The sequence below is a fragment of the Bacillus sp. AFS040349 genome, assembly GCF_002577655.1.
In the GTDB taxonomy this organism is placed as follows: Bacteria; Bacillota; Bacilli; order Bacillales; family Bacillaceae; genus Metabacillus.
The window spans coordinates 1-57,671 of sequence record NZ_NUMC01000005.1; the positions used below are offsets into that span (position 1 = coordinate 1).

Annotated in this window: 59 protein-coding genes and 1 pseudogene (1 of these 60 running past the window's edge); 51 read left to right on the forward strand and 9 right to left on the reverse strand. The window is 35.7% G+C overall.

Annotated elements, in window-relative coordinates; translation table 11 throughout:
- The first annotated feature begins 42 nt into the window (after positions 1 to 42).
- The 6 genes from COD11_RS00230 (at position 43) to COD11_RS00255 (ending at position 4,048) form a co-directional block, all read left to right on the forward strand.
- Positions 43 to 666 (forward strand): YitT family protein, encoded by a 624-nt coding sequence (locus COD11_RS00230; protein ID WP_098794758.1) that lies wholly within the window; start codon positions 43 to 45, stop codon positions 664 to 666.
- A gap of 107 nt (positions 667 to 773) precedes the next feature.
- Positions 774 to 1,058: a hypothetical protein gene (locus tag COD11_RS00235; protein ID WP_098794759.1), complete on the forward strand. Its 285-nt coding sequence runs from the start codon at positions 774 to 776 to the stop codon at positions 1,056 to 1,058.
- A 130-nt stretch (positions 1,059 to 1,188) separates the two neighbouring features.
- Positions 1,189 to 1,779, forward strand: coding sequence for a spore coat protein (locus COD11_RS00240; RefSeq protein WP_218012722.1), 591 nt, complete (start codon positions 1,189 to 1,191; stop codon positions 1,777 to 1,779).
- Positions 1,780 to 1,796: 17 nt separating this feature from the next.
- Positions 1,797 to 2,210 carry a hypothetical protein gene (locus COD11_RS27925; protein ID WP_098794760.1) on the forward strand — a complete coding sequence of 138 codons (414 nt, stop codon included), beginning with the start codon at positions 1,797 to 1,799 and terminating at the stop codon, positions 2,208 to 2,210.
- 228 nt (positions 2,211 to 2,438) lie between these two features.
- Entirely contained in the window at positions 2,439 to 3,419 is a 981-nt protein-coding gene (locus tag COD11_RS00250; protein ID WP_098794761.1) for a ring-cleaving dioxygenase, read from the forward strand.
- A 20-nt stretch (positions 3,420 to 3,439) separates the two neighbouring features.
- Positions 3,440 to 4,048 (forward strand): alpha/beta hydrolase, encoded by a 609-nt coding sequence (locus COD11_RS00255; RefSeq protein ID WP_098794762.1) that lies wholly within the window; start codon positions 3,440 to 3,442, stop codon positions 4,046 to 4,048.
- Positions 4,049 to 4,089: 41 nt separating this feature from the next.
- Here COD11_RS00255 and COD11_RS00260 read toward each other — a convergent pair whose 3' ends face one another.
- On the reverse strand, positions 4,090 to 4,758 hold the full coding sequence (locus COD11_RS00260) for an SOS response-associated peptidase (RefSeq protein WP_098794763.1): 669 nt from the start codon (positions 4,756 to 4,758) through the stop codon (positions 4,090 to 4,092).
- 161 nt (positions 4,759 to 4,919) lie between these two features.
- Between COD11_RS00260 and COD11_RS00265 the strand changes: the two genes are divergently transcribed.
- From COD11_RS00265 to speD, 5 genes are all read left to right on the forward strand, one after another.
- Complete coding sequence (locus tag COD11_RS00265) at positions 4,920 to 5,027, forward strand: YjcZ family sporulation protein (protein WP_098794764.1); 108 nt, start codon at positions 4,920 to 4,922, stop codon at positions 5,025 to 5,027.
- 151 nt (positions 5,028 to 5,178) lie between these two features.
- Positions 5,179 to 6,015 (forward strand): aldo/keto reductase, encoded by an 837-nt coding sequence (locus COD11_RS00270; protein ID WP_141549634.1) that lies wholly within the window; start codon positions 5,179 to 5,181, stop codon positions 6,013 to 6,015.
- A gap of 108 nt (positions 6,016 to 6,123) precedes the next feature.
- Positions 6,124 to 7,590 (forward strand): D-alanyl-D-alanine carboxypeptidase/D-alanyl-D-alanine endopeptidase, encoded by a 1,467-nt coding sequence (gene dacB / locus COD11_RS00275; RefSeq protein WP_098794765.1) that lies wholly within the window; start codon positions 6,124 to 6,126, stop codon positions 7,588 to 7,590.
- A 71-nt stretch (positions 7,591 to 7,661) separates the two neighbouring features.
- Positions 7,662 to 8,306 (forward strand): SDR family oxidoreductase, encoded by a 645-nt coding sequence (locus tag COD11_RS00280; protein ID WP_098794766.1) that lies wholly within the window; start codon positions 7,662 to 7,664, stop codon positions 8,304 to 8,306.
- 156 nt (positions 8,307 to 8,462) lie between these two features.
- Positions 8,463 to 9,269: an adenosylmethionine decarboxylase gene (gene speD, locus COD11_RS00285; protein ID WP_098794767.1), complete on the forward strand. Its 807-nt coding sequence runs from the start codon at positions 8,463 to 8,465 to the stop codon at positions 9,267 to 9,269.
- A 27-nt stretch (positions 9,270 to 9,296) separates the two neighbouring features.
- Here the strand turns inward: speD and COD11_RS00290 are convergent, their stop codons facing one another.
- Positions 9,297 to 9,827 carry a YceI family protein gene (locus COD11_RS00290; protein WP_098794768.1) on the reverse strand — a complete coding sequence of 177 codons (531 nt, stop codon included), beginning with the start codon at positions 9,825 to 9,827 and terminating at the stop codon, positions 9,297 to 9,299.
- A 335-nt stretch (positions 9,828 to 10,162) separates the two neighbouring features.
- Here COD11_RS00290 and COD11_RS00295 point away from each other — a divergent pair, with 335 nt between their 5' ends.
- On the forward strand, positions 10,163 to 10,681 hold the full coding sequence (locus tag COD11_RS00295) for a DoxX family protein (RefSeq protein WP_098794769.1): 519 nt from the start codon (positions 10,163 to 10,165) through the stop codon (positions 10,679 to 10,681).
- Between the two features lie 133 nt (positions 10,682 to 10,814).
- Positions 10,815 to 12,023 (forward strand): acyl-CoA dehydrogenase family protein, encoded by a 1,209-nt coding sequence (locus COD11_RS00300; protein ID WP_176550929.1) that lies wholly within the window; start codon positions 10,815 to 10,817, stop codon positions 12,021 to 12,023.
- 82 nt (positions 12,024 to 12,105) lie between these two features.
- Here COD11_RS00300 and COD11_RS00305 read toward each other — a convergent pair whose 3' ends face one another.
- The 3 genes from COD11_RS00305 to fdhD are packed head-to-tail and all read right to left on the reverse strand — an operon-like array spanning position 12,106 to position 14,167.
- Positions 12,106 to 12,333 (reverse strand): group-specific protein, encoded by a 228-nt coding sequence (locus tag COD11_RS00305; RefSeq protein WP_098794770.1) that lies wholly within the window; start codon positions 12,331 to 12,333, stop codon positions 12,106 to 12,108.
- Between the two features lie 5 nt (positions 12,334 to 12,338).
- Positions 12,339 to 13,364 (reverse strand): GTP 3',8-cyclase MoaA, encoded by a 1,026-nt coding sequence (gene moaA / locus COD11_RS00310; RefSeq protein WP_483296271.1) that lies wholly within the window; start codon positions 13,362 to 13,364, stop codon positions 12,339 to 12,341.
- An 8-nt stretch (positions 13,365 to 13,372) separates the two neighbouring features.
- Entirely contained in the window at positions 13,373 to 14,167 is a 795-nt protein-coding gene (gene fdhD, locus COD11_RS00315) for a formate dehydrogenase accessory sulfurtransferase FdhD (RefSeq protein ID WP_098794772.1), read from the reverse strand.
- A gap of 430 nt (positions 14,168 to 14,597) precedes the next feature.
- Here fdhD and COD11_RS00320 point away from each other — a divergent pair.
- From COD11_RS00320 to fabF, 24 genes and pseudogenes are all read left to right on the forward strand, one after another.
- Positions 14,598 to 15,859: pseudogene (locus COD11_RS00320) on the forward strand (L-lactate MFS transporter).
- A gap of 73 nt (positions 15,860 to 15,932) precedes the next feature.
- Positions 15,933 to 16,292 carry a Na-translocating system protein MpsC family protein gene (locus COD11_RS00325; protein WP_098794773.1) on the forward strand — a complete coding sequence of 120 codons (360 nt, stop codon included), beginning with the start codon at positions 15,933 to 15,935 and terminating at the stop codon, positions 16,290 to 16,292.
- 308 nt (positions 16,293 to 16,600) lie between these two features.
- The gene (locus COD11_RS00330) at positions 16,601 to 18,961 is read left to right on the forward strand and encodes an FdhF/YdeP family oxidoreductase (RefSeq protein ID WP_098794774.1); all 2,361 of its coding nucleotides are present in this window, start codon (positions 16,601 to 16,603) and stop codon (positions 18,959 to 18,961) included.
- 124 nt (positions 18,962 to 19,085) lie between these two features.
- Positions 19,086 to 20,759, forward strand: coding sequence for a sigma-54 interaction domain-containing protein (locus COD11_RS00335; protein ID WP_255301508.1), 1,674 nt, complete (start codon positions 19,086 to 19,088; stop codon positions 20,757 to 20,759).
- 214 nt (positions 20,760 to 20,973) lie between these two features.
- Positions 20,974 to 22,563: a long-chain-fatty-acid--CoA ligase gene (locus COD11_RS00340; RefSeq protein ID WP_098794775.1), complete on the forward strand. Its 1,590-nt coding sequence runs from the start codon at positions 20,974 to 20,976 to the stop codon at positions 22,561 to 22,563.
- Between the two features lie 12 nt (positions 22,564 to 22,575).
- Positions 22,576 to 23,442 (forward strand): branched-chain amino acid ABC transporter permease, encoded by an 867-nt coding sequence (locus COD11_RS00345; protein WP_098794776.1) that lies wholly within the window; start codon positions 22,576 to 22,578, stop codon positions 23,440 to 23,442.
- Positions 23,439 to 24,446 (forward strand): branched-chain amino acid ABC transporter permease, encoded by a 1,008-nt coding sequence (locus COD11_RS00350; RefSeq protein ID WP_098794777.1) that lies wholly within the window; start codon positions 23,439 to 23,441, stop codon positions 24,444 to 24,446. Before COD11_RS00345 ends, COD11_RS00350 begins: the two co-directional genes overlap by 4 nt.
- Positions 24,446 to 25,219: an ABC transporter ATP-binding protein gene (locus COD11_RS00355; protein ID WP_098794778.1), complete on the forward strand. Its 774-nt coding sequence runs from the start codon at positions 24,446 to 24,448 to the stop codon at positions 25,217 to 25,219. The genes COD11_RS00350 and COD11_RS00355 overlap by 1 nt, the downstream gene beginning before the upstream one ends.
- Positions 25,203 to 25,910, forward strand: coding sequence for an ABC transporter ATP-binding protein (locus tag COD11_RS00360; RefSeq protein ID WP_098794779.1), 708 nt, complete (start codon positions 25,203 to 25,205; stop codon positions 25,908 to 25,910). Before COD11_RS00355 ends, COD11_RS00360 begins: the two co-directional genes overlap by 17 nt.
- A gap of 82 nt (positions 25,911 to 25,992) precedes the next feature.
- A complete protein-coding gene (locus COD11_RS00365; RefSeq protein WP_098794780.1) occupies positions 25,993 to 27,210 on the forward strand; it encodes an ABC transporter substrate-binding protein in 1,218 nt (405 codons plus the stop codon).
- A 272-nt stretch (positions 27,211 to 27,482) separates the two neighbouring features.
- The gene (locus tag COD11_RS00370; RefSeq protein WP_098794781.1) at positions 27,483 to 28,646 is read left to right on the forward strand and encodes a thiolase family protein; all 1,164 of its coding nucleotides are present in this window, start codon (positions 27,483 to 27,485) and stop codon (positions 28,644 to 28,646) included.
- Between the two features lie 27 nt (positions 28,647 to 28,673).
- Positions 28,674 to 29,822: an acyl-CoA dehydrogenase family protein gene (locus COD11_RS00375; protein WP_098794782.1), complete on the forward strand. Its 1,149-nt coding sequence runs from the start codon at positions 28,674 to 28,676 to the stop codon at positions 29,820 to 29,822.
- Between the two features lie 33 nt (positions 29,823 to 29,855).
- Positions 29,856 to 31,040: a thiolase family protein gene (locus COD11_RS00380; protein WP_098794783.1), complete on the forward strand. Its 1,185-nt coding sequence runs from the start codon at positions 29,856 to 29,858 to the stop codon at positions 31,038 to 31,040.
- A 28-nt stretch (positions 31,041 to 31,068) separates the two neighbouring features.
- Positions 31,069 to 32,244: an acyl-CoA dehydrogenase family protein gene (locus COD11_RS00385; RefSeq protein WP_098794826.1), complete on the forward strand. Its 1,176-nt coding sequence runs from the start codon at positions 31,069 to 31,071 to the stop codon at positions 32,242 to 32,244.
- 52 nt (positions 32,245 to 32,296) lie between these two features.
- Positions 32,297 to 33,061: a 3-oxoacyl-ACP reductase FabG gene (fabG, locus tag COD11_RS00390; protein ID WP_098794784.1), complete on the forward strand. Its 765-nt coding sequence runs from the start codon at positions 32,297 to 32,299 to the stop codon at positions 33,059 to 33,061.
- A 55-nt stretch (positions 33,062 to 33,116) separates the two neighbouring features.
- Positions 33,117 to 33,566, forward strand: coding sequence for a MaoC family dehydratase N-terminal domain-containing protein (locus COD11_RS00395; protein ID WP_098794785.1), 450 nt, complete (start codon positions 33,117 to 33,119; stop codon positions 33,564 to 33,566).
- Positions 33,563 to 33,985 carry a MaoC/PaaZ C-terminal domain-containing protein gene (locus COD11_RS00400; RefSeq protein WP_098794786.1) on the forward strand — a complete coding sequence of 141 codons (423 nt, stop codon included), beginning with the start codon at positions 33,563 to 33,565 and terminating at the stop codon, positions 33,983 to 33,985. The genes COD11_RS00395 and COD11_RS00400 overlap by 4 nt, the downstream gene beginning before the upstream one ends.
- Complete coding sequence (locus COD11_RS00405) at positions 33,982 to 34,929, forward strand: alpha/beta hydrolase (RefSeq protein WP_098794787.1); 948 nt, start codon at positions 33,982 to 33,984, stop codon at positions 34,927 to 34,929. Before COD11_RS00400 ends, COD11_RS00405 begins: the two co-directional genes overlap by 4 nt.
- A 174-nt stretch (positions 34,930 to 35,103) precedes the next feature.
- Positions 35,104 to 36,474: an MFS transporter gene (locus tag COD11_RS00410; protein ID WP_098794788.1), complete on the forward strand. Its 1,371-nt coding sequence runs from the start codon at positions 35,104 to 35,106 to the stop codon at positions 36,472 to 36,474.
- Between the two features lie 304 nt (positions 36,475 to 36,778).
- Positions 36,779 to 36,997: a hypothetical protein gene (locus tag COD11_RS00415; RefSeq protein WP_098794789.1), complete on the forward strand. Its 219-nt coding sequence runs from the start codon at positions 36,779 to 36,781 to the stop codon at positions 36,995 to 36,997.
- A 163-nt stretch (positions 36,998 to 37,160) separates the two neighbouring features.
- Positions 37,161 to 37,925, forward strand: a complete 765-nt coding sequence (locus tag COD11_RS00420) for a DUF4397 domain-containing protein (RefSeq protein WP_098794790.1) — start codon at positions 37,161 to 37,163, stop codon at positions 37,923 to 37,925.
- A gap of 126 nt (positions 37,926 to 38,051) precedes the next feature.
- The gene (locus tag COD11_RS00425) at positions 38,052 to 38,261 is read left to right on the forward strand and encodes a hypothetical protein (protein ID WP_141549635.1); all 210 of its coding nucleotides are present in this window, start codon (positions 38,052 to 38,054) and stop codon (positions 38,259 to 38,261) included.
- 372 nt (positions 38,262 to 38,633) lie between these two features.
- Positions 38,634 to 39,071: a DUF6376 family protein gene (locus tag COD11_RS00430; RefSeq protein ID WP_098794792.1), complete on the forward strand. Its 438-nt coding sequence runs from the start codon at positions 38,634 to 38,636 to the stop codon at positions 39,069 to 39,071.
- A 199-nt stretch (positions 39,072 to 39,270) separates the two neighbouring features.
- Positions 39,271 to 40,512, forward strand: a complete 1,242-nt coding sequence (gene fabF, locus COD11_RS00435; RefSeq protein ID WP_098794793.1) for a beta-ketoacyl-ACP synthase II — start codon at positions 39,271 to 39,273, stop codon at positions 40,510 to 40,512.
- Between the two features lie 147 nt (positions 40,513 to 40,659).
- Here fabF and COD11_RS00440 read toward each other — a convergent pair whose 3' ends face one another.
- On the reverse strand, positions 40,660 to 40,959 hold the full coding sequence (locus tag COD11_RS00440; RefSeq protein WP_098794794.1) for a hypothetical protein: 300 nt from the start codon (positions 40,957 to 40,959) through the stop codon (positions 40,660 to 40,662).
- 136 nt (positions 40,960 to 41,095) lie between these two features.
- On the opposite strand from COD11_RS00440, the gene COD11_RS00445 reads away from it, so the two are divergent.
- Entirely contained in the window at positions 41,096 to 42,193 is a 1,098-nt protein-coding gene (locus COD11_RS00445; protein WP_098794795.1) for a PRK06851 family protein, read from the forward strand.
- 33 nt (positions 42,194 to 42,226) lie between these two features.
- Here the strand turns inward: COD11_RS00445 and COD11_RS00450 are convergent, their stop codons facing one another.
- Positions 42,227 to 42,913: an SIMPL domain-containing protein gene (locus COD11_RS00450; RefSeq protein ID WP_098794796.1), complete on the reverse strand. Its 687-nt coding sequence runs from the start codon at positions 42,911 to 42,913 to the stop codon at positions 42,227 to 42,229.
- Positions 42,914 to 43,063: 150 nt separating this feature from the next.
- Here COD11_RS00450 and COD11_RS00455 point away from each other — a divergent pair, with 150 nt between their 5' ends.
- Positions 43,064 to 43,333, forward strand: coding sequence for a DUF1292 domain-containing protein (locus tag COD11_RS00455; protein ID WP_098794797.1), 270 nt, complete (start codon positions 43,064 to 43,066; stop codon positions 43,331 to 43,333).
- A 102-nt stretch (positions 43,334 to 43,435) separates the two neighbouring features.
- Here the strand turns inward: COD11_RS00455 and COD11_RS00460 are convergent, their stop codons facing one another.
- Positions 43,436 to 44,338, reverse strand: coding sequence for an MBL fold metallo-hydrolase (locus COD11_RS00460; protein ID WP_098794798.1), 903 nt, complete (start codon positions 44,336 to 44,338; stop codon positions 43,436 to 43,438).
- A 185-nt stretch (positions 44,339 to 44,523) separates the two neighbouring features.
- Here COD11_RS00460 and COD11_RS00465 point away from each other — a divergent pair, with 185 nt between their 5' ends.
- The 4 genes from COD11_RS00465 (at position 44,524) to COD11_RS00480 (ending at position 47,664) form a co-directional block, all read left to right on the forward strand.
- Positions 44,524 to 45,450, forward strand: a complete 927-nt coding sequence (locus COD11_RS00465) for a DMT family transporter (protein ID WP_098794799.1) — start codon at positions 44,524 to 44,526, stop codon at positions 45,448 to 45,450.
- 138 nt (positions 45,451 to 45,588) lie between these two features.
- Positions 45,589 to 46,146, forward strand: coding sequence for a cysteine dioxygenase (locus tag COD11_RS00470; RefSeq protein WP_098794800.1), 558 nt, complete (start codon positions 45,589 to 45,591; stop codon positions 46,144 to 46,146).
- 134 nt (positions 46,147 to 46,280) lie between these two features.
- Positions 46,281 to 47,036, forward strand: a complete 756-nt coding sequence (locus COD11_RS00475) for an exodeoxyribonuclease III (protein ID WP_098794801.1) — start codon at positions 46,281 to 46,283, stop codon at positions 47,034 to 47,036.
- A gap of 58 nt (positions 47,037 to 47,094) precedes the next feature.
- Positions 47,095 to 47,664, forward strand: a complete 570-nt coding sequence (locus COD11_RS00480) for a branched-chain amino acid aminotransferase (RefSeq protein WP_098794802.1) — start codon at positions 47,095 to 47,097, stop codon at positions 47,662 to 47,664.
- A gap of 67 nt (positions 47,665 to 47,731) precedes the next feature.
- On the opposite strand, the gene ppnP is transcribed toward COD11_RS00480, so the two are convergent.
- Positions 47,732 to 48,046, reverse strand: coding sequence for a pyrimidine/purine nucleoside phosphorylase (gene ppnP, locus COD11_RS00485; protein WP_098794803.1), 315 nt, complete (start codon positions 48,044 to 48,046; stop codon positions 47,732 to 47,734).
- Positions 48,047 to 48,226: 180 nt separating this feature from the next.
- Between ppnP and COD11_RS00490 the strand changes: the two genes are divergently transcribed.
- The 8 genes from COD11_RS00490 to esaA form a co-directional block, all read left to right on the forward strand.
- Positions 48,227 to 49,144, forward strand: coding sequence for an AEC family transporter (locus tag COD11_RS00490; protein WP_098794804.1), 918 nt, complete (start codon positions 48,227 to 48,229; stop codon positions 49,142 to 49,144).
- Between the two features lie 86 nt (positions 49,145 to 49,230).
- Entirely contained in the window at positions 49,231 to 50,370 is a 1,140-nt protein-coding gene (locus COD11_RS00495; protein ID WP_098794805.1) for a M20 family metallopeptidase, read from the forward strand.
- A 335-nt stretch (positions 50,371 to 50,705) separates the two neighbouring features.
- A complete protein-coding gene (locus COD11_RS00500; protein ID WP_098794806.1) occupies positions 50,706 to 50,999 on the forward strand; it encodes a WXG100 family type VII secretion target in 294 nt (97 codons plus the stop codon).
- A gap of 77 nt (positions 51,000 to 51,076) precedes the next feature.
- Positions 51,077 to 51,316 (forward strand): ESX secretion system protein YukD, encoded by a 240-nt coding sequence (yukD, locus tag COD11_RS00505; protein ID WP_098794807.1) that lies wholly within the window; start codon positions 51,077 to 51,079, stop codon positions 51,314 to 51,316.
- A 43-nt stretch (positions 51,317 to 51,359) separates the two neighbouring features.
- Entirely contained in the window at positions 51,360 to 51,578 is a 219-nt protein-coding gene (locus COD11_RS00510) for a hypothetical protein (protein WP_098794808.1), read from the forward strand.
- Positions 51,579 to 51,580: 2 nt separating this feature from the next.
- Positions 51,581 to 52,714 (forward strand): type VII secretion protein EssB, encoded by a 1,134-nt coding sequence (gene essB, locus COD11_RS00515; protein ID WP_098794809.1) that lies wholly within the window; start codon positions 51,581 to 51,583, stop codon positions 52,712 to 52,714.
- Between the two features lie 30 nt (positions 52,715 to 52,744).
- Positions 52,745 to 57,226, forward strand: a complete 4,482-nt coding sequence (gene essC, locus COD11_RS00520) for a type VII secretion protein EssC (RefSeq protein ID WP_098794810.1) — start codon at positions 52,745 to 52,747, stop codon at positions 57,224 to 57,226.
- Positions 57,226 to 57,671 carry the 5' portion of a type VII secretion protein EsaA gene (esaA, locus tag COD11_RS00525; RefSeq protein WP_098794811.1) on the forward strand. The gene runs 2,797 nt beyond the window's last position, so only the first 446 of its 3,243 coding nucleotides appear in the window; the start codon lies at positions 57,226 to 57,228; the stop codon falls past the right edge of the window. Before essC ends, esaA begins: the two co-directional genes overlap by 1 nt.

The following is a 57,671-nucleotide window of genomic DNA, read 5'->3' on the forward strand; positions in this document are numbered from 1 at the left end:
TAGAAGTTTTGACAATACGATAACAATGATCGGGGGATATTTATGAATATAACGAAAAAGCTGATTCTTGTTTTAATTGGTCTAGTTTTAACCTCGTTAGGAATTAAGTTATTATCAGATAATCAGTTAACCTTTGGTGGAACTGCTGGAATTGCAACTATCTTATCATATCTTACAACCTTCTCTTGGGGTTCACTGTTTTTTGTTGTGAATCTACCTTTCTTTATTATCTCTATTCAAGAACTTGGAAAGTGGTTTACCATTTCAAGCTTATTATCAATTACTGGAATTTCCCTTATTCGCGAATGGTTTGACATCATCATTCCTGTCTTTGAAATAAATACGATTATTGCTGCTATTATTGCCGGTCTTTTAATTGGCGTTGGTGTGACCTTTGTTTTGAATAATGGATCTTCACTAGGTGGAATTCATATTCTTGGCTTATATATTGATAAAAAATTCGGAATAAATAGAGGCTTAGTTCTTTTTGTATGTGACTCTATTATTATCTTATTTGCTCTAGCTTTAGTTGGTTGGGAGAGTGCTATTCTCTCAATCTTTTGTATTTTTGTCGCGAGTACGATAATTGGACGTTATAAAAAATCTCCTATCAAGGAAATGGATCGTGACCAAGAAGAATCTATCGAAAATAGCCATGCGTCATAAGTGAATCAAGACCAATCAATGAATCAAAAAATAACATTGGTAACATTTTAGCATAGTTTTTCTCCTCTAATTCATCTAATCTTGTAATAGAGAGCGAGGGGAAGAAAGTGCATTATAGATCAGTAAACGAAATTATTAATTCAAAGCAATCAGCTGAAGCGATAAATTATCTAAAAGGTTTATGGTATTCAATCGTTGAAGGTGAATTCTCTTTTTCATATAATTACGATATTTACAAAATGCAGCTAATGCATCTACGTGCTAGTGCTCCTATAGAATGGTCATTAGAATGGAATGGCCTGCACTTCTTTTTAACGAGAAAGATTGAAGACCATGGTAAGATAACCATTCAATTAAAACCGAACGGACATTTTATATATAAATTTTCTTAAAAAACCCAGATGAAAATCTGGGTTTTTCTATGTTCATAAATAATATTTAAGAAAATTCAGCTGAATAATTTACGATCAATAGTGGTAGTTTAAATTTGGCTTCAAAAAATGTTTTAAGGAGGATAACATCTTGCCAAGCCAATCGAATTCAGTAAATATTGGTGCTCATGAATTAATGGAATGTCATGAGATACTAAGTTGTATGGTGAATGCAATCAATCAATTTCAGCTTTTACAACCACATTGTCAAGATCAATACTTACAGAACATTTTACAAAATCAGCTTTCATTTATGACTAATGAATACAATGCTGTTGTAAATGCACTCCAACAAAAAGCAAATGTTGGATCATTACCTAGTGTAAAATCAAACATTGGTGCAACACCAACATACGGAATGAACAGAAATAGTGTACCAGAATCACCAAACGCATCGATTAATCAATTAAACGATAAAGATATTTCGTCTGCTATGCTTGGAACTCACAAGGCGTCTGCAGTATCAAAAATGCATGCTGCATTAGAATTTACAGATTCCAAACTAAGAGAAATAATGATTCAGGGGTCAAAAAATTGTGCGGATCAAGCATACGAGACATGGAATTATATGAATCAAAGAGGTTATTACCAAGTACCAACGTTTGACCAAACAACAACAAAAGCATTACTTAACAGCTATCAACCAAATGCTCTATATAGTAATCAACAACAAACTTATTAAAACTGGAGGGATTATTTATGCATACACAACAACATGCAATGCAACAAATAAATGAGTGTCGTCAAGTAGTTCAACAGCTTATTCAGCAAACACAACAAGGTAGCCAACAATATAAACAAATGCTTCAACAAGAACAACAAAATGTACAAATGCTGCAACAATTATTACAAAGAGAACAACAAGCAACTCAAATGATTCAACAAAGCTTACAAGGACATAACCAAGCATTACAACAATGTCAGCAAATTTTAAATGTTTGCAATCAAATGCAACAAGAATTATCTAATGGTGTTGCATATAACCAAACAACTTCTTATCAACAAGTTCCAAACCAAACTGTACATTCTTACAATCAAGCAGAACAGCGTCACATTCCTAACTACAGAAGTTATCAGCAGCAACAACAAAACAGACAATATATCCAGCAATAAGAAACAAGAGGTTAACGATTGGTCGTTAACTTTTAAGACTGTAGACAAACTCGATATTAATCGTGCTTGCCTACAGTTTTTTATTTTGGCTTGTGGTGAATTGAGGGCTGTTGATTTGTATTTTACGCGCTTTTACATATATGTAGATTATTTGACGATCTTATTTATTTTTATTATAATTATCTTGAATTCGAGATATTATGTTAGATTTAGAAAGGAAGTTCTCTCATGACGATAAAACCTTTAAAAGGAATTCATCATGTTTCTGCTATAACAGCTAATGCAAAGGATAATTATACTTTTTATACAAAAGTATTAGGTTTAAGGCTGGTTAAGAAAACAGTTAACCAAGATGATACCTCTGTATATCATTTATTTTATGCTGATGAACGGGGGAATCCAGGGACAGATTTGACCTTTTTTGAAATTCCTCGTGCAGGTCGAACTTATCCTGGTACGAATAGCATCACTGCTACTTCCTTACGAGTGATTGATGATCAGGCACTCCAATACTGGAAGGACCGTCTCGAGCAATTTGATGTAGATCATGATGAAATACAAGTTGTTAATGGTCGCTCTAGTCTTTCTTTTAGAGATAAGGAAGGCCAACGTTTAATTCTGATTTCGGATGAAAACAATAGAGGCGTTGCTGGAGGAAAGCCTTGGGATAAGAGCCCGGTTCCCGTTGAAAAGGGAATTATTGGGCTTGGCCCTGTTGAGTTAACTGTTTCAAGGCCAGAACGAACAGCTAATATTTTAACAGATTTAATGGGATTTCGAGAATTAACAGGATATGTTAGACAAAATGATCAGAAAAAAGTTCGGGTATTTGAAACTGGTGAAGGTGGTACTGGTGCAGAAATTCATTTAATTGAGGACAACGAGAGCAGTCGTGAAAGACCAGGGCGAGGAAGCGTCCACCATGTTGCCTTCCGTGTTGAAGATGAAGAAGAGCTAAACAAGTGGGTGAAATTGTTAAAAGAAAGTCACTTGCCGAATTCTGGTTTCGTAGAACGATATTATTTCCGTTCTTTATACTTTAGAGAACCTAATGGAATTTTGTTTGAGCTTGCAACAGACGGACCTGGCTTTGAAGGTGACGAGGACTTTGAACATCTGGGAGAACACCTTGCACTGCCTCCATATTTTGAATCACAAAGAAATGAAATAGAAGCAAAATTAAAACCATTATATACAATGGAATCTTAAGGATTTAGGAGATGGATACATTGCAACATATATTTATAGAAGGAAAAGATCAAAACGAACCAACTCTATTACTACTCCATGGCACTGGCGGAAATGAACGTGATTTACTTCCGATTGCGGAAATGATCGCTCCTACTGCTTCCATACTTGGTGTAAAAGGAAATGTTTTGGAAAATGGAATGCCTCGCTTTTTTCGTCGTTTATCAGAAGGTGTTTTTGATGAAGAGGACTTGGTTTTTCGTACAGATGAACTGCATCAATTTATTGGAGAAGCAGCTGAAAAATACAAATTTGACCGCAATCGCGTTTTAGCAATAGGCTATTCAAATGGAGCAAATATCGCAGCAAGCTTAATGTATCATTATAAACAAGCATTGAATGGTGCTGTTTTACTTCATGCCATGGTACCTAGAAGAGGGGTAGAAGTACCTGATTTAAATAATACACCTGTATTCATAGGGGCTGGAGTTAACGATCCATTAATTCCGCAGGCAGAAACAAAAGAACTTGCTGAAGTGTTAAGAAATGCAAATGCACAAGTAACAGAACACTGGGGGCAAGCTGGACACCAGTTAACAAGGGAAGAGATAATGGAAGCTAAAACGTGGTATGAACAAATTTATAAGTAATGAATAAAAAGATCAAACCCTTTTTAGAAGGTTTGATCTTTTTATTCACTATTAAGAGGCTCTAAACATTCTTTTTGGTCATTTTTAGGAGTATTTACAAGAGCAGAAACTGGGTATAGATCCATGAGTTTAGCATCATAGGGTACTAACAATGACTTTAAGTGTTCAATATTATCTTCTTCCCGATCCAACCATGTATCATATGAATTGGGTGGCAAGATCACAGGCATTCGATCATGAACATCTTTTGTTACCTCATTTGAGGTAGTTGTTAATATCGTACACGTGAACAATGGTTCGGAGCCCTTATTCCAACATTCCCATAAACCGGCAAAAGCAAACGGTCGTCTATCCTTCATCACAAATCGGTAGGGTTGTTTACCACTCTCTGTTTTTTTCCATTCATAAAAACCATCACTAATAATTAAGCATCTTTTTTGTCGAAACGGATTTTTAAAACTTACTTTTTGTTCAATTGTTTCAGAACGTGCATTGATCATTTTATGTCCGATTTTCACATCTTTTGACCAAGGTGGAATTAATCCCCATCGCATGTTTGTAGCTACACGTTGCTGTCCGTTTGATCCTATAACGAAAACATCCTGAGATGGAGCAATGTTATATCTGTATGTAAGTTCTTCATTGATAATTAGCTGAAACTGATCTTCAATTACATCTTGATTTGTTGCAAGTGTAAACCGACCACACATAAAATTCACCTCAAACTATTACTTTCTTCTATCGTAACAATTTTTCTTTTATAATCCTAATACATTGTGACAAAAAATAGATTTTCATATCTGGACTTTTACCCATAACGAAGTTAGTGCTATAAACATATAGTAAAACAAATGGATTTGGAGGTGACATCATGGGCGCTACAGGTGGATACGGTTATGGAGCTGGTTTTGCTCTAATCGTTGTTTTGTTTATTCTTTTAATTATCATTGGAGCTTCTTACGTTGGTTACGGATACTAATTAATTAAGAAAAGAGTCCATTTATCTTTCAAAAGAGATAATGGGCTCTTTTTAAGTAACTTTTACTAGTTTTGTAAACGTAAGCAAATTTCTTTTCATTATTAAGATGTTATAGGAAAATAATAAGGTGAAAATGAAAGGAGCTGAACTGATGGAAAGCTTACAAAGTACTACAACATTACATAATGGCGTTAAAATGCCTTGGTTTGGTTTAGGAGTGTTTAAGGTAGAAGATGGGTCAGAGGTAGTAAATTCGGTTTTAGCTGCTATTAAAGCTGGCTATAGAAGTATTGATACTGCTGCGGTTTATGGGAATGAAGAGGGTGTTGGTAAGGCAATTGCGGAGTGTGGTGTGTCACGTGATGAATTGTTTATCACATCAAAGGTGTGGAATGCAGATCAAGGATATGTTGAAACAATCGCTGCATTTGAAGAAAGCTTAAGAAAGCTGCAGTTAGACTACCTGGATTTATATCTCATTCATTGGCCTGTACCTGAACAAGGGAAATACGTTGATACTTGGAAAGCATTAGAAAAGCTTTATCATGATGGGAAAATTCGTGCAATTGGCGTAAGTAACTTTAAGGAACACCATTTACAAGATCTTATTGATCAAGCTGATGTTAAACCAATGGTCAATCAGGTTGAATATCATCCACGGTTAACACAAGAAAGTCTACACGAATATTGTAAAAAGCATCAAATTCAACTAGAAGCATGGTCACCATTAATGCAAGGTCAGTTACTAGACGAGCCAACACTAGTGGAAATTGCTCAAAAATATAATAAATCAACAGCACAAATTATCTTGCGATGGGATCTACAAAATAAGGTTGTTACAATTCCTAAATCAATTAAGCCTCATCGTATTGAAGAAAATGCAAATATTTTTGATTTCACACTAAGTGAAGAAGATATGAAAAAAATTAGTGCGTTGAACCAAGACAAGCGTGTTGGTCCAGATCCTGATGAATTTAATGTAGTGTAAAAAATAGTAAACAAAAACAGCTGGTCAATGTTGATCAGCTGTTTTTAAATGGATAAAAAGAAAATAGATGAAGACCTTAAAGATAGAAGATTGAAAGGAGAAGCTTTTATGGCAAAATTAATTCTCTGCATGGTGATCTTATCATTTACAATGATAAGCACTTTTCAAGCCCCGTCTCTTACACAAGCAAAACAAGTGGACGTCTTTTCTCCATTACATACTCTAATAACAGAAGATCCTATACTAGAAGGAGCGATTGCAGGTGTTAGTATTCGTTCGGCTTCTAACGGTGATCTATTATATTCGTATAATGGAGATTTATCGTTAACCCCAGCATCCAATTTAAAATTATTCACGGCAGCATCAGCTTTAGCTTCCTTAGGGCCAGATTATTCTTTCCAAACGGAACTATTCACAGATGGAAAAGTTAGACGTAATGAAATAAAGGGAAATGTTTATTTTGTTGGACATGGTGATCCCACACTCCGTGTAAATGATATTGAAAGAATGGCTAAAACTCTTAAAAAACAAGGAATACAATCTATTACAGGAGATTTAATTGCTGATGATAGTTGGTATGATGATGTACGGTATTCAGTGGATCTTCCTTGGAGTGATGAAACAGCTTATTATGGTGCGCAAATTTCAGCCTTAACAGTTTCTCCTGATAAAGATTTTGATGCAGGAACGGTTACCATTGAGGTTTCTCCTGGTCAAAAAAATCAAAAGGCGGAAATTTCAATTTTTCCTAATACTGATTTTGTTACACTTATAAATAAAACTAACACAGTTTCCACAGATGAAGAAAGTGAGCTTACAATCTCACGTACTCATGGTAAAAATGAGGTCATTGTTGAAGGGACCATTTCATATAAAGCATTGCCCATAAAAGAGTGGGTGGCAGTATGGGATCCAACAAGCTATTCTCTTTCAGTCCTAAAAAAAGCATTAAAACAACAAGGAATTAAGGTGAAAGGTAGGGAACGTAAAGGGGTAAAACCAAATCATTCGAAAATGCTTCTTACACATCAATCAATTCCTCTAAAAGAAATACTTATTCCTTTCATGAAAAATAGTAACAATACACATGCGGAAATGCTTGTCAAAGAAATGGGGAAGGCTCACAAGCAATCTGGAAGCTGGGAAGCAGGTTTAGAGGTTGAAAAACAAACATTAACATCGCTCGGAATTGATGTTGAGAATATGTACTTAAGAGACGGATCGGGTATTTCTCATGTAAACGCTATTCAGGCAAACTCTGTTACAGATCTTTTATATAAATCTCAATCACAGGCATGGTTTTCGTCTTTCTATAACTCTTTACCAGTTGCAGGTGTAAAAGAAAAAAAAATAGGTGGTACACTGCGTAATCGGATGAAAGAAGAACCACTAAAAGAAAACGTAGTTGCGAAAACCGGTACACTTACTAATGTAAGCTCTATATCGGGTTATTTAACGTTGTCTGACGGAAATAAACTTATTTTTTCCATTTTGATGAATCATTTAAAAGATGAAGAGCAAGGTAAATTACTTGAAGAAAAAATTTTATCAGTAATCGCTCAAACTACATTGTAAAGCAAACCTTTTGAACTTTTGTTTTTTCTTTGAAATAATGAAAAGGAGTAATAAAAGGAGGGGATAAAACAATGAAAGTATTTGTCGTTGGAGCAAATGGACAAATAGGTAAACATTTATCTGAGCGTTTAAATGAGAGTGAAAACTACACTGTACTTGCAATGGTAAGGAAGGAAGAGCAACAGAGAGAATTTGAAAATAAAGGAATTGAAACAGTTATTGCTGATTTGGAAGGAACAGTTGAAGAACTACAAGAAGCATTAAATGGCTGTGATGCAATCGTATTTACTGCTGGATCCGGAGGAAGCACAGGATCTGATAAAACACTCCTAATTGATCTTGATGGAGCAGTAAAAACGATGGAGGCTGCTGAAAAAGCAGGTATTGACCGATTTATTATGGTAAGTGCTCTTCAAGCAAATAATCGGGAAAATTGGAACGAAAATCTTAAACCATATTATGTAGCTAAACACTATGCAGATAAAATGCTAGTACAATCAAACTTAAATTATACAATTATTCGCCCGGGCGGTTTACTTAATGAAAAGGGAATTGGAAAAATCACAGCAGGTAATGAAGTGCCAAGAGCAACAATTCCACGAGAAGATGTCGCAACAACAATAATTGAAGCTCTTGAAAATCCAAATACTTATCACAAGTCCTTTGATATTGTGTCAGGCGAAGATCCAATATCTACTGCATTAAATAATTTATAAGCTATATTAAGACAAAGACAGCAATCCCTAAGGTTGCTGTCTTTTTCGTGTAATCATTTCTCAAGCTTGAGAAATATGATTGTCATCTCAAAAAGTGGGTAATATAACTATGTAAGCTTGTCTCGGAACTAACACAACTAAAAGGGGGAAGAAGTTATGGTGCTTACTCCAGAACAAAGAATCCAGTTACATGGTTTTAATAATTTAACAAAGTCACTAAGTTTTAATATGTATGATGTCTGTTATACAAAGACGAGGGAAGAGAGAGAAGCATATATTGAGTATATTGATGAGCAATACAATGCAGATCGTTTAACAAAAATTTTAAAAAATGTTACGGATATAATCGGTGCTCACGTCTTAAATATTGCAAAGCAAGATTATGTTCCACAAGGATCAAGTGTAACAATCTTAGTTTCTGAAGGTCCAGTTGTTGAGGTACCAACAGAATCCTATGATGAATCACCAGGTCCACTCCCTGAAGCAGTTACAATGGGACTGGATAAAAGTCATATTACGGTTCATACATACCCTGAATATCACCCAAATGAGGGAATAAGTACGTTTCGCGCTGATATTGATGTTTCCACATGTGGTGAGATTTCACCCCTTAAAGCACTAAATTACTTAATTCATTCCTTTGACACAGATATTATGACAATGGATTATAGAGTTAGGGGATTTACAAGAGACATCAATGGAGATAAATTATTTATTGATCATGATATTAGTTCTATTCAAAATTATATTCCTGATGAAGTGCAAGAAGATTTTGACATGATTGATGTAAATATTTATCAAGAAAATATATTCCATACTAAATGTAAGCTGAAGAAATTTGATTTGAACAACTATTTATTTGGATACACTAAAGATAAATTAACCATAGAAGAACAAGTACAAATTACAGATAAATTGACGAAGGAAATGGATGAAATTTTTTACGGAAAGAATATAAAATAGGGGCGAGTCTGACTCGCCCCTTTAAGTTTAAGCTTTTGCAGCTTGAAGTTGAAGAGAAATTTTAATTTGATCGCCTACTAAAACTCCACCAGCTTCTAATGGTGCATTCCAAGTTAGACCATAATCACTGCGCTTTAATTTGCCCTCTACAGCAAAACCAGCTTTTTCATTACCCCATGGATCAACACCAGTTCCTTCAAAAGAAACTACGAATGTTTCAGATTTTGTTTCACCGTGTAAAGATAAATCTCCAGTCACGTTATATTCATTTTCATCAGTTTTTTCAATGTTTGTAGCTTTAAAAGTCAAAGTTGGGTGATTTTCAACATCAAAAAAGTCTGCAGAACGTAAGTGGTTGTCACGGTCTTCGTTACGAGTGTCAACACTTGCTAAATCTACTGAAAATGTAATATCAGCAGTTGTTAAGTCAGTTGGGTCAGCCTCGATTTCAGCATTAAAGCTTTGGAAACCACCTTTAACTGTTGCAAACATCATGTGTTTAACAGAGAAGTCAACTCCACTGTGTGTTGGGTCAAGATTCCATTTTGATTTTGTCATTTATTTTCTCCTCCAATAATTTAATAATAGTTTAATTTAAAATATCTCAGTTTAAAGATTTATAACTTCGAGATAAATTATATTATCTAAAAAAGTGAATGTCAATTAAAAAATGCAATAAAACCAGATTTCTGTGATAAAAATCACATTATAAGAAATTTTTTTTATTTTTCGAACACTATGTGAAGTGTATTGAAGATTAGTTTAAAGGGGAGTATAGTAAAGGTGTAGAAAGAAAGTGAAAAGCTTCACAAACTTTCTACTAGGAAGCTAGCTAGCTTGAATTTTTTTGATAAATTATGTGAAAAACTTCACAAACAAGGAGATGCTAAACCATGAATTGGTTAAGAGGACCTAAATTGGCAATTATATGGACAATTTTAAGAGTTTGGTTAGGAATACAATGGCTTGAAGCAGGAATTCATAAAGTAGCAGATGGATTTGATGCAACTGGTTTTATACAAGGAGCGATTGTGAAAGCAACAGGAGATCATCCAGCAGTGCAAGGCTGGTATGCAACATTTCTTGAAATATTTGCTCTACCAAATGTAAAAGTATTTAACATCCTAATCCCTTGGGGAGAAGTATTGGTTGGTATTGGATTAATACTAGGAGCTGCCACTATCCCTGCCTTACTAGCTGGGGCATTCATGAACCTAAACTTTTTATTAGCAGGAACAGTAAGCACAAACCCGATCCTTTACACAGCAGCTATTCTATTAATGGTTGCTGGCACAGCAGGATATTTCTACGGAGCAGATCGATTCTTAATCCCTTATATTAGAAAAATGATCAACAACAATCGACATACCAAAAAACATCATCACGAGCAAAACCACCTTCCAGTTCATTAAAATTAGGTTAAAAGATTCAGCTTACTTCATTAGCTGAATCTTTTTTTATTTTAAAAGGACTTTACAGGAATTTAATAGAATAGGATAAATATATGAAAGCGCTTTAAATCTAAGGGTTTTAGGAGGATAAAACATGTTGAACTTTAATCTATCTCAGGAACAGGAAATGGTGAAAAAACTTGTAAGATCATTTGTTGATAAGGAAATATCTCCGTATATTACTGAATGGGATCGTAAAGGTCATTTTGAAACAAGTATTTTAAATCGACTTGCAGATTTGAATTTAATGGGCGTTTGTATTCCTGAAGAATATGGTGGAAGCGGTATGGATTATAATGCATTGGCAATTGTTTGTGAAGAGCTAGAAAGAGGTGACACAGCATTTCGTACAGCAGTTTCGGTTCATACGGGTCTTAATAGCATGACGCTTTTGCAATGGGGAAATGAATGGCAAAAGCAAAAATATCTTACTCCTCAAGCAAAAGGTGAGAAAATTGGAGCATTTGGTTTAACGGAGCCTGATGCTGGTTCTGATGTAGCCTCAATGAAAACATCAGCTGTCAAAAAAGGTGACCACTACATACTGAACGGTCAGAAGACGTGGATTTCATTATGTGATGTTGCTGACTATTTCCTCGTGTTTGCCTATACAGATACAAGTAAAAAACATCACGGAATCTCTGCTTTTATTGTTGAGCGGACAATGCCTGGTTTTTCATCAAAGGCCATTAAAGGTAAGCTCGGCATTCGAGCTGGAAATACAGGCGAACTATTTTTTGACAATGTCAAAGTTCCAAAAGAGAACTTGCTAGGAGAAGAGGGGGAGGGCTCTAAAATTGCCATGTCTGCATTAGATAATGGAAGGTTTACTGTTGCCGCAGGAGCGTGTGGAATTATTTCAGCCTGTCTTGAAGCAAGTGTTAAGTATTGTCATGAGCGGAGCACTTTTGGAAAAGAAATCGGTAAACATCAGCTTGTTCAACAAATGCTTGCGAAAATGGAAGCGGGTTTACAAATGTCGCGTTTACTCGTGTATCGTGCAGGCTGTCTCAAGAATGAAGGAAAAAGAAACACCCGGGAAACATCGCTAGCGAAGTGGCAGGCTTGCGATTTTGCAAATGAAGCAGCAAACGATGCTGTCCAAATTCATGGAGCCTACGGTTACTCAGATGAATACCCAGTTGAAAGACACTTACGAAATTCGAAAGCACCAGTTATATACGAAGGAACAAGAGAAATCCATACTATTATGCAAGCTGAATATGTACTCGGCTACCGCAAGGATAAACCACTGAATAAAACACTTCCTGCTTGGGAGGATATTGAGCAGTTGCTGCATTGAGGGGTGCCTGTCACTTCCCGAATTTTGTCGAACACAAAAAGGATGGTTCACCACCATCCTTTTTACTATATTTATATAATAATTACTGCACTAATTTTTCTATTTTATTCATCCGAGTTTTCTTTTCATCTTCAGATGCTAAGTCATATTTTTTTAATAAGTGAAACAGTTCATTGAGATCAGTTTGAGTAACTGAAGTAGACAAGAAATTGAAACACTTTTCAACTAAACTAGTATCCATATAAGGAGTTTGTTCGTTTAGCTTTTTAGTAACATCATCAATTGTATGATCAATTTTACATGAACTCATCTAATTTATCCTCCAATATGTGACATCTCAATTTTTTCACGCTTAGTCGTTCGTTCACTTCGTTCAACAGAGTATTGATCTTTTCGTCCATTCCAAATAGATGCTACATGTTTGGCAAGCTCTTCATCTGTTTTGTCTGATCTAATTACATCGCGTAAATCGTGTCCTTTTGAAGCAAACAAACATGTATAAAGAGAACCACTTGCTGACAGACGAGCACGATTACATGTTGAGCAGAACGCATCAGAAACTGATGATATAACACCGATTTCATCTTGTGATCCGACGTAACGGTAACGGCTTGCTACTTCACCTGTATAGTTTGGATCCACTGGTTCTAAAGGCATTACCTTATGAATATCCTCTACAATTTGTTTTTTGGGATAAACATCTTGTAAGTTCCACTTATTTGTATTACCAACATCCATAAATTCAATAAAACGTAAAATATGACCTTTTTCACGAAAATACTTTGCCATAGGAATAATTTCATGTTCATTCATTCCACGTTTGACAACCATGTTAATTTTAACTTTTAACCCTGCTTCGGAAGCAGCATCTATGCCGTCTAAAACAGCTTTTACAGGTACACCTCGTCCATTAATTTTACCGAACACATCATCATTTAGTGAGTCAAGACTAATGGATACACGTTGCAATCCTGCTGCTTTAAGCTCTTTGGCGTATTTAGGTAAAAAATATCCGTTCGTGGTCATCGCTATATCTTCTACACCATTAATAGAATGAATGCGATTAATAAGAAAAGCCAAATCTTTTCTCATTAACGGCTCTCCACCTGTAATTCGAATTTTTTTAACACCTAGTGATTGAACAAATACTTTAGTTAATCGTTCAATTTCTTCATAAGATAAAAGTTCATTTCTTTTTAAAAAAGGATAGTCTGGACCAAATATTTCCGCGGGCATACAATACGTACAACGAAAATTACATTTATCTGTTACAGAAATTCGCAAATCTCGAAGAGGACGATCAAAATAATCATAAACAGATTTGTTATTCTTCAATACGATTCCTCCCTCTATTTTTCATCAATAATTCGTTCCGGATGGGAATAAACATTAAAGGAATTTCCTCTAATAAAACCAACAGCTGTTATATTTAAATCATTTGCTAATTTAATAGCAAGATCAGTAGGGGCAGATTTCGAAAGAACAATACCAACACCAATCTTTGATGCCTTTACTAAAACCTCGGATGAAATTCTGCCGCTAAATACAATAATTTTATCTCGCACAGGAATTTGATTCAATATACTATATCCATATAATTTATCTAAAGCGTTATGACGCCCAATATCTGTTCGGCTTACTAGCATTTTCTCTGGAGTACACAGTGCAGCATTGTGTACTCCACCAGTTTCTTGGAAAACAACACTGCTTTCCTGCATGGCTTTCATAAGTGAAATACATTGTTCAGGTGTAAGTGTTTGTTTGCTTGTAGAGGTTTTGGATGTTTTTACATCATTTTGAAAGTAAAATTGTCTGCTTTTACCACAACAAGATCCAATAAATCGTTTTGAATAGTATTGTTGACTCGTTATGACATCTGATTGTAAATTTACATAGGCATATCCAGCACCTTCATCAATAGAAATTGACTCGATTTTATCGTAAAATCGGATAACTCCTTCTGACGCAAGAAACCCAATAACCATTTCTTCAAAATGTGTAGGTGTACATACCATTGTAGCAAATTCTTCATTATTCACAAAAATTGTTAAGGGAAATTCAGTTACAATATCATCGGTTGTTTCTACTAATTTTCCATTTGTATATTTTATTATTTGTTGATTTATACTCATTTTCATATCCATATCTTCTCACACCCGAATTCTAAGATTACTAAAATATAAACATAGTTTGATTTTTTAAACAAGTATTAAAGATTTCCTAGTGAAAAGTTAGGTATAGCTAAAAGTGAAAATTTATTCTTGCGCAATAAAAAAGAACATGGTAATATTTCGTTACAAAGTTCATGATTTTGTAACAAATTGCTTCCGAGATAGCGAACCTGTCATCGATTCAGCTTGTTGCGAATTTGAAAGCGATTAACTGTTGGTCCGATAGTAGCGATTCCTGCTTGAAACTAACCGTCAATCACCTTTAAGATAGGCATTTATTTGTCATATTTTAATGGGATTGGCGGTTTTCTTTGTTTAACAAGATATTATTCTATTCATTTTGTTAAGATTTGACTTTACATCGTAGAAGTATTTTTAAAAGCTTACCTAAGGGGATGACCACATGAAAAAGACAAAAAATCGTTGGCTGATTGCTGCCTCCGCAGTTGGGATCCATATCTCAATTGGATCGGTATATGCATGGAGTAATTTCACCAATCCATTAATGGAGGAGTTTGGGTGGACAGCTCAACAAGTACAATTAACATTTAGTATTGCTATTTTATTTCTTGGATTGTCCGCAGCGTTTTTAGGACACTTTGTTGAAAAATACGGTCCAAGAGCGGCTGGTTTACTTGCAGCTGGATTCTTTGGTGCTGGAATAATTGGTTCTGGTTTAGCTGTTAATCTAGGATCATTACCGTTCCTCTATGTTACATATGGCGTTCTTGGAGGAATTGGACTGGAGTTGGATATATTGCGCCTGTTTCAACGTTAGTAAAATGGTTCCCGGACCGTCGTGGCCTTGCAACTGGACTGGCTATTATGGGATTCGGATTTGCTGCTGCCATTGCAAGTCCAGTCATGGAGTCACTAATTAATTCGGTTGGTACAGCAAACACATTCTTTATTTTAGGAATTTCTTATTTAGTTATTATGACATTATCTTCATTATATTTAGAAAAACCACCGGTTGGTTGGGCTCCTAAAGGTTTTAATGAAAAAGGACAATCTGGAAAATCTAGAATTAAAGAAGATTTATCACAATTAACAGCAAATGAAGCAGTTAAAACATCAAGATTTTATTATCTATGGATTATGTTATTCATCAACGTAACATGTGGTATTGCCATTCTTTCTGCTGCAAAACCATTAGCTGAAGAAAGTATTGGCCTTACAACAGCAGAAGCTGCAGCATTAGTTGGTATCCTGGGAATATTTAATGGATTAGGACGTATTGGTTGGGCGTCAATTTCAGATTTTATTGGTAGACCAAATACGTATACAACATTCTTCGTATTACAAATTGTATTATTTGCCGTTTTACCACATACAACAGAAGCATTTCTATTTCAAGTTATGTTAGCAGTTGTATACACTTGTTATGGTGGAGGATTTGCAGCAATTCCTGCTTATATTGGCGATTTATTCGGAACAAAACAATTGGGTGCAATTCATGGATACATTCTTACTGCATGGGCAGCTGCTGGATTAGCTGGGCCAATGTTTGCAGCATGGATGAAAGATACAACTGGAAGCTATGCAACTAGCTTAACTTTCTTCTCCGGAATGTTTGTACTTGCATTAATCGTTTCTATTGTTATTCGTCGTGATATTAATAAGTTACGTCAACAACAAGTGTCAGGATCAAAAATAGCTGGATAATAATACTTCCACAATGTACTGAGGTGTGGTAAAATACCTCATGCTAAAACCTGTCTACAGGTAGGAGGATATTATGAATAAGTATGAAGCAGAGTTTAGTAATATCGTTCGTTCTTTCCGAAAAAAGCATATGGGAAAAGGTCCGAGTAAAATCACAACAACCTTTTGTAAAAACTGGGCTATTTGTGAGATGGAAGGAAATTTATCACCTGTTGAAAAATTCATTGCAAGTGCTGATGAAGGAAAGCAAGCGCTACGATCTGCAAGAACTGAAATGGTTAAACAAATTTACAAGAAAAACCCTCCTATTGAAATGGAAGAGTTTTTAAACTGTAAATTCGTTGATTTGTTTGTAGATATAGATATTGACAGAGATTTTGGTATGTCGATCTTTGTTTTCGATGAAGACTTACAACAAAAATTCTCTAAATAAAAATAAAATAATAATAAACATATTTATTCATTCAATTAAATAAATTGGTATGGCACTTAGTAGCGACCCTGCAAAAGACTAACCACCGTTTGACTCGACACATCCTTTGTACTATGAGTTTACGGTGGTTTTTTGTTTCTTGGGGCATGCAGCGAAACCGTTCATCCAAGTAAGTTTGTTGAAAAGGGTTAAAGAAAAATTAGCCTATCAATAAATCAATTGAATTAATGATAGGCTAGTTTTTCTAACTAATAACTCTATAGATAAGAAGATGAAAAATTTCAGGCAGAACGAGGAGTGAAATTCAAATGGGAGAGACAAAACATCAAGGACCTATAAAAGCAACAAAAGAACTGCAACCAAAGCACTGGGTGAGTCCAATTCCGTTTGGTCTAGGAAAGGTTAAGCCACATCATTTTCGCGATACGATGAAGATTGCATGGGATAACAAAGATAATCTGGGTTATGCATCACGAATTTTAACAAAAGGGGTTTGTGATGGCTGTGCTTTAGGTGTGTCAGGCTTGCATGATCAAACACTAAAAGGTCCTCATATGTGTACAACAAGACTAAATGTTCTTCGTTTAAACACGATGCCGGCATTAAAAGAAGAAATTGTACATGCAGATATTGATGAATTAAGAAAGTATAGCAGTACTGAACTAAGAAAATTGGGTCGAATTCCATATCCGCTCATTCGCCGTAAAGGGGAAAGAAAATTCTCACGTATTACATGGGATGAAGCTATGGACATGATTGCAGATAAAATGAAGCAACTGGACCCAAAACAATATGCTTTTTACTTAACTTCAAGAGGAATTACAAATGAATCGTACTATGTAGCTGCAAAGGTATCTCGTTTTCTAGGTACAAACAATATTGATAATGCATCACGCATTTGTCATTCACCAAGTAAAACAGCATTAAAGCGTTCTATTGGTGTTGGAGCATCAACTGTAAATTATCAAGATTGGTTTGGAACAGATGTATTATTATTCTGGGGTAGTGTTGCATCAAACGCATCACCGGTTTCAACAAAATATATGTTAGAAGCGAAAAAAAGAGGCACAAAAATAATTGTAGTTAATCCATATAGTGAGCCTGCGATGGATAAATATTGGATTCCTTCTAATATGGAATCTGCTTTATTTGGAACGAAAATTGCTGATGATTTCTATCAAGTAAACATTGGTGGAGATATTGCCTTTATGCATGGTATTATGAAGCACTGGTTCGAGATGGAGGAAAAACAATATGGTTCAGCAATTAATCATGAATTTGTAGAAAAACATGTAAACGATTATGAAGAATTAAAATCACATGTTGAACAACAATCATGGGACGAAATCGTTAAATCATCGGGTATTTCAAAAGATAGAATCATTGAACTATCGGATCTTTTAGCAAAAAGTAAAAATGCGATCTTTGCTTGGGCTTTAGGATTAACGATGCATTCATTTGCAACAGATAATATTTCACAAGTTGCAAACCTTGCGCTACTACGTGGCTTCTTAGGCCGTAAGAACAGCGGTTTAATGCCTTTCCGCGGTCACTCCTCAGTACAAGGTTCAGGTGAAATGGGAGCAGATCCATTCGTTTTACCTGGTGGTGGATTTGAAGAAGAAAACGCGAAACGTATTGAGAAAATTTGGGGCTTTGATCTACCAAAATGGCAAGGTGATATTGTAGGTGTTACACTTGAAAACATCGTCCTGCCTGAAGATCACGAAAGAAAAATTAAGCTGTATTATTTATCAGGTGGTAACTTCCTAGAAACGATGCCAGATCCTGATTTTGTAGAAAAAGCATTATCAGAACTAGACATTCGTGTTCACCAAGATATCATTTTCAACACATCAACACTTGTTGATGCCAAAGAAGCAGTAATCGTTCTACCTGCGAAAACACGCTATGAACAAGAAGGCGGCGGAACGTCAACTTCAACAGAAAGAATGGTCTATTTTTCACCAGAAATTGAAGGAAATAAAAATGAAATTAAAGAGGCCCGTGCAGAATGGAAAATTTACGTTGATCTTGCAAAACGTGTGAAGCCTGAAACTGCTCATCTTGTTGATTTTAAAACAGGTCAGGAAATTCGTGATGAAATCGCGATTGCGAATCGCGACTATAATGGCATTCAGCACTTGAAAAACGTAGGTGATGTTTTCCAATGGGGTGGGGCTTGGTTATGTGAAGGTGGAGTTTGTCCTACACCAGATGGAAAAGGAAACTTGATTTCAGTTGAAATACCGGATCTTGGTAAAAAAGAAGGGCAATTTGTTGTCACGTCTCGACGTGGAAAGCAATTTAACTCAATGGTTTATAAAGAAAAGGATCCATTTAACGGCGCAGACCGTTACGATGTTCTTATGAATGCAGAAGATGCCAAACGTCTAAGTATTGCTGAGGGAGAAGGAATTGTTGTTTATAATGGCTTTGGTGTTTTCCAAGGAAAAGCAAAGTTCGTTGACATTGCAACAGGAAACCTAGAAGTTCACTTTCCTGAAGGCAACTTCTTATTACCACGAGGAAGATACGAAAAATTCGCTGGAATTCCAGATTACAATATTACAGTTACGGTAGAAAAAGCAGATCGCTACAACGCTCGTAAAGATGTTCAATATTTAGAAAAAAGAGTAGAAGATTTAGAAGTAGATGCACCAATTTAATATATTCATATAAAGACAGAGCAACATGTTCTGTCTTTTTTTCTATGGTTTTTTTCCTTTAAAACCTTTAATATTTATTTATGTAAGCGTTTTATAATGTACTATCTTAATAAGGGGTGAGGAAATGATTAAAACCGAAAATAGCTTAATGCTTTTTAATATAATCATAACAACAATAGATGGTAGCATCATAGATTTCCATTTTGGTCAAACAGATGAGTTGGAGAAATCCGTATGCTTACAAATGAAAATGAAAGATTTATTTGATTTTTGGGAAGAGAAGGAATCAAATATGATCATTGCCTCAAAAAACACCCTTCAATACTTACTTCTTTTTAAAGATTTTACAATAGAAAACCAACAAAGAAGAATGTACATATTAGCAAATGGTGTGCAATGGTTTCGTCTTGAGGAGCGAATTAAGGAGCTTGATAAATCAAACCGTGAATTAGATGCAATTATCGAGAGCTCATTTGACGGAATTTATATTACTGATAAATTTGGCAACACATTAAAAACGAATTCTGCGATAGAACGGATCACAGGAATTCCTAAGCATTATTATATTGGGAAAAATATTAATCATTTAATAAAAAGAGGGATATTAGAACAATCTGTAACATTGAAAGTTATGGAGCAAAAACGTTCAGTTTCAGTTGTTCAGCAAAATTTCAATCAAAAAGAAACACTAATGACGGGAAATCCTATTTTTAATGAAGAAGGTGAAATCGAAAAGATTGTCACGAATATTCGTGATCTTTCTGAATTAAATCAATTAAATAAAGAGCTGAAAAAAGTGCAACAGCTTAATGAGAAATATAAAGAAGAGCTTGATAGATTAAAATCTTTTGCCATTCAAGACCCTGATATTATCCTCAAAAGTGATAAGATGATTGAGATTTATCAAATGATCGGCAGGCTTGCCAACTTTGATACAACAATTCTTGTTCTTGGTGAAACAGGAGTAGGAAAGGATGTGTTGGTTCGATACTTATATCGCTCAAGTGACAGATTTAAGGAGGGGCAGCTTATAAAAGTCAATTGTGGGGCAATCCCAAATGAGCTTCTTGAATCAGAGTTGTTTGGTTATGAAGGTGGCGCATTTTCAGGTGCTAATAGGACGGGAAAAGTGGGGATGTTTGAATTAGCTCATAATGGCATGCTTTTTTTAGATGAAGTCGGCGAAATGCCAATGGATCTTCAAGTAAAGCTGCTTCGTGCAATTCAGGAAAAAGAAATTATGAGAGTAGGCGGCACAAAAACGAAAAGAGTGGATGTTCGATTAGTGGCAGCCACAAATAGAGATTTAAAAGAAATGGTCAAAAGAGGAACATTTCGTGAAGATCTTTATTACCGGTTAAATGTTGTCCCAATTTTCGTGCCTCCTCTTAGAGAAAGGCGTGCTGATATCCTTCCACTTGTTCACTATTTTTTAGAGCTGTACAAGAAGAAATATTCAGTTGAAAAAGTGTTAGATAAAAAGATTAGTAACTTTTTTTATCAGTTTGATTGGCCAGGCAATGTAAGGGAACTATCCAATTTATTAGAAAGACTTATTTTGACCGTACCAAACGAATACGTATCCATCAATGACCTGCCAGATGAATACCAAAAATCGACATCAGATGAAGAAGTTGTTCTTGAAGAGGTGTCATTAAGAGAGATCGTAGAACAAGCTGAGAAAACAGCTCTTAAAAAAGCTCTATTAAAATATAAAACAACGTATCAAATTGCTGAAAAGCTTCAAACAAGCCAAGCAACAGTTTTTCGAAAGCTACAAAAATATAATTTATCATAAATTCAAAAGTGAATGATCAATTCATTTTTAAATTATACAAGTCCCTTGTTTAACAAGTAGTTAACGTAATCGGGTAAATCATTTCTGAATTAAGTGACAAAATGGTGAACATTTCGCCTAGTTGTCACTTATTTTTTGTTTTGGCATGAAAATTGCTTGATGTAAAGCAGTGAGGTTTTGACCTTTATGAAAAAGGAAATAGGGGGAATGGAATTTGAATAGACCTTGGTTAAAGCATGTAGTTGAAGGAAATCCGGTTGAAATTGAAATACCAGAAATATCGTTACCTGATTTGTTTCAACGCTCTGTTGAAATGTATGAAAATAAGATTGCGGTCACATTTTATGATAACTCATATTCTTATTCACTTTTAAATGATTCAATAAATAGAATGGCGAGCGCACTAGTAAAACGTCAAGTAAAAAAAGGTGATCGAGTCGCAATCATGCTTCCGAATTGTCCTCAATATCCCATTAGCTATTATGCAAGTTTACGATGTGGAGCAACCATCGTACAAATTAATCCAATGTATAAATCATCTGAACTTCTATACGTCCTCAACGATTCACAGGCAAAGGTCATCATTGTTTTAGATCAACTCCTACCCGTCGTAGAAAAAATCTTACATGAAACATCGGTAACTACGATCATTCCTGTTTCTTTCGAAAAAGAAAGCTTGTTTCATCAATTACTAAAAGATCCTGGTGATACAATCCCTAATGAAAAGATTGATCCTAAAGAAGATATTGCTGTTCTTCAATATACAGGAGGAACAACAGGTCGTTCAAAAGGGGCAATGTTAACACATTATAATTTAGTTGCAAATACACTCCAAAGTGCTGCTACTGCACATGTTAAAACAAATACTGGGGAAGAGCGCGTTCTAACCATTTCTCCTTTGTTTCACGTCTATGGGATGACAAGTGCGATGAATCTTACTTTTTATAATGGTGGAAACTTAATTCTCGTACCTCGATTTGAAGTGGAAGAGGTCGTGAAAATAATAGAAAAAACAAAGCCAACCTCATTTCCAGGTGTTCCAACAATGTATATTGCACTACTTAATTACTATAATACCTATAAGTTTGACTTAAGCTGCCTTAAAACCTGTACAAGTGGTTCTGCACCACTTCCTGTTGAAGTGATAAACCGTTTTAATGAGGTAAGCGGAACGAATGTTGCTGAAGGGTATGGATTATCTGAGGCATCTCCTGTCACACACCGCAATCCTATTTCGGGACTTCAAAAGCGGGGAAGTATCGGAATACCAATACCTAATACAGATGCTAAGGTTGTTGATATAGCTTGCGGCGAGCAGGATTTGCCAATTGGAGAGGTAGGCGAGTTAATTATAAAAGGACCTCAAATTATGAAAGGGTATTGGAATATGCCTGAAGAAACAGTTAATACAATACGTGATGGCTGGTTATATACTGGAGATTTGGCGATGATGGATGCTGATGGATTTTTCTATATTGTTGGACGTAAAAAAGAAATGATATTAGCAAGTGGATTTAATGTATATCCAATTGAAGTGGAGGATGTTATTTACAGTCATTCAAAAGTGCTTGAAGCAGCTGTTATCGGTGTTCCAGATGAATACCGCGGTGAAACAGTTAAAGCAATTGTTGTTACCAAAGAAAATGAACGTATAACGGAGGATGAATTAATTCAATTTTGTCGAGAAAGACTTGCAGCCTATAAAGTGCCTAAAGAAATAGCCTTTGTAGAGGAACTTCCGAAAACAGCGGTTGGAAAGATTCTAAAACGGACTTTAAAAGAAATGTATTCTGTATCCAAATAGAGGAGGGAACACATGGATATTTTATTGCAGCAATTATTTAATGCACTCACAATTGGAAGCGTTTATAGTTTAGTTGCACTTGGCCTGACTTTAGTGTATGGGATTTTGCATATTCCAAATTTTGCGCATGGAGCTTTATATATGGTTGGTGGTTATATCACCCTTTTATTTATGGAGAGCATGGGTTTACACTATTGGCTTGCAATATTTATTTCCATTATTGTCGTTGGATTATTAGGCGTTGTTATGGAACGGTTAGTTTTCCATCCATTGCGGAATGCTCCGCCAATACATGACAAAATCGCAGCAATTGGTGTTCTCTTATTTTTAGAAGCTTTAGTTCAGTTAGTATGGGGTGCTGAATATCGCAGAATGTTATCTCCTTATGATATTGTTGTAGATTTTCTTGGCCTAACTGTTACTGCACAAAGACTTCTTATAATCGGTACAGCTATTCTTGCCATGATTCTTTTGCATTTATTTTTGAAAAAAACGATAACAGGTTCAGCGATCATTGCAATGTCGCAAAACCGAGAGGGCGCATTTTTAGTAGGTATTAATGCAAACAAAGTGGCCATGATTACGTTTTTTATTTCGGGGGCTCTAGCAGCATTCGCTTCTTCAATAGCATCACCTATTAATCTAGTTTTTCCTGGTATGGGTCATCTTGTTATTTTAAAAGCATTTGTCATCATCATTATTGGTGGAATGGGTAGTATTCCCGGAGCAATTATTGGTGGTTATATCTTAGGATTTTCCGAAAGTCTCAGTGCGACATTTATTTCAAATGATTATAAAGATTTAATTGCATTTTTATTATTAGTGGCAATTCTGACTATTAAACCGAAAGGCTTGTTTGTAAAGGGGGCTCGTTCATGATGAGTTTCTTAAATAAAAGAAATACCACCATTTTGTTAATCGTAGTGGCTATTTTGATGCCTTTGTTAACAGATAACCCATACTTATTACACATATTTTCAACTGCTTTTATATGGACGATTGGAGTTTATGGATTAAATTTGATTGGCGGGTTTACTGGTCAGCTTTCATTAGCACATGCTGGTTTTTTCGCCATCGGTGCCTATTCGGTAGGAATACTAACAGTAAAAGTTGGGCTTAATTTTTGGTTGACTCTACTGCTTGGAATTATCATTACGACCATTATCGGCTTTTTAATAGGCATAATCGCCCTCCGAACGAAAGAACATTTTTTTGCCATCTATACACTTTGTGTTGGGTACATCATTTATCTTGTTATTTACAAATGGGAGGCACTAACAGAAGGAGTCCGTGGTTTAATTGGGATCCCACCACCGGCACCAATTGGACCGATAACCTTTCAAACACCTATATCCCAATACTATCTTTTATTATTTTTTCTCGTTTTAACTATTTTTATTTTTACGAGGATTATTAATTCTCTTATCGGCAGAACATATATGGCCATTAGAAATAGTGAAGAGTTAGCTCAAACGATTGGGATCGAGACAATGAAACAAAAACTAGTTTCATTTGTTTTGTCCACATTCTTTGCGGGGTTAGCAGGCGGTTTGTATGCGTCATTTGTTCGATTTATTGGACCTGATATTTCTTATATAAACGTTACTTTTGATATGTTGATGTATTTATTAGTTGGAGGTATTGGCACACTCTCCGGACCGCTTGTTGGAACTCTTCTTGTTGTCTGGATTTCTCAATATCTACAATTTTTACAAGACTATCGAATGCTCATTTTTGGTCCGATTCTTGTTCTCTTGATTATTTTTTATCCAAGGGGGATTGTCGGAGGAGTGCAAACATGGCTAATCAAGCAGAGAACTAAAAAGTCTCAGAAAGATCTTTCTCAAAATCTGCAATCTGTTGTTGTAAAGGAGGAGAAATAATGCTTATCCAAGTAAAGGGACTGACGAAAACATTTGGTGGGCTGACTGCCGTTAATTCAGTAGACTTTGAGATTGAAAAAGGAAAGGTAACGGCAATTATTGGTCCTAATGGTGCAGGGAAATCTACATTTTTTAACTTAATTAGTGGCTTTCATCAACCCTCGTCAGGCTCGGTAATGTTTGATAGCACAGATATCACATCATTAAAGGCACATCAAATTGCAAAGCTTGGTATTGCTAGAACATTTCAAACCACAAATTTATTCGAGCAATCAACGGTATTGGATAATGTACTAATTGGACATAGATTACGAACCTCATCAGGGTTATTTGATGCGATTTTTCGAACATCTCGGATGAAAAGAGAAGAAAAGGAATCATTAGAAAAAGCACATGAAGTATTAGAGTTTGTTGGGTTAACAAACCTTGCCAATAAGCATGTGTCAGAGATTTCGCAAGAAGAAATGAAGCGCACAGCATTTGCATTAGCTCTAGCAACAGATCCGGTAATTGTGTTTTTAGACGAACCAGCTGCAGGTGTAAATCCTGAAGAAACAGACGGTTTAGCAGAGTTGATTAAGAAGATGGTTTCAAAAGGAATATCAGTTTGTCTCATTGAACACAAAATGCAAATGATTATGAATCTAGCAGATAAGATTATGGTTTTAAATTATGGACAAAAAATTGCCGAAGGAACTCCAGAAGAGATCAAAAAAAATCCAGCTGTAATTGAAGCTTACTTAGGAGGTGAAGCTGTTGCTCAAGCTTACTGATGTTTCTGTTTCTTATGGTGGATATCAGGCATTAGAACATATCAATCTTAGTGTGAAACAAGGAGAATTTGTTGTTTTATTGGGTGCCAATGGTGCTGGGAAAAGCACAATCTTTCGAACGATTAGCGGTTTAAGTAAACCGTCTTCAGGCAGCATTGAATTTAACAACCAAAGTATAAGTGGACTATCGGCAGATCGACTTGTGTCACTTGGAATTGTTCAATGTGCAGAAGGGAGAAAGCTATTTCCGCAAATGACTGTTTATGAAAATCTCATTTTAGGTGGCTTTGTTCATCGAAGAGATAAAGGAAAACGAAAAAAATCACTTCATGAAGTTTTTGAGCTTTTTCCTATTTTAAACGACAAAAAAGATGACCCAGCTGGATCGCTAAGTGGTGGACAGCAACAAATGCTCGCCATTGGGAGAGCCCTTATGGCATCTCCTAAGGTTATTTTACTTGATGAGCCATCTATTGGTCTCGCTCCTTTAATTGTAGAACAAGTGTTTAGTGTTATCCAACAAATAAACAAAAATGGAACAACAGTTCTTTTAGCTGAACAAAATGCAAATGCTGCACTAAAAATTGCCGATCGAGGCTATGTAATTGAAACAGGAAAAATTGTACTAGAAGGTAGCAGCAAGGACTTATTTGAAAATGACGAAGTGAGGAAAGCGTATATAGGTGCTTAGGTCTTGAGCCTTAATTGAAAGGAGGTGTCTACTTCTTTTTACAGGTTTATTTCTTTGAAAAAAGATTTAAGGGGGAAAAAGGATGAAAAAGCTTGTTTATTTCTTTGCTTTTGTACTAATTTTTATGCTTGCAGCATGTAGTGGGAACACATCAACAGAACCAGCAAACCAAAGTGAAGGGAACACAGAAGAAACAACATCAAATACAGAAGAGAAACCCGCAGGTGAAGTTGTTAATATTGGGTATAGTGGCCCTTTAAGTGGTCCTGCTGCCTATTATGGTGAGAACACATTAAGTGGCTTATCTATGGCTGTAGATGAAATTAACAACAATGGTGGATTTGAAGTGGACGGTAAAAACTATTCTTTAAACCTAGTTTCTTTAGATGATAAATACTTACCGAATGAAACAGGGGCAAATGCAAAACGGTTAGTTCAAGAAGACAAAACACCAATCATTTTTGTTCCACATAGTGGTGGTATTTTTGCTACACAAGTTTTTAATCTTCAGGAAAAATTTATAATTGGAGCTTATTCAAGTGAACCGAAGATAACAGAACAAGGAAATCCGCTAACATTACGTATTCCTCCAAAGTATAGCTCATATATTGAGCCGTTTTCAAAATATCAAATGGAACGATTCGGTAAAAAGATTGCCATGCTTCCAACTGCTAGTCAATATGGAAAAGACTGGGCTGCATTACTTGAACCAGGTTGGAAGGATTTGGGTGGAGAAGTGGTTTATAAAGGATCCATTGACTTTAGTAAAGATACAGACTTTTTCACAATCGTTACGAATGCATTGAAAGAAAAGCCAGATGTTTTATTCGTTGGGGGTCCATCAGAGCCGACTGCCCTTGTTATTAAACAAGCTAGAGAACTTGGTTTTAAAGGAGGATTCCTCATAATGGACCAAGCAAAACTGGATGAAATTGAAGCTGTGTTGGGTGGTCCAGACTTAATAGAAGGATCTGTTGGGGTATTACCACTTATTAACTCTAAAAATGATAGCAATGAGAAATTCATTGAAGACTATGCAGCAGCAAAAGGTAAAAATCCGGGCTCAGAGGCTGGTTATCATTACATGGCTATGTACCTGTTTGTAGAGGCGATGAAAGCTGCAGGGTCTGTTGATGATCCAGATGCAATTATGGCACAAGTAGAAGCTGGATTAAATAATCTCCCTGCTGATAAACGAATCTATGAAATTACTGAAATAGAAGAAAACGGCGGCTTAACAACAGAGCTTCGAATGGGTGTTGTAGAAGGTGGGAAAATCGTTGATAAATCAGTTCAGTAAAAGGTGTTAGAGGGTGGTGCCTGGCACCACCCGATTTTTCTTAGGAAACAGGTGAAAAGTCAGGATCCCTTGTTGACAGAGGTTCATTTTCAGAGCAAGCAAGAGAATTTTTAATGCAATAATGAAAGATAGCTTACAAAAATGAATTAACATCACTGAAAAATAATCCAAAAATGAATTGCTTATTTCTCAAGTTCTTATAGATAGTCATAAGATTATTGGCATGAAACTTGCTACATAAAGGATAAATGAAACATAGAGGAGATGTTAGTATGACACAAGCAGTAATTGTTTCTGCTGTCCGAACACCAATTGCAAAAAAAGGTGGAGCCCTATCAGCATTAGATCCTTACATTTATGGGGCGATTACTATAAAAGAAGCATTAAAACGGATCAATTTAGAGGGAGCAGAAGTTGATGATGTCATTTTAGGAAACTGCTTATCCGGTGGAGGCAATATCGCCCGACTTACGTTACTAGAAGCAGGACTACCTTTTTCGGTACCTGGATTAACAATTGATAGACAATGTGGCTCAGGCATTAATAGCGTTGCCTTAGCAGCAGAAGCAATCATAGCAGGTCAAGCAAAAATAATCATTTCAGGCGGAACCGAGAGCATGTCACGAACACCATATTTATTAGCACCACAAGATAAACCATTTGATCGCATGCCACCCAAATTTGTTTCTCGAAACCTTTCACCTAACCATATCGGTGACCCGCCAATGGGCATTACAGCTGAAAATTTAGTAGAAAAATACAGCATTACAAGAGAAGAGCAAGATGAATTTTCACTACGAAGTCAACAACGCATGGCTGCGGCGATGGAAAATGATTATTTCAATGAACAAATTGTTTCAATTCCAATTAGAACAAAAAAAGGTGAGATTCTTTTTACAACAGATGAACACCCAAGACCAAATGTAACAATGGAGCAGCTCGCAAAGCTATCACCGGCCTTTAGGCAAGGAGGGAGTGTTACAGCTGGTAACTCTTCTGGTGTGAATGATGGGGCTTCAGCGCTTGTAGTGATGTCTGAAGATGAAGCAAAGAAAAGAGGACTACAACCTTTAGCCTGGATCACAGGCTGGTCAATCGCAGGAGTGGATCCGAACATCATGGGTATTGGCCCGGTCCCAGCTGTTCAAAAGCTTTTATCTCAAAGAGAAGAAGATTTAGATGAGTATGATTTAATTGAAATTAATGAAGCCTTTGCTGCACAGGTGTTAGCATGTGACCGTGAACTCTCCTTTAACATGGATAAAGTAAACGTAAATGGTGGCGCGATTGCACATGGACATCCAATTGCCGCAACAGGAGGAATGTTAATCACAAAGCTTGTTTATGAGATGAAACGCCGAGATGCAAAAAAAGGCTTAGTTACTGCATGCATTGGAGGAGGCCAAGGCATTGCCTTGTCATTAGAAAGAAAATAAAGACTTCAGGATGAAAGGAGTGTAGAAATGAATTTTCAGTTTGATGAAGAAATTCTTTATTTAAGGAATAATATAAGAGATTTTATTAAAAATGAAGTAGAGCCACATGCCATGCAAATTGAAGATGATGACGAGATTCCTAAAGAAATCATCGAAAAGTCAAAGGAACTCGGATTGTTTAGCCTTAGTATTCCAGAGCAATACGGTGGACTTGGGATCGGAATGGTTGGAAAATGTGCGCTTTATGAAGAAATCGGAAAAACACATAATGGTTATACAACATTGATCGGGGCTCATACAGGTATCGGAACTGTAGGCATTGTTGAAATGGGCAATGACCAACAAAAGAAAAGATTTTTACCTGATATGGCTAGAGGAGACAAAATTGGAGCTTTTGCTTTAACAGAACCTCAAGCTGGTTCACATGCTACAAACTTGAGAACAACTGCAATTAAGAAGGGAAATAAATATATTTTAAATGGGACGAAACATTATATAACAAATGCAACTGTAGCCGATGTTTTTACGGTTATGGCTGTAACTGATCCGGAAAAAGGTGCTAAGGGGATAACGTCTTTTCTTGTTGAAAGAAATTCTCCAGGCTTTAAGATCGGAGCAATTGAACGAAAAATGGGACTTCATGGTTCACAATCAGCAGAACTGATTTTTGAAGATTGTGAGGTTCCCGAAGAAAACGTGTTAGGCGAAGTTGGTCAAGGCTATGTTAATGCCCTTAAAATTCTAGCAAATGGCAGAGCGGGTCTAGCAGCTAGAAACTTAGGATCTTCCCAAAAGCTTTTGGATATGTGCATGATCCATGCCGAGGAGAGAGAGCAATTTTCTGTACCTATCATTGAGCACCAAGCAGTTGCCCATATGTTAGCCGAGATGGCAATGGAGATTGAAGCACTTAGATCATTTACGTACAGAGTTGCATGGATGGTTGATCAAAATGAAAAGGTGATTAAAGAAGCGGCCATGCTAAAACTTTACGGCTCTGAAGTTTATCATCGCGTTGCAGATAAAGCTGTCCAAATTCACGGTGGTTTAGGTTATATAAGAGATTTTCCAGTTGAAAGATATTATCGAGATGCAAGAATTACAAGAATCTATGAAGGAACATCCGAGATTCAGAAAAATATTATTGCTGGACAATTAAGAAAAGAATATTGCTAGATTCCTGCAATAAGATAAGAAAGGAGGCAAAGAATGATTGATGATATTGTAATTGTAAGCGCTATCCGCACACCGGTTGGTCGATTCGGTGGATCATTAAAAAATGTAAACTCAGGATATTTAGGTGCAATTGTAATCGAGGAAGCCATAAGGAGGATCAACCTTTCTTCAGAATTAATTGATGAAGTAATTCTAGGAGAAGTCAGGCAAACAACAGAATCCTCAAATGTTGCTAGAGTAGCGGCATTAAGAGCAGGAATTCCTGAGAAAACACCTGCTTTTACGGTTAATAGACTTTGCGCTTCAGGTATGCAAGCTGTAACCTCAGCTGTTCAACAAATTTCGTTTGGGCAGGCAGAAATTGTTGTTGCTGGTGGAACGGAATGCTTAAGTCGAGCACCAATTTATTTAAGAAATTCCAGATTTGGAGAAGGTGCTCCTACCTTAGTAGATTCTAATCTTGAAAATGGTCAGCAGCCAATTGAATTATATGGAAAAGATCTAGGGATGGGCATGACAGCTGAAAATGTCGCAGAAAGATACAGTGTTTCACGTGAAGATCAAGATGAATTTGCTTATAACAGTCAACAAAAAGCGGCAAAAGCAACTGAAAGAGGAAGCTTTAAAGAAGAAATAACACCTGTGGAAATAAAAGAAAGAAAAAATATTTTTCAAGTGACTAAAGATGAACATCCTCGACCTAATACTAGTTTAGAAGGTTTAGCTAAGTTAAAGGCAGTTTTCAAAGAACATGGCTCAGTTACAGCCGGTAACTCCTGTGGCAGAAATGACGGTGCTGCCGCGATGGTTATGATGAAAGGAAGTAAAGCAAAAGAATTAGGTTTAAAACCATTAGCTAGAATAGTAGATTGGGCGACTGCTGGTGTTTCTCCTAAAGAGATGGGAATTGGTCCTGTACCCGCGATACAAAAGCTACTTGCACGAACCAATCTGACCCTTCCTGAAGTCGGCCTAATTGAATTAAATGAAGCATTTGCTGCACAAGCATTAGCGGTTATTCGAGAGGCTAGACTAGATACAGACAAAGTAAATGTAAATGGTGGAGCAATTGCTCTTGGTCACCCGCTTGGGGCAACTGGCTGTAAAATCATGATTACGCTTTTATATGAGATGAAAAGAAGACAAGAGCAATATGGGATGGCAACTTTATGTGTAGGTGGAGGCCAGGGAATGGCTGTAATGCTTGAATTACTATAAAAAAATATTTGTTAATGAGGTGAAAGGGATGCATTTACGTTTAACAGAAGAGCAAAAAATGGTTCAAAAAACAATTAGAAAATTTGTGGAAAAAGAATTAATGCCCCTCGAGAATGAAGTATTACGAAACGAACGTGAAGGAAAGCCGAGTTTGCCACCGGGAAAATTAAAGGAATTGCAACTAAAAGCAAAAGAAGCTGGTTTCTGGGGGATTAATACTCCAGAAGAATACGGTGGAGCTGACTTAGGTCAAATGATGTTAGCAATTGTAATGATGGAGGTTTCGAAAACATTTGTCCCGTTTCAATTTGGTGGGTCGGCAGACAATATTCTTTATTACGGCAATGAAGAGCAAAAAAATAAGTATTTATTGCCAACAATTAATGGTGATAAAAAATCTTGTTTCGCGATGACAGAGCCTGGAGCTGGTTCAGATACAAGAAATATTAAAATGACAGCTGTTAAGGACGGAAATGAATGGATATTAAATGGGGAAAAAACATTCATTACTGGTGGCAATGAAGCTGATTTTGTAATGGTTATTGCGATCACAGATAAAGAAAAGCATCAGGCCACAGGTCGTGATGGTGTAACATGCTTTATCGTTGACCGAGATATGGGCTGGAAATCAGAATACATTCACACGATGGGTGAGTGGGGACCAGCCGGCCTTGTTTTTGAAAACGTCCGAGTTCCAGAAGAAAATATTCTAGGAGAAGTGGATGGCGGATATAACTTAGGCCTTGAATGGATTGGTTTTGCAAGGTGGATTGTAGGAGCCAGAGCTGTAGGTGCCGCTGAAAGACTCCTACAAATGGCTTTAGATTATTCAAAAGAGCGTGAAACATTTGGAAAACCGATATCTGAAAGACAAGCAATTCAATGGCAGATTGCTGACTCTGCTGTAGAAATTGATGCAGCGAAATGGCTCGTCTTAAACGCTGCTTTCACACTTGATCAAGGTGAAGATAATCGCCATTTAGCATCTATGGCAAAGCTTTATGGAGCAAACATGGGAAATCGAGTAGTTGATCGGGTACTGCAGATTCATGGAGGAATGGGTTATACAAGAGAGCTGCCAATTGAACGTTGGTATCGTGAAGCAAGATTGTGGAGAATTTATGATGGAACAGATGAAATTCAACGCTTAATCATTTCTCGTAATCTATTAAAAGGCCATGTGAAGGTAGGACAATTTATATAAAAGGGTAACATGATAAGATTGAAATACAGACGAACTAATAAGGAGGATGTTTATGTCAGGAAGATTTGATGGAAAAGTAGCTTTTGTAACGGGTGGAAGTCGAGGGATTGGGAAAGGAATTGTTGAACTTTTTGCAAGTGAGGGAGCTAAAGTTGCTCTTATTGATGTGAATGAAGAGGCAGTCCACGAAACAACTAAGGAATTACGTGAAAAAGGGTATAACGTGTTTTCAAAGGTTGCTAGTGTGGTAGAAGCAGATCAACTGGAGGCAGCAATGGAGGAAACATATAACAATTCTGGGTCACTTGATATCCTTGTTAACAACGCGGGTGTAATTCGTGACAATCTACTTTTTAAAATGACCGACGATGATTGGCAGCTCGTTATGGATGTTCATTTAAAAGGCTCGTTCAATGCGGCTCGAGCTGTACAAAAATATATGGTTGAAAACCGATATGGAAGAATCATCAATATTTCTTCAACATCCGCCTTAGGTAACAGAGGTCAAGCCAATTATGCAACGGCTAAAGCAGGTTTACAAGGCTTTACAAAAACATTAGCGATTGAACTAGGAAAATACGGGATTACTGCTAATTCAGTAGCACCAGGTTTTATTGAAACAGATATGACTAAAGAAACGGCTAGGCGTCTTGGCATTTCTTTTGAAGATCTAATCCAGGCGAGTGTCTCAAAGATTCCTGTTGGTCGCAGTGGGAAACCAAGTGATATCGCAAATGCAGTAGCTTTTTTTGCTGACGAAAAGTCATCCTTTATAAACGGTCAGGTTATTTATGTTGCAGGTGGTCCAAAAAATTAAACTTTATTTGTGACGTAAATGAAGTGGGAAATCATGCAAAAAAGGAGGCAACAATATGATTAATGAAGCAATTGGAAAAAGATCTCCAGGTGTCAAAAATGTTGTTGAACGAGGTGCCGTAAAAAAGTTCGCCGAATCGATTGGTGATCTTCACCCTATTTTTGTAGATGAAGAGTTTGCTAAAACATCTAGATATAAGAAAAATATTGCTCCACCTACATTTCCAAGGATTTTTGATTATGGTGTGATAGATGAGCTTGATTTACCAGCTAAGGGATTAATTCATGGTGAGCAAAAATATCATTACAAAAGACCGTTGCTTGTGGGTGAAGAGATTATCTGCTATCAAGAAGTAAAAGATTACTATGAGAAGCAGGGAAAACTCGGGAATATGGGATTCTTAGTGTTAAAACAGTATGGTGAAGATCTTAACGAAGAGCTCATTTTCACTGCTGAGCAGGTTGTCATTATTAATGAAGCTGTAAGGAAGGTGATGAGTATATGAGCAGTTTATTAAAATGTCAGATAGGTGATATTTTGCCAATTGTTACATTACCTCCTGTTTCAAGATTAGACCTTATAAAGTATGCTGGTGCTTCAGGAGATTACAACCCAATTCACACAATTGATGATGAAGCTAAAAAAGCTGGCTTACCAGCTATCATCGCTCATGGAATGTGGACGATGGGGAATTTGGCAAAGTTATTTACCCCATATCATGAAGAAGGTTTTATTCAGGAGTATCAGATTCGCTTTAGGGGAATGGTTTTTCTTGGTGACATCATTTCATTAAAAGCAAGATTAACAGAAGAGAATGAAAAATACTCTACATTCCAAGTAAACGCAGTTAATCAAAATGGAGTGGATGTTATTAAAGGAATTGTTAAATTTGCAAAATATAAAAATAAAGAGGTATCATCATGACATTACATCCGCAAGTTATTGCACTTTTACAACATTTTGAAAAACGAAATGTACCTTCAGTTGAGCAGCAAAATCTGCAAGAAGCAAGGGCTCTTTATGTTGAGTCTAGTTCTTCCTTAAATATTACAGAAGAAATTCATCATGTTGAAGACAGAGAGATACCAGGATATGAACATGAAATATTGATCAGAATATACAGCCCTAGTGAAAAAACTTCACTACCTGCTCTAGTCTATTTTCACGGAGGTGGCTGGGTAATTGGCAATATTGAAACACATGATTCATTATGCCGACTATTAGCTAACCATGCTCAATGTAAAGTGATATCTGTAGAATACGGCTTGGCTCCTGAATACAAGTTTCCAGTCCCTGTGGAAGATGCGTATCTTGCAACGAAATGGGTGTATGATCATGCTGACGATCTAGGTATTGATCAAAAGTTCATTGCAGTAGGTGGTGACAGTGCTGGTGGAAATTTGGCTGCAGTTACTTGTTATTTAGCAGTTCAAAGGAAAGATTTGAATATTGGTCATCAGCTATTATTTTATCCTTCAACAGGTTTTGAACCAACAGAATCTTATGAAAAATATGGAGAAGGATATTACTTAACAAAATCTACGATGACCTGGTTTAGGGAACAATATCTTTCGAGCATATCTGATACTCAAAGTCCATTAGCAGCGCCTATGCTCATCCCTGAAAACGATACTGCTAAGCTTCCACCGGCATATATTGTTACGGCTGAGTATGATCCGTTATGTGATGGAGGAGAAGCATATTCCAGGAAGCTTTCACAAGCAGGAGTTCAAACAACGTATGCTTGTTATCCAGGAATGATCCATGGTTTTATGTGTATGACCCTTCCGTTAGAGGATGGAAGAAAAGCCATATATGAAGCAGCTGAATACCTTAAAAATCAATATCAAAAACAACAGGTGACATAATGTAACTGTTTTGTAAGGGTGAACCTATACTATGTTCATCCTTTTTTGCTTATTTGGGACAATTCTTCATAAAGTACATTTTTCGATAATCGAAGCACTTTTCTTTTATAGGAAGAAAAAACGTATTATGATAAGATCATTGTTTAATAAATTGAAAGAAACAGGTGGTATCAAATGTCTTCGGTTTCCATTGCTGCTCCTAAAAGTACAGGGGCAGAATCCATACAGGAAAACAAAATTGTCTTCATTTGGAGTTTTATTGTTTGGCTTGTTGTCATGAATACAACGATGTTTAATGTGGCTTTACCAAGTGTGTTAACAGATTTATCTCTTACCTCTTCAACAGCATCTTGGATTGTATCGGGATATTCAATTGTTTTTGCCATTGCTACTTTAACATTTAGTCGTCTTTCTGATTATATTCCAATTTCGAGATTGCTTCTTATCGGACTATCCATATTAGGAGTTGCTTCAGTTATCGGCTTTTTTGCCAACTCATTTCCACTTTTATTAACTACTAGGGTTCTTCAAGCGGCGGGAGCAGGAGCTGTACCAGGTCTTGCGATGGTGCTAGCAGGAAGATATATTCCAATAAGTAGAAGAGGAAAAGCCATGGCCCTCATTGCATCAGCCTCTTCACTTGGATTTGGACTGGGACCTGTTATTGGGGGAGCTATTACTCAATATTTAGGATGGAATTACTTGTTTGTAGTAACAGGATTAGTTGTTTTATTTATTCCACTTTTACAAAGACTGTTGCCGAAAGAAGAGATTAAGAAGGTGAAATTTGATACGTTAGGTGGATGCTTAACAGCAGCAGGTGTAACTGGTGTGTTGTTATTTCTCTCAACCTTTTCTTATATCATCTTATTTTCAAGCATGATTATTCTTTGGCTGATGTGGAGGCATATTAACAAAGTAAAGATGCCGTTTATCCAGCCAAAATTGCTAAAAGAGAAGCAATATCTTAAATTGCTTTTTATCGGATTTGTCGCGTTTGTCACCCATTTTTCTACCCTCTTTCTTATGCCGATCATATTAACAGATGTTTTTGGAAAAGATCCTGCGGAAGTAGGGATGATGATTTTCCCTGGAGCTATTTTGTCTGCTGTGGCTGCACAGTTTATTGGGAGGTTAATTGATCGGTTTGGCAATGGTCCGCTTATTCTTTTTGGGCAACTATTCTTATTTATTGCAACGGTTTTATTTACATTGTTGTCAACGAAGTCACCATATTTTATCTTACTAACTTATATGTTTATGAGCACCGGTTTCTCAGCCCTTACATCAAGTGTAGCTAATGAAGTTTCAAGGATTCTCCCAACTGAAGAGATTGGGATAGGGATGGGGATGACCCAGCTGATTCAATTTTTCGGAGGAGCCTTTGGTGTAACATTAACGGGGATCTTGATTACTCTTCAAGATGGCTTGGCTGTAGACCTCATTTATCGTAATATTTTTGGTGGATTGGCCTTTCTCGTTACACTCGCTATTATGTTGTTTCATTTTTATATCAAAGCAAGAACAAATACGACACACGGATAAACCGTGTGTCTTTTGCTTATTCCTCATCGTTGATTTCACCATCACCGATTTCATCTTCACCAGGAGCATCATCACATGCCACCACAGAAGTAGCAAGAAGTGCTGCTAGTAAAATTGCCAGTAACTTTTTCATTTTCTTTTCACCCCACATTCCCACCGTATCTGTTTATTTTTTCCTGACCTAGAATTGATTATGTAACCTTTTTTGAAGACTAAAAAATTAGTGAGTTGTCCCAATATACTCGTCCACTCGTTTTTATGTTCGTTTCATAACATGTAGTAAAAGAGAATGGAGGTGGGATAAATGTCAGAAAATAGAAAAAGGCTAGTGATTAATGCAGATCGTGTAATCATTAATGCAGATGAAGTGATTATCGTTGAAGCAGATGATAAAAGGCGTCGTCGTCGTTTTGATAATGATGTTGCAGGTGTAGAAGATAGAAGAGATAGAAGATATGACCGAGATGATGATGTACTAGGTGCTGAAGATCGCAGAAGAAGAAGAAGGGGCTTTCCTTGGTAGAAAAATGAATTGAAATATAAAAACAGAGTGGAGAAATCTACTCTGTTTTATGTGTGACTATTTACAACTGCAAAAAAATTATTGTGAAAATGACAAAAAATAGGAAACTATATAGGCGTTTTACATATTGTATGGTGTTAATACTATTTTAGGAGTGAATAGCATGCACCAAAATGAATCAATGTTGGTACTTGAAGCGGCAAAATATCAAATGCTGGCGGACTACTATAAATACTCAAATCCTCAGCTGCACATCATGTATTATCAAAAACACTTAATGTGTGTACAACAACTTGCAGCTGCAGATTTTCACGGACATACTTACGGAATGGCAGACAGAGCTGGACAGCAGAATTCCTTTATACGTGTTTTTCATGCCTCTCCAGACGCACCGGGTGTTGATGTTTATGTAAACGGAAATAAAGCCATTACGAATCTTGTTTTTCAAGAAACAACTGATTACTTACAATTACCATATGGTCGCTACACGATTGAAGTGTACCCAACTGGGGAAACAACTCAGCCTGTTTTAAGAGAACAACTTTCTTTAACAAGAAATACTTACTACACTGTTGCAGCAACTGGAAGGGTAGCAAACCTTAAATTAAATGTTTTTGTAGATAAACCGTATGTAAGCCCGAACCAAGCAAAAGTCCGGTTTATTCACCTCTCCCCAGGTGCTCCAAATGTTGATATTGCAGTTCAAGGTGGTAAGGTGCTCTTTCCCAATGTTCCGTACGAAAAAGCTACAGATTACCTGACATTATCTCCATTAACTGTTAATTTAGAAGTTAGAGTTGCTGGAACTAATAATGTCGTGTTAACGATTCCGCAAGTACAGCTTAAAGCTGGAAAGACCTATACAGCAGTTGCGGTTGGTCTTGCAGGTGGAAATCCTCCATTAGAATCTCTATTTTTGATGCCTTAGCACCTAAAGAACCTAAAAAGAAAAAGTTACGCAAGTAGCTTTTTCTTTTAGGAATGATAACTAAACAGTGTAAGAGGGTGAGGTGTAATTATCTTATACTTAATACTCTTTCTAATATTGTTATTTTTGTTACTAATTGTAGGTAAACACATCAAAAATAAAAAGAAACTAATCCAAACTTATACCTTTCAGAACTTTATTGATACAGAACATGCTACTCATCATCTAGAAAAAAATGATGAGTCAATCGTTGAAAAAATTAATGAGTTCTTTGATACCAAAGAGAAAAATGAAAATGACGATATTGATTCAAATGACATTGTGGATGAAGAATAATGTTCGTTGATTTTGATGTTTTAAAAGATTTTTTACCACTTACCATATGAACGTGATAAAATAAAGAAGTTCTTATACATACTAGGGGGATATTCATGGACGAAATGGCAAAAAGATACATAGAGTTATATTTATATTTTTCAAGAGACTTAGGTCGATTTCTTACAGAACCCGAACAAGAATTTCTCAAATGGTTAGTGACAAATGAATCTTAAACAATAAAAGGTTAACAACCATGATGTTAGCCTTTTAATTGTTTTTAGCGTTATTAGTCAGAACAAAGTCTTTGAAACTTTCTTCACCACTTATCCGTATAAAACTTATAACTTATAACTTATAACTTATAACCTATAAACTCATAGGAGTGATAAAATGAAAAAGCTTTCTTTTCTTGTAATTATTGCGGCTTTTATGCTAACCACTGCGTGCTCTGTAGTAGATGAAGTAAATCAATCGCTGGACTATGTTAATGAAGCAAATAGCTTGTTAAACTCAATGAGTGATTTTGCTGAAAATGCACCAGGTCTAATTGAAAATGCTGCAAGTGATCCAGAAATGAGAACTGAACTTGAAAATCAGGTAAACACATTAACCGAAAATATTGAAGAATTTAATAACATAGATGCTCCAGCAGTTGCTGAAGACCTACATCAGGATCTTGTTTCAAAAAATGAAGAATTACTAAATCAGTTTGAACAAGTTCAACAAGATGGAGAAGTAATGGTGGAAGAAATACAAAATAGTGAAATATTTCAAACTGTAGAGGATATCACATCATTTATTGATGCTGTTGAAAAATTGGAATTATAATAGAAATGACCTCCAGACATGGGGGTCTTTTTACATTTATAAAAAGTTTCTTTTAGTACCGGTAACTTTTCATTTTTCATGATCTGGTATAAGATATATGTATGTGCTACTAAGACCAAGTCATAAGTTATCTGTTTATCTATCATATTAAATAGAATTAGTTTATATCATATATTTGTTATAAAGGAGAGAGCCTAACATGAAGAAGCGAGTTGTGATTACAGGTATTGGAGCTGTAACACCACTAGGTAATGATGCACGAACAACCTGGGAAAATATTAAAAGTGGAGTATCGGGCATTGCACCTTTAACACGTATTAATTCAGAACAGTTTCAAGTGAAAGTAGCTGGAGAAGTAAAGAATTTTTCAACAGATGAGTATATTGACTTTAAAGAAGCGAGAAGAATGGCAAGATTTACTCATTTTGCAATAGCTGCAAGTAAAATGGCAGTGAATGATTCGGGAATTAAAATAGGAGAAACAATTGACCCTGAACGTGTTGGAGTATGGATAGGTTCGGGAATCGGTGGACTTGATGAATTTGAGGAACAACATAAACGTTATTTAAATAAAGGTCCAAAGCGTGTTAGTCCATTTATTATTCCTATGTTCATTCCAGATATGGCTTCTGGCAGGGTTTCAATTGAGATTGGAGCAAAAGGGATTAACAATTGCTCAGTAACTGCATGTGCTTCGGGTGCTAACTCTATTGGAGATGCTTTTCGAGTTATTCAAAATGGTGTAGCAGATATGATGATTGCTGGTGGATCTGAAGCATCGATTACCGAGATGACAGTCGCAGGGTTCACTAATATGACGGCTTTATCAACAAATCAGGACCCAAACACAGCTAGTCGACCTTTTGATAAAAATCGTGACGGATTTGTTATCGCTGAAGGGTCGGGTGTTGTTGTTTTAGAAGAATTAGATCATGCCTTAGCTCGCGGTGCTAAAATTTACGGAGAACTTGTTGGTTATGGTGCGACTGGGGACGCATATCATATTACAACACCTGCACCAGAAGGAGAAGGCGGACAACGTGCTATGAAACTAGCATTATCAGATGCTAATTTGCAGGCAGAGAATGTTGATTACATTAATGCCCACGGCACAAGTACTTATTATAATGATTTAAATGAAACAAAAGCAATAAAAGAAGTATTTGGTCAACATGCTTACAAACTTGCTGTAAGCTCAACAAAGTCGATGACAGGACACTTGTTGGGTGCAGCAGGTGCAGTGGAAGCCATTTTCTCTTTGCTTTCAATAAAAGATGGTGTCATTCCTCCAACCATTAACTATGAAACATCCGATGAGGAACTAGATTTAGATTATGTACCGAATGAAGCAAAGCAATCAGATGTTTCTGTTGTTTTATCAAATTCATTTGGCTTTGGTGGACATAATGCCACGTTAGTGTTTAAAAGATATGATAAATAAGGAAAGCACGCCGATTATTGGCGTGCTTTTTTCCAGATGAAAATCTACCAACTTACTTATCAAATGATCATTTGAAAATTTTCGCGGACTTAGACAAAAAGCCAAAGCACAAAACTACCTTGACCACCATTTTAATTTCCATCCCTCTTATTTTTTTCTTTTATTTATTTCTTCTGTTACAACAAAAGCTAGGTCTTCATTGCCAAACAATGATAAAACATTAAGGAGGGTTTGATCTGGGATGTGTTCTGATTCTTCTTTAGAAACGGTTAAATCAATTGTTTGTTTAAGGGCATAATTTTCTGATTGCCCAGGATAGGCTCTTAAATAAAGTTCAGTTGGATTAAGATCATGATTCACACACCATTGTGCAAAAATTAAAATCATCATTCCTTCATCTTTTTGATAGTTTTGTATGATTTTTTGTTCAAGTTCTTTTGAGTTCAATTGAAACGATCTCCTTTATTAAATATAGGAACCATTATACAAAAGTTTTGCGCAATACGCGATTTTAAAAATTAGGCATTCACCCTTGTGAGATAATCTACATATGTTAAAGGCAAAGGTGTTAAGGGGTGATTAGATGACAGGAAAAGTTCATCATTATTATGCAGGAGGAAACACTGCCAAAGGTTTTTATAGTTTATATGACTCAGTATTAGAGGATCTAGAGCGTTTATATATATTAAAGGGAGGCCCAGGTACGGGGAAATCTTCTCTTATGAAGCATGTTGGTCAAATGATGGAAGAAAAGGGATTCGATGTAGAGTATTTACATTGTGCTTCTGATAACAAGTCCATTGATGGAGTCATTCTTCCAAATGAAAAAATAGGAATTGTTGATGGAACAGCACCACATGTAATTGAGCCTAAAGCTCCAGGTGTTATTGAAGAGTATGTAAATCTGGGTGTTGCTTGGGATTCTAATAAATTATCGCAGCATAAAGAAGAAATACTTACTCTTAATGAGGAGATTTCAAAGAAATTTAATCAAGCATATGAAACATTTGCTGCCTCATTAAGAGCGCATGATGATATTGAAGACATTTATGTTTCTAACATGGATTTTGCTAAGGCTAACCAGTTAACAGACGAAATCATTTCCTTGTTTTATAAAGAGGAAACATTAGACAAAAAGCCTAGAGTTCAGCATCGTTTTCTAGGAGCAGCAACTCCAGATGGAGCTGTTGATTTTATTCAAAATTTAACAGAAGATATCGAAAAACGTTATTTTATAAAAGGGAGAGCCGGTTCAGGCAAGTCAACAATGTTAAAGAAAATTGTGGCTGCAGGTGAGCAAAGAGGTTTTGATGTAGAAGTGTATCATTGCGGTTTTGATCCTAACAGCCTTGATATGGTGATTTTACGTGAAAAGGGAATTGCTATTTTTGACAGTACTGCACCACATGAATATTTTCCTGAAAGAAATTCTGATGAAATAATTGATATGTATGAACGCTGCATCACACCTGGAACAGATGAAAAATACGCAGAAGACATTGCTAGAACAACAAAGGCATATAAAGATAAAATGAAAGAAGCAATATCCTATCTAGCTGAAGCAAAGCAACTAAGAGACCAGTTAGAATCCTATTATATAGAAGCAATGGATTTTAAGAAAATTGATGCTATTAAAGAAGAATTAACGAAAGAAATTGAGTCGTTTTTAAAACAAAACTAATAGTAAAAAGAGGGCGAAGAATTCGTCCTCTTTTTAATATGGATAAACGACTGTTACGATTGCCTCAATTTCAAGCTTACTTCTTTGTATAGGAGGTGCTGCTTGTAAAGTAGCTTCAGCAGAGAAAGAAAGTGTATAGTCCCTTGGTGAAATGGCTGTAGAATTCTCTGTAACTTTAATCGGAACGGTATTCATGCTAACACCCAGCTGTTGTCCAATGCTTGACGCTTTTTCAGTTGCATTTTTGATAGCAAGTTGTAAAGCTTGCTGGTAGTATAAATCTTTATTTGAAACAACAAACTCGATATTATCTGCGATATTTGCCCCTGCTGCTACTACCGCTTCGTACACTTTACCAACTTGATTTAAATCTTTAACTGTTATTTCAAAAGTATGTTGTACTTTATATCCCTTTAAGATAGAAGATCCTTCGGTGAATTCGTAAATAGGCTGAATGATATATGAAACTGTTTGAATATCTTCTTGTTGGATATTTATTTCTTTCAGAGCAGCTAAACCCTGAGTTGTTATCCTCGCATTTTGTGCTTGTGCTTTGTTAACATCCTCATTTTCAGTAACAAAACCAATCGTAATAATTGCTTGATCTGGTACGGCGTTGACTTTTCCTCTACCTTCTACGGTAACTGTTCTTTGTTGAGGTGTGCTTAATTGTGAAGGGGGAGTTGAACGGTAGAAAGGCGGATAAGAAAAATAGGACATAAATAAACATCCTTCCTTTTATCAAATTTATAACCTAAAAATGAAAGAAATTGTATTTTTTTTATAAAATGTATTGAATGAAATTACATAAATTTGGCATATAAAGAAGTAATCATCATTTATATGTACGTGTGAAGGGAGCTATTATTCATGGATAAAGTAGAAGTAGGAGAAATTTTTACAATTACGGACGAAAATGATCAGGATAATGAAGTAGAGGTTCTTGCGGCGATTACTTTAGAAGGAACTGATTATGTAGCAGTAGGATTTGTTGATGATATTCAAGAGGAATCTGAAGAAGATATTGATATTTTCTTTTTAAAGATTGATGATGAAGGAGATTTGTCCCCGATTGAAAGTGATGATGAATTTGAAAAAGTGTCGGCTGTTTTTGAGGATATGATGGACGAAGATGAATAAAGAGTATGGATAGGGAGTTGACTGTAGCTTTCTATCCATTATTAATATAAAGGAGAGCCACAGCACAACGGTGGTGAGGAACTCCCTTAGATCGATTCAAGTTCATTCTTTATTAGAATAGACCAAATGTTTGATCGCTCCATTCTCAACCTTATAGCCTAAACGGTGAAGATGTTTTCTTATTCCACTTCGTTCCCACGTTTTAAGGATAGAATGCTCTAAAGTGTTTTTGGGATAAAAAATACCGATACTTGTTAATTCTTCAAAATCTAAACCTTGTTGCACATATTTTTCAATCACGTTATCACGTTGATCGATGATTGAAAGGTATTTTTTCATTGCTTCGTGAAATTCGTCTTTCTGAAATGTTCCTTTTTGATGACCTGTAATAAACGTGTTAGCGTCTAATGAGAGAAGGCGTTGGGCTGAAGAAATAAACTCATCAATGTTACCATCTGTACCGTTATACCATGGACCAAACGTTGTAATATCATAATCTCCTGTAAAAACAACGCCAAAGTCAGGAAAATAAGGGCAAGTAAAGCCTTTTGTATGACCTGGTGTATGCAAAAAAATAACGTTAACGCCTCCAAGACGATATTCTTTCTCGTATTCGTAATACCCGTTAATTTCAGAAAGGCTTTGAATCCATGTTTGCGGAATGTTCTCTGACCATTCCTTTACGCCTGCAGAACCCCATTCTTGATAAACTCCATTTGCTTTTGCAATTCCCTCAACTGTTAATGACATCTGGTATTCAATTTTATTTATCCACTTTTCTGCTTTCGGAAATAAGTAATTATGACAAGTATGATCGGGATGGTAGTGTGTATTAATAACTAAGTCAACACCGGATTGTTTGTTTAATTGTTGGAGCGAGTGTGGATCAGCACCTGTATCAATTAACACCTTTTCATGTGAACCTTCAATATATAGACTTCTGGAATAAGGAACTTTACTTTTATGTGGACCTTCGATAATTTGAATCGGACCAATTTGTTGCACGATATCACCTCTTGTATTTCTAATTTATTAAAAAAGTCTTTATGAATGAATACTCATTCATTGTACCATAACCAGACTATAATTCAAATAATACGTGAGATGAGGGTGAACTTTCGAATTTTTTATACATTCGTCAAAAGGACAAGCATATGATAAGGAGAGACTAAAATAGAGAGGTATTTATTATGTTGTCATCAAACCATAAATTAGCCGCTTCACTATATGCCACAATGTCCATCACATTTTGGGGAGTATCTTTCGTTTCGACAAAAGCGGTATTAGACAAGCTAGATCCTTTTACATTACTTGTTATTCGATTTGGAATTGGTGCGCTCTTTCTTCTCTGTCTTTTACTTATATTAAAGGAAAAACTTAAAATTAATCCTGCATATATCCCACATTTAATTGTTTTAGGTATATTAGGTGTTTTTATTCATCAGGTTATCCAAGCTAGTGCATTGCTAACGATCGATGCATCTTCAGCAGGTTGGATGATATCTTTATCACCGATTTTCACAGTAATCTTGTCGATGATTTTTCTAAATGAAAGAATGACGGTATTAAAAGCTATTGGAATGATACTAGCACTTTTTGGTGTGTTAATGATTACCACAGGTGGTAGTGAAAAAACGTTTGAACCAGCGTTAAACATAGGTTACTTACTAATGTTGCTAAGCACACTTAACTGGGCAGTATATTCCGTTTTATTAAAAAAATTAAACATCCCGTTGTCACCGCTAGTTATTACATTTTATATGAGCTTACTAGGATTTGTTTTAACAATTCCTTTTTTGATTCGTAATAAAGGGTGGGAGGCCGTATCTCATTTACAGGCTGGTGAGTGGGCTCATTTACTTTTTTTAGGTGTATTTGTATCAGGAGTTGCTTATTGGTACTGGGCAAAAGCATTACATGTTCTAGAAGCATCACAGGTATCTGTTTTTCTATATTTAGAACCAGTTGCAACATTAATCGCAGCTGTTCTTTTACTAAACGAAAAAATTATTCTCATAAGTGTAGTAGGTGGAATCATAATTATAATAGGAGTGATTTTTGTTAACGGTCAATTTGAAAGGTTGTATGGTTTCTTTTTTTCAAGAAAGTACAAATAGGTTAAGTCTTTTACAAAGGCTTCATCATTACTAAAAAAATATTTTTTTACTTGCTAAACAGCAAGAACATACCAATACATATGAACAGCCTGCTGCATAAAAGACAACTAGAAAAGCAACATCAGGAGGTACATTTGTATGGATTATAAAGACCGAATTCATGAGATTCTTGGAAATTTAGAAAATACATCTAGTGATGCTTTAAAACTGGCGATGGAAGAACTTGCTATTCAGCCTGAAGAATTAGAGCCTATATTAAAGACAGAAGATGATAAACCGTACTACCGAAAGTTGCTTTTTAAGAACGAAAGAGTTGAATTGTTAGTGATGAACTGGTCTCAATTAGAATGTGCGCCACACGATCATGGCAGCTCCTTTGGATGGATTCAAGTGATAAATGGAACGGCAAAAAATACGGTATATAAAGTAGATGGAACAAAATTGCCTATAGAACTCTTTACTGAATTTCAGGAAAATGGAAAAATGTTTTTTGCCCCCGAAAAGGGTGTGCATAAAATGTCTGTTTTAGATAAGTCGAAGTTGGTTACTCTTCATTTATATTCACCACCAATTACTGGAATGAAGGTGTATGATTTAAATAAATGTGCAGCATGTATTGTATCTGACGATTGTGGAGCATGGTGGCCTGAGGAGCAAAGACAAAAAGTGAAAGAAATTCAATTGGAGAAAAATTAGTTATTAAGCGGTTAAAAGCAAAAAGCTTTTACCGCTTATTTTATTACCTAGAGAACATATGTGTTTAGTATTTTAGGAAAATCGTTTACTATATAAGTTCAACAGTCAATTTATGAAATCAGGGAGAAAAATAGATGAAATTAGTATCATGGAATGTAAACGGAATAAGAGCATGTGTGAAAAAGGGATTTTTAGACTATTTTAAAGAAGTTAACGCAGATATATTTTGTATTCAGGAAACAAAAATGCAAGAAGGACAGCTTTCTTTAGAGCTTGAGGGATATCACCAATACTGGAACTTCGCAGAAAGAAAAGGATATTCAGGTACTGCCATCTTTACTAAACAAAAGCCATTGTCTGTTTCTTACGGTATTGGTGATATGAACGAAGAACCAGAAGGTCGAATCATAACGTTAGAATTTGAACATTACTTTCTCATTACAATGTACACACCTAATTCAAAAAGAGATTTAGCAAGGCTTGATGAAAGACTTCAATGGGAAGAAGAAATTCGTGCATATATCACAACCTTGGAGAAAAACAAGCCTGTTATTTTATGTGGAGATTTAAACGTAGCACACCAGGAAATAGATTTAAAAAATCCAAAATCAAATAAAGGTAATTCAGGCTTTACAGATGAAGAGCGTGAAAAAATGTCTTTATTACTGAATGAAGGATTTGTTGATAGTTTCCGTTACTTGTACCCGGAACGAAAAGATGTTTATTCTTGGTGGTCTTATATGAGTAAGGTACGTGAACGAAATATTGGTTGGCGTATTGATTACTTTATTGTGTCAAAAACATTAACAAATCGTTTAATAGATTCTCAAATCCATTGTGATATTTTGGGTAGTGACCACTGCCCGGTTCTTATTGAAATGGATTTATAAATCGAAAGAAAAGGTTATACTATGTAAATAGAGTATTGGAAAGAATGGAGGACATATATTGTTAAAGAATCAGGTTCAGCAGTTAGATAAAGAGATGCCATTATATCTAGTAGAAAAAGAGTATATGAAAGAAAATAATATTTCTTTTGAAGAAAATGGTGGTAATGAGAAAATAGAAAATAGGTTTTTAGGTGCTTATATTGAGCGGAGTAATAAAGAAACAGATGAATTGATTGCAACCGAATCAGATTCCTTCTTATCTGAATCTATATCATATTTTAAAAAACAGAAAGCTGAATTCCTTTATGTTGAATCAAAATGGTTTCATATCATAGCAATTGATGCAGTTTCATTAGAGGTTGATGATGTTTTTGGAACATATGAGGCTATGCTTGGATTAAAGCTCAAAAAGAATCAAGAAAAAACAATTAAATCCTTTCTAGATCGTGAGTTACTAGAAGGAGAAAAGAAATATAATTTAATGTTTAATCAACAAGACGGATTATGGGACTTAAATATTACACTTGATGCGGTAGAGGGTTTTGAAGAAACGAATACTGTTGGCGAAGTAATTGGATCTCTTTATCAATTTATTTTTCATTTGCTAGTAGAAGTTGAAAAAACATAATAAAGTGGAAGCAAGAGATAAACTAAAGTAAGATAAAAGTCGTCCTGTTAGGGACGACTTTTAATGTTTATTCACTTATGTATGAACAACAATAATCAACAACAGAGATTGCTTTTACTTGAAATGTTTCATTTGCCGGTACATAAAAAACACCTTGGCCGTCAATTGTTTTCCAATCTTCACCTTGTAATTTATACTCTAAATGACCTGCTGTGATATCCATCTCTTCTTTGAAGCTTGTAGAAAATTCATACTCACCAGGCTGCATGACACCAAGAGTTTTTTTCGTTCCGTCTTCAAATAAGATGGTACGACTAGTCACCTTGCCCTCAAAATAAACATTTGCCTTCTTTTCTATCGTAATGTTTTCAAATTTTGTCATTTCCTGCAACATCCTCTCAAAGTAGTCTTATTTAATTTATCATAAAATTATGAATAATGAAATAGAATGGTAGGATTGAGTTGATTAGATTGATAATGTGCTAGATGTCCGGTAAAATGAGCAATATTGTATACAGTAGTCAACTAAAGGAATTTAATACAAGTAAGGAGTTATGTCATTTTGGGTAGTTTTAATTTGCAGTTTTTGTATTGCGTCATCATTATTGCATTAGGTTATCTTTTAAAAAGAGGGGGTATCATTAAGGAAAAAGACGGTGAGGGATTATCAAGAATTATTTTTAATATCACTCTGCCAACTTTAATCATCGTGACCTTTCATGATATTAAAATAGAAACATCGTTGTTTTTACTTATCTTAATGGGCTTTCTATATGGGATCTTCATCGGATTTTTTGCCCTTTTTTTATTTAGGAAAAAACAAAGAAACATAAAGGGTATGCTTGGGATGATGGTACCAGGCTTTAATATTGGTCTTTTTGCTTATCCATTAGTAGAAGTTATTTTTGGGAAAGAAGGACTTACCTATTTTGGGATGTTTGATGTTGGAAATGCATTTATTGTTTTTGGCTTAAGCTATTTAATTGGGAGTTTTTATTCAAAAGAAGATGTGAAGCTGGATCCCAAAACAGTGATTATTAAGTTATCAAAATCGATCCCTCTTATGACTTATATTATCGTAGTGATTGTTAATTTAATTGGGTTACAAATTCCTTCAACCATATTAAATGTTGCTGAGATTATTTCTGCAGCAAATATGCCATTATCTTTATTATTGCTAGGAATCTATCTGAATTTTACATTTGATAAAAGCTATATAAAACTAATGGTGCAATTTCTAGGGGTAAGATATGGGATTGGTTTATTAATAGGGGTTTCTTGTTTTTTTCTGCTACCATTTGATGACATGTTTAAATATACGTTATTAATGGGGTTCTTGTTACCAACATCTGTTTCAGTGTTACCTTATTCTGTCGAATTTGAGTATGATCAAAAATTTGTAGGAACATTATCTAATATAACGATCATCTTGAGCTTTATTATACTTTGGGTCTTAGCAAATCTTCTCATATCATCCTAGGAAACACTACTTACCTTTCTGCCTTTATTCTGGTAAAATCTTTATAACTGGATATTAACAGGTAGAGGAAAGAAGGAAACGGCTCCATGGAATCATTTATATATCAGCAAAAAAAAGAAATGCTGACTTTTATTGAAAAATTAGTAAATATAGATAGCAGCTCATATGATAAAGAAGGTGTCGATCAAATTGGTCGCATACTACAGGATAACTACACGGCACTAGGTTTTCATGTAAAGGTCATTCCACAAGAAAATTACGGAAATCATTTGGTTATTCAGCATAAAGAAGCAAAAAATCCAAACATCGTTATTATAGCTCATATGGATACAGTTTTTCCGAAAGGAACGGCAATAGAAAGACCTTTTAAAATTGAAGGCAATCGAGCATATGGACCGGGTGTTATTGATATGAAATCTAGTCAAGCCGCTGTTTTATATGCTATAAAAGCATTACTAAACGAAGGACATAAAGGCTATAAAAACATTAAAATTATCCTTAATAGTGATGAAGAAATTGGTTCACCAACATCACGATCTCTCATTGAAAGTGAAGCAAAAGGTATGAGATATGCTCTCGTCATGGAACCTGCACGAAAGGATGGCTCATTGGTAACAGCGCGCAGAGGGAAAGGTAATTACACGCTTATTGTTGAAGGAAAAGCGGCACATTCGGGGATTGAGCCTGAAAAAGGTCGAAGTGCAATTGAAGAGCTGGCACATAAAATTATTCAACTACATGAACTTTCTGATCATGAAAATGGCATTAGCGTTAATGTAGGTTTAATTGAAGGCGGCTCAAGTGCTAACACAATTTCTGATCATGCCGAAGCCCAAATTGATGTGCGGATGAAAGAAATTGAGCAGGTTGAAATCATTGAAGAACGACTTGAAGAAATTTGTTCAACTACTGAAGTATCTGGAACAAAAATAGTTCTTGAAGGTGAAATGAATCGACCACCTATGGAGAAAAATAAAAAAACAAGAGCGTTGCTTCGAATCATTCAAGATGTTGGAGATGAAATCGGAATCGAAATAGAAGATACAGCAACAGGCGGTGGCTCTGACGCCTCCTTTACCTCCTCACTTGGGGTAGCAACGATCGACGGATTAGGCCCTGTTGGTGGAAATGCCCATAGTGATAAAGAATATTTGGAAATACCGAGCTTAGTAGAAAGAACACTTCTTTTGGCAACCATTATTAAGAGACTTTCTCAAGATAAATAATAAAAAGGCAAACTATTTTTTAATAGTTTGCCTTTTTATATTTTACAAGACTAATCGATAATTAACATACATATTAATACAACCTCAGCAAAAACGGTAATAGTACTAAATACCTTTCTGTTTCATTTTAATTTATAGGTATTTTAACCTTATGATGAATTCACAATGGGGAATATATTACCATTTAATGTTAAAAAATACAAAAATATCTATATTATGACTCAAAAATATGTTATTGATATATAGTGAATTGGTTATCTATAAACAACATAGACATCCATTTCAAATCACTTATACATAAGTGAAATAAAAATTCATTAAAAGGAGAGGTTACAATGTCAGGTACAATTCGCGTAACACCAGAAGAGCTAGAACAAGTCGCAGATCTCTATGGAAAAGAAGGAGTAGAGGTACATGAACAAATTGTTCGTCTTGACAAAATGATTGAGAGATTAGAAGGAATTTGGGAAGGGGAATCCTCCAAAGCATTCCAAGATCAATACATTATGTTACGTCCATCATTTCAAGATATGGAAGAATTATTAGAGAGTATTAATCGTCAACTCAAAAGCACTGCTGGAGCAATTCGCGATGCAGATGCAGATATTGCTAGTCAAATCCGTAGATAAGACGAACGAGTTTATAGATAACATAACCATAGGGAGCGCTTATCTAATAGGCGCTCCCTCATTATGAGGTGGTATGTGTGTACATAGAGGTTACTGTAGATTTATGCAATTATATCGATGATAAGTTAGAAATACGTTTATCGGATTATCATACAGTTAAAAAACTAGTTGATATTGCTTGGAAACAAAAGCAATTAGATATAAATATACGTGAAGGAACATGGGTACGAGTTGTGAACAAAAATAACATCATTCCAGGTCATCAACGATTGGTAGATGTTGGGATCATGACAGGAGATAGGATTGAAGTTTTATAGTTAAAGCAAATGAACCAAGCGTGGTAAAGGAGATTATGAAGTCATGGCTGAAAACAAGCTTTCTTACATTGAAGAAAAATTAGAAGCAACGATAAGGAAAGAAAAAAATATCGTCACCTTCCTTTTTCAGAAAGAAAAAATAAAACTAGATTCGTTAGAGGAAATATCCTTCCTTGAACAGATAGAAAAGCAATTTAACAAGAAAGTAACCATGACGGAAGATCAAGTAGTAATTGATTATCGTTTGCCGGATCTTATTTAGGAATAAGCTCTTTCCTTAAGCTAGAAGAGAGTGATAGAACGGTAACTGCCTATCAGTTAGTAGGTAAAGTAAAAAAACATAATTTACTTCGAACACATTTAGTTGTTTGTCCCGCTAATTTAGTTTTTGACCAAGGTTTAACACCGTATTTTTTACATTATGGTGTGATGGAAAGCATTCCACCTTATGAAAAAAATCACGAGGTCCTTTTGTTAGAAACCAAGGCAACCGTAGCTGCTTTACTCGATAACCACTATTCCTTTGAGGAATACTTTCACTATTATAAGACATTAAATTTATCAAAACTTGCGCAATCGATTCTTCAAGCAAGTGATTATGATCATTTACTAAAAATCATTCAATCTCATAGGAAGAATTTAAAAGAAAAAGAATCTACCCTGATCCGTATCAGTAAGAGGAAATGGAAGTGGAGTCGATCTGTATTTTGGACTGTTTGTGTATGTTTTGTTCCAGTTCTTATTTATTTGATTTATTCTTTATTTTTTCTCCATCCTAGACAGTCCAATGTAATTGAAGCTCAGGAGTATTATTTAAATAAACGTTATAGTCAAGTGGTGACCACATTAGAATCTTATGAAATTGACCAGTTGCCTAATGTTGCACAGTTTGAACTAGCGATATCATACATTGTGAATGAATCATTAACGGAAGAACAAAAAGATTATGTAGAAAATACCGTAACACTGAAATCAGATCCACTTTATTACAAGTATTGGATTCATATAGGCAGAGGAGAGGCTGACCTAGCGTTAGATGCAGCTAGATTTCTAGAAGATCGCGATATTATCATTTACGGTTTAATAAAATATCGAGAACAAATAAAGGCAGACGAAGAGATGGAAAATGAAGAGCAACAACAGAAAATCTCAGAAATAGAACAAGAATTAGATGCTTTTATGAAAGAGATTGAAGAAGAGAATAGTCAACAACAAGAAGCTGATGCTCAATCTAGTGTTGAAACAGAAAAAAATGGTGAAACATCGACTCCAATTAATGAACAAACGGATAAAGCTCAAGAAAAGACCGAGGAATCACAAACAGAACAGAGCAATGTCCAAAACGAGGTAACAGGGCAAGAGGAGAAAACAGAGCAGAAGACACCCGAGTCCAACTAAACAGGCTCAACCAACAACGAAGCAATAGAGGTGAATAGCTTAATTCGACTTTGGATATTTTATCAGAACACCTATCAATCTATTTTAGTAGAACAAGGAAGCAAAGAACCGATTACGATTGGTACTAGTCTATCTGATACGTTGACAATATCTAGTGTAAAAGAGGTAGAGGACACTATTCTAGTATGGGTAGAGGAAAGTGCTGCTCGTATAAAGATAGATAATGAATTAGAGATTAATATTAAGCTTAATCAAGAACAACAGGTTTTCCTAGGTGACTATTCATTAAAAATGATGATAACAACGGAATTTTCTTTCGAGGGGACATTCTATATTGGTCATAAAGATGAGTGTCTGTTTACGATTGCTCCACAAACTGGTGATTTAGTGAAGGGGATACATTCCCAATCCGATAATGAAGAATTTACTTTATATAAACAACATACAAAGTGGAATATAAAAGCATTGAAAACTAGATTATATGTGAATGGTCATCAGCAAAAGGAATGTTTTTTTATTAAAAAGGGAGATACTATTCTTTGGGATTTTATGCAAATTACGTTTATTACTGAGGATACGATACAAGTAAAGTACCTTGAGAAATTTGAGTGTAGCTTGCCTATCATAGATATGCCGCAATCAGAAATGCAAAAGCGTTATCCCATTTATCGACGGACACCTCGAATGATTTATGATCTTCCTGATGATAAAGTGCAATTGTCTTTCCCCTCACAGGAAGTAGAAGATAACCGTCGTGGCTTGTGGCTTATTATCCTTCCTCCGTTAACAATGCTACTCGCGATGACATTCATAACGATTTTTGTTCCAAGAGGAATTTTTATCGTTGTATCGATTGTTATGTTTCTAACAACTTTACTAACGTCAACCGCACAATATGTTAAAGATAGAAAACGCCATAAACAAAATGAACAGCGTCGTAGAAGAATTTACAAGCAATACCTTGTAACAAAACGGGAAGAGTTAGAGCAATTAGCCCAAAAGCAACAAAAGGTTTTAGAATTTCACTTTCCCAGCTTTGAACGAATGAAATATCTTACTTCTCATATTTCTGATCGAATATGGGAGAGAACAATTGAGAGTGATGATTTTTTACAATTTCGACTTGGTAGAGGGACAGTTCCTGCGAGTTATAGCATGACAAATAACAATACAGATATGTCAAAGCGTGAAATGGATGATTTATTAGAAGAGTCACAAAAGTTAGAAAATACTTATCGTTCGTTAAAAAATCTTCCGATCACAGTCAATCTATCGGAAGGAGCAATCGGTTTAATTGGTAAAAGGTCCGTACTCAAAAAGGAGTTACATCAACTAATTGGACAATTGGCTTTTCAGCATAGCTACCATGATGTTCGTTTTATTTTCATTTTTAATGAAGATGAGTATGTTGAATGGGAGTGGATGAAATGGCTTCCACACTTTCGATTTCCACAATCATTTGCAAAAGGGTTTATTTATAACGAAAGAACCAGGGATCAGCTACTCACCTTTATTTACGAAATGATAAGAGAACGGGACCTGGTAGAAGATAAGGGAAAAGTGAAATTTTTGCCTCATTTTATCTTTTTTATTACTGATCAGCAATTAATTTCTGAGCATGTGATTATGCAATATTTAGAGGGAGATTATACTCATTTAGGAATATCAGTAGTATTCGTTGCCGAGGTAAAGGAAAGCTTCTCGGACAATATTCATACACTTGTTCGTTATATCAATGACGAAGAAGGCGATATATTAATTCAGCAGAAAAAAGCAGTGCAAATTAGTTTTCGCTTAGATGAACATACACAAAAAAATAATGAAGCTTTTGCAAGAATGCTGCGTACTCTAAATCACCAGGTTGGTATTACCAACTCAATCCCAGATCATGTATCGTTCTTGGAAATGCTTCAGGTGAAGGATATAACGGATCTTCCAATCTCACAAAACTGGTTGACGATGGAGTCGGCAAAGTCATTGGCTGTTCCCGTTGGTTTAAAAGGGAAAAATGACCTTGTTGAATTAAACTTGCACGAAAAGGCTCACGGTCCTCATGGTTTGCTTGCAGGAACAACGGGATCAGGGAAAAGTGAATTTTTACAAACCTACATATTATCTCTAGCCGTACATTTTCATCCGCATGAGGTGTCATTCCTGTTAATTGACTATAAAGGAGGAGGAATGGCTCAACCATTTAAAGGGATTCCTCATTTGTTAGGGACAATTACGAATATCGAGGGGAGTAAAAACTTTAGCACACGAGCACTTGCTTCGATAAAAAGTGAATTAAAACACAGACAGCGTTTATTTGATGAATATCAAGTAACACATATAAATCAATACACGCGAATGTACAAAGAAGGAAAAACAGCTGATCCACTACCCCATTTATTCATCATTTCAGATGAGTTTGCTGAATTGAAGAGTGAGGAACCAGAGTTTATTCAGGAGCTAGTTAGTGCAGCTCGTATTGGAAGAAGTCTCGGTGTTCACCTTATCTTAGCAACGCAAAAACCAGGTGGGGTGATCAATGATCAGATTTTGAGTAATGCCAGATTTAGAGTAGCGCTAAAAGTTCAAAATGTTGAGGACAGTCGAGAGATTTTGAAAAATGGTGATGCAGCTGGTATTACCATAACTGGTAGGGGGTACTTGCAGGTTGGGAACAACGAGGTATACGAACTTTTTCAATCAGCATGGAGTGGAGCACCGTATCAAGAAGATACATCGATAAGTGAGGATGAGGTGGCGATTGTAACTGACCTGGGTCTGATCCCATTATCTGATCTAGCAACTGAACAGAGTGTAGTAAATACAGTGAAGACAGAAATTGAGCTAATTGTGGATAAAATTGAGAGCACGCAAAAGAAACTTGGCATTAAGAAGCTAAGAAGTCCATGGCTAGAGCCATTAGCAAATCGATTATATAAGCATTCAAATCATCTTGCTAAGGAAAAATCATCACGTGTATTAGTGGCTATGACGGATGAACCAGAAAAGCAAATTCAATCACCATATTATTACGAATTAATGGAGGATGGAAACATCGGGTTGATTGGTTCTTCCGGCTATGGAAAAACGCAAACACTAATAACACTTTTAATGGGTATGGCACACGAATATACACCAGAGGAAATCCACTATTTCCTATTAGATTTTGGAAATGGTGGTTTACTTCCATTAAAACAATTACCACATACAGCAGAATATTTCATTATGGATGAAGATCGAAAATTAGAAAAATTGGTTGGTAGATTACGGGAGGAAATGGCTAATCGAAAGGTGCTGTTTCAGGAATTAGAGGTCAGCTCGATAAAAATGTACAACCATTTGTCGGAAAACAAGCTACCACTATTATTTATCACAATTGATAATTTTGATGTTGTAAAAGAAGAAATGCTTGATTTTGAAACAACGGTGCAACAGATTGCCAGAGACGGACAATCGTTAGGAATTTATATCATTTTATCTGCAACAAGATTAAATGCAATTAGACAATCATTATTAAATACATTAAGAACGAAAATTGTTCACTATTTAATTGATCATAACGAAGCATTTTCGATAGTTGGGCGGGTACCGTTCATTCCTGAACCAATCCCTGGACGGGTTCTCATTAAAAAGGATGAAACTTATCTTTCACAAGTTTATTTGTCCAATGAAGGAAAGGATGATTATGAGCAATTGCGACTATTGAAAGAAGAAGTACAGCATTTACAAGACAAATACAGTGACTTGGATGAACCTGTTGGAATTCCAATGCTACCAACAGAATTAAATTACAAACAGTTTGTGACTTTTATGAAAAAATCACAAACAGGTGTGACTCCAATCGGCTTAAACGAAGAGACTGTACAACCTGTTTGTGTTGATTTTAAGCAGCATAAGCATTGTGTTATTGTTGGCCAATCTCAAATAGGAAAGACAAATATAGTTAAGGTACTGATTCATAACACAATAGAGCAAGGTGTCCAACAATTGGCCATATTTGATTCAATTGACCAAGGTTTAATTGATTACAGAGATAAGGAGCAAGTTGTCTATCTAACTACTAATGAATCTATTAAAAACTGGTTAGATTCGCTCGATGATATCTTACATGAAAGAGCTAGAGAGCAACAGCTTATGCTTGAGCAAGGTATTAACACTGTTCAGTATGAGTCAATTTATCTGTTTATTGATGGTTATGCAAGATTTTTACAAACGATTGATAAAAAGACACAAGATCAACTCGTTCGGTATATGACAAGCTTTGGACACTTAGGCTTCCATATTGTTGTTGCTGGTTCTAATAACGATTTATCTCGAGGATTTGAACCATTAACAGCTGAAGTGAAGCAGGTTCAACAAGGTATTGTTTTAATGAAAAAAACAGACCAAACCTTATTTAATCTCCCTTATGTTCGAAAGGAACAAGAAATTCAACCAGGCTTTGGGTATTATGTTGCGAATGGAAAGGATACGAAAATTCAAATTCCACTTATGTTAACCGAAAGGAAGGTGCATACGTAATGAAGAGCGGCTTGTGGAAGCTAATCATTATAACGATTTTCATTATTCTGGCTCCATTTGTCTTTTTTCAGGCAATCGGGAAAGAGCCTTTAAAGATCAAAGAAAATGCCACGCAGGTTATTGCTGTCGTCAATGAGGACATTGGAATGGAAGAAGACGGCGAGAAATTGGAGTTAGGCAGTAAGATTACAAATATTCTTGAAAATGATTCCAATTATAATTGGAATGTGGTGAGTCGGAGTTCGGCTGAAAATGGCCTACGCAATTTAAAGTATGATGCCGTGGTTTACATTCCATCGGACTTTTCACAAACTGCAATGACTTATGATGAGAACAACCCTAGCAAGGTAAACTTTGATTATAAATTACAAACACAATTGAATGCGGTGAATCAGGAAAAAGCGTTATTAGAGATTGAACAAGCAAGTAAACGAGTGAATAAAAA

Excerpts from the sequence above, each read along its gene's own strand:
- fdhD (WP_098794772.1), bottom strand. The coding sequence starts at position 14,167 with ATGGATATGAAAATGAGTATAAATCAACAAATAATAAAATATACAAAT.
- COD11_RS00280 (WP_098794766.1), top strand. The coding sequence starts at position 7,662 with ATGAAAGTATTTGTCGTTGGAGCAAATGGACAAATAGGTAAACATTTA.
- COD11_RS00385 (WP_098794826.1), top strand. The coding sequence starts at position 31,069 with ATGCATTTACGTTTAACAGAAGAGCAAAAAATGGTTCAAAAAACAATT.
- COD11_RS00350 (WP_098794777.1), top strand. The coding sequence starts at position 23,439 with ATGATGAGTTTCTTAAATAAAAGAAATACCACCATTTTGTTAATCGTA.
- COD11_RS00300 (WP_176550929.1), top strand. The coding sequence starts at position 10,815 with ATGTTGAACTTTAATCTATCTCAGGAACAGGAAATGGTGAAAAAACTT.
- COD11_RS00370 (WP_098794781.1), top strand. The coding sequence starts at position 27,483 with ATGACACAAGCAGTAATTGTTTCTGCTGTCCGAACACCAATTGCAAAA.
- dacB (WP_098794765.1), top strand. The coding sequence starts at position 6,124 with ATGGCAAAATTAATTCTCTGCATGGTGATCTTATCATTTACAATGATA.
- COD11_RS00290 (WP_098794768.1), bottom strand. The coding sequence starts at position 9,827 with ATGACAAAATCAAAATGGAATCTTGACCCAACACACAGTGGAGTTGAC.
- COD11_RS00465 (WP_098794799.1), top strand. The coding sequence starts at position 44,524 with ATGTTGTCATCAAACCATAAATTAGCCGCTTCACTATATGCCACAATG.
- COD11_RS00365 (WP_098794780.1), top strand. The coding sequence starts at position 25,993 with ATGAAAAAGCTTGTTTATTTCTTTGCTTTTGTACTAATTTTTATGCTT.
- COD11_RS27925 (WP_098794760.1), top strand. The coding sequence starts at position 1,797 with ATGCATACACAACAACATGCAATGCAACAAATAAATGAGTGTCGTCAA.
- COD11_RS00495 (WP_098794805.1), top strand. The coding sequence starts at position 49,231 with ATGGAATCATTTATATATCAGCAAAAAAAAGAAATGCTGACTTTTATT.
- COD11_RS00295 (WP_098794769.1), top strand. The coding sequence starts at position 10,163 with ATGAATTGGTTAAGAGGACCTAAATTGGCAATTATATGGACAATTTTA.
- COD11_RS00400 (WP_098794786.1), top strand. The coding sequence starts at position 33,563 with ATGAGCAGTTTATTAAAATGTCAGATAGGTGATATTTTGCCAATTGTT.
- COD11_RS00345 (WP_098794776.1), top strand. The coding sequence starts at position 22,576 with ATGGATATTTTATTGCAGCAATTATTTAATGCACTCACAATTGGAAGC.
- COD11_RS00375 (WP_098794782.1), top strand. The coding sequence starts at position 28,674 with ATGAATTTTCAGTTTGATGAAGAAATTCTTTATTTAAGGAATAATATA.
- COD11_RS00470 (WP_098794800.1), top strand. The coding sequence starts at position 45,589 with ATGGATTATAAAGACCGAATTCATGAGATTCTTGGAAATTTAGAAAAT.
- COD11_RS00335 (WP_255301508.1), top strand. The coding sequence starts at position 19,086 with ATGATTAAAACCGAAAATAGCTTAATGCTTTTTAATATAATCATAACA.
- ppnP (WP_098794803.1), bottom strand. The coding sequence starts at position 48,046 with ATGACAAAATTTGAAAACATTACGATAGAAAAGAAGGCAAATGTTTAT.
- COD11_RS00260 (WP_098794763.1), bottom strand. The coding sequence starts at position 4,758 with ATGTGTGGTCGGTTTACACTTGCAACAAATCAAGATGTAATTGAAGAT.
- COD11_RS00415 (WP_098794789.1), top strand. The coding sequence starts at position 36,779 with ATGTCAGAAAATAGAAAAAGGCTAGTGATTAATGCAGATCGTGTAATC.
- COD11_RS00430 (WP_098794792.1), top strand. The coding sequence starts at position 38,634 with ATGAAAAAGCTTTCTTTTCTTGTAATTATTGCGGCTTTTATGCTAACC.
- COD11_RS00305 (WP_098794770.1), bottom strand. The coding sequence starts at position 12,333 with ATGAGTTCATGTAAAATTGATCATACAATTGATGATGTTACTAAAAAG.
- COD11_RS00395 (WP_098794785.1), top strand. The coding sequence starts at position 33,117 with ATGATTAATGAAGCAATTGGAAAAAGATCTCCAGGTGTCAAAAATGTT.
- COD11_RS00380 (WP_098794783.1), top strand. The coding sequence starts at position 29,856 with ATGATTGATGATATTGTAATTGTAAGCGCTATCCGCACACCGGTTGGT.
- COD11_RS00455 (WP_098794797.1), top strand. The coding sequence starts at position 43,064 with ATGGATAAAGTAGAAGTAGGAGAAATTTTTACAATTACGGACGAAAAT.
- COD11_RS00355 (WP_098794778.1), top strand. The coding sequence starts at position 24,446 with ATGCTTATCCAAGTAAAGGGACTGACGAAAACATTTGGTGGGCTGACT.
- COD11_RS00475 (WP_098794801.1), top strand. The coding sequence starts at position 46,281 with ATGAAATTAGTATCATGGAATGTAAACGGAATAAGAGCATGTGTGAAA.
- COD11_RS00250 (WP_098794761.1), top strand. The coding sequence starts at position 2,439 with ATGACGATAAAACCTTTAAAAGGAATTCATCATGTTTCTGCTATAACA.
- fabG (WP_098794784.1), top strand. The coding sequence starts at position 32,297 with ATGTCAGGAAGATTTGATGGAAAAGTAGCTTTTGTAACGGGTGGAAGT.
- COD11_RS00330 (WP_098794774.1), top strand. The coding sequence starts at position 16,601 with ATGGGAGAGACAAAACATCAAGGACCTATAAAAGCAACAAAAGAACTG.
- COD11_RS00450 (WP_098794796.1), bottom strand. The coding sequence starts at position 42,913 with ATGTCCTATTTTTCTTATCCGCCTTTCTACCGTTCAACTCCCCCTTCA.
- COD11_RS00405 (WP_098794787.1), top strand. The coding sequence starts at position 33,982 with ATGACATTACATCCGCAAGTTATTGCACTTTTACAACATTTTGAAAAA.
- fabF (WP_098794793.1), top strand. The coding sequence starts at position 39,271 with ATGAAGAAGCGAGTTGTGATTACAGGTATTGGAGCTGTAACACCACTA.
- COD11_RS00500 (WP_098794806.1), top strand. The coding sequence starts at position 50,706 with ATGTCAGGTACAATTCGCGTAACACCAGAAGAGCTAGAACAAGTCGCA.
- COD11_RS00230 (WP_098794758.1), top strand. The coding sequence starts at position 43 with ATGAATATAACGAAAAAGCTGATTCTTGTTTTAATTGGTCTAGTTTTA.
- COD11_RS00270 (WP_141549634.1), top strand. The coding sequence starts at position 5,179 with ATGGAAAGCTTACAAAGTACTACAACATTACATAATGGCGTTAAAATG.
- speD (WP_098794767.1), top strand. The coding sequence starts at position 8,463 with ATGGTGCTTACTCCAGAACAAAGAATCCAGTTACATGGTTTTAATAAT.
- COD11_RS00510 (WP_098794808.1), top strand. The coding sequence starts at position 51,360 with ATGGCTGAAAACAAGCTTTCTTACATTGAAGAAAAATTAGAAGCAACG.
- COD11_RS00265 (WP_098794764.1), top strand. The coding sequence starts at position 4,920 with ATGGGCGCTACAGGTGGATACGGTTATGGAGCTGGTTTTGCTCTAATC.
- COD11_RS00410 (WP_098794788.1), top strand. The coding sequence starts at position 35,104 with ATGTCTTCGGTTTCCATTGCTGCTCCTAAAAGTACAGGGGCAGAATCC.
- COD11_RS00325 (WP_098794773.1), top strand. The coding sequence starts at position 15,933 with ATGAATAAGTATGAAGCAGAGTTTAGTAATATCGTTCGTTCTTTCCGA.
- COD11_RS00420 (WP_098794790.1), top strand. The coding sequence starts at position 37,161 with ATGCACCAAAATGAATCAATGTTGGTACTTGAAGCGGCAAAATATCAA.
- COD11_RS00445 (WP_098794795.1), top strand. The coding sequence starts at position 41,096 with ATGACAGGAAAAGTTCATCATTATTATGCAGGAGGAAACACTGCCAAA.